This window comes from Campylobacter sp. (assembly GCF_052170435.1).
In the GTDB taxonomy this organism is placed as follows: domain Bacteria; phylum Campylobacterota; class Campylobacteria; order Campylobacterales; family Campylobacteraceae; genus Campylobacter_A.
This window is the reverse complement of record NZ_JBQNAN010000006.1, coordinates 1-55,787: the sequence shown is the minus strand read 5'-3', so window position 1 is coordinate 55,787 and position 55,787 is coordinate 1. Positions and strand designations below refer to the sequence as shown.

The window sequence follows — 55,787 nt, the reverse complement described above, 5'->3', positions numbered from 1 at the left end:
CATCAGCGATATGACCGAAGTGGGCTTTGAGTGGACTCCGACTCCGACCTCAAACGTCGCAGGCTACTATCTATACCGCTCAAATCCAAACGAAAATAACGGCAAAATGAAGGTCGTAGCCGACATAAAAGACCGCTTTGCCAGCCACTACGTGGACGCAAATTTAGCCCCAGAGACGACCTACTCTTATGAGATGAGAACGTATAACGAAAGCAAACAAATCTCGGGCCCGGGCATGATCGTTAGCACCACAACCAAGCCTCTTATGGACTCCGTACCTTTCGTTAGAGCGCTTACGAATTTACCTGAGCGCGTGAAGCTCATCTGGAGACCGCATCCGGACCTTCGCGTGGCATCTTACGTCGTCGAAAAGGCCGATATAAATAAAGAAAACTGGAGACAAATCGCCGAGGTAAAAGGCAGACTAAACGCCGAGTATATCGATGACGACGTGAAGTCGGGCAGAAGCTACAAGTATAGAGTTTTCGTAAAAACTACTAGCGGCACGATCTCAAAACCTAGCGAGATCGTGGACTCTACGACGAAGCAGCTACCAAGCGAGGTCGTAAATGCGCAGGCTACTCAAAACGTGCCTAAAAAGATTATTTTGACGTGGGATAGCGTGGCTAGCGACGATTTTGGCTACTATAAAATTTACAGCGCGTCAAGCAAATTTATGCCCTACACTTACCTCGTCAAAACTACGTCTAATAGCTACGAGGATCTCATAAACGAAAACGGTGCGACAAGATACTACAAAATCACCATCGTCGATAAAGACGGCCTAGAGTCTAAAAAACCTAGCGAGCCTATCATCGGTATGACGCTAGGAGCTATCGACGCGCCGGTCGTATCATCTATCGTGGCCGACAGCACGGCGGTTAAGCTCACGTGGAATGCCTCTGATAAGGCTAGAAGCTTTACCGTTATAAGAGACGGCGGAGGAAGCGAGCAGAAATTTACAAATATAAGCGGCAATGAATTTGTCGATAATAGCGTTGCTTACGGGCAAAAATATAGCTATAAAGTGATCGCCGTAGATGAATACGGCATAAGCTCCGACGCTTCTCAAAAAGCCGAGATAGCCGTCGAATAATGCCCAATTTTATAGCTAAAAACGTAAATTTTACTCCAAAAGATTGCGGCGAGATAAGCTTTTTGTGGGAGGCTCGCGGCAGGCAGGGCGTAAGCCTTATTTATACCAAAAGCTCTAGCGAGGAGTTTTTTATCACGCTAAAAAAGCGTGAAGGGGGCTGGGTCGTAAAGGGCGAAAAGCTAACGAAGCCTGCCAAAATAGGGCTTTTGCAAAATGCTTTGGTTAAATTTAAAGAGCTTTACTGCGATCAAATTTTAAGCGAAGCCATCGCGGTAAAAAATACGCGCCTCACGCAAAAAGACTCGGCGATATTTAGCGTGGGCGAGCTGCTTGAGAATTTAAATCAGAGCGAATTTGAGAGCAAATTTATCGAGATCGGATTTGGCTCGGGCAGGCACTTGCTATTTCAGGCGGAAAATAACCCAAATACGCTAGTCGTCGGTATCGAGGTCTATAAACCCTCGCTTGAGCAGGTCGCAAAGCTGGCTAAAGCTCGAAATCTAAACAACGTCATGCTCGTAAACTGCGACGCAAGGCTACTTTTATCGCTTGTGGAGTCAAATTTTATCGATAAAATTTTCTTGCATTTTCCCGTACCTTGGGATGACGCTCCTCATAGGCGCGTGGCGTCGGCTAAATTTGCCCTGGAGTGCGAGCGAACGCTAAAAGCTGGCGGCAAATTTGAGCTAAGAACCGATAGCCGCGAGTATGCGGACTTTACTTTGACTCAAATTTTAAATTTGAGCGACGCCGACGTGCAAATTTATAAAAACCGCGATCTAAAAATAAGCAGCAAATATGAAGACCGCTGGAAAAGGCACCAAAAAGATATTTACGACGTTATCTTTACCTGTGAAAAACAAAGCGAGCCTAGAGCCAGCCAGGGCGAGCTAAAATTTGAAAACGGCTACAACACGAGCAAGGTTGCGGCCAAATTTAGCAATCAAACGATAAAAGAGGACGATTTTTTCTTACATTTAGAGGAAAAATACGAAAAAGAGGGCGGCGAAATTTTAGTTCGCGCCGCGTTTGGCGCATTTAACGCGCCCGAGCACTGTTATGTTTTGCTCGGCGAAAAGGGTGCGGAATATTTTATAAAAAAGCCGCTCGTTACGGCTGAAAATTTAAAGGCGCATCTTGCGTTGAAGGAGTATTTGGCGGATGCAAAAAATAATTAGCGCAAGCGGGCTTTGCCTAGGATACGAGGGCTGCGAAAAGCTCATAACGGACGCGAAATTCGACATTTACGCTAATGATTTCGTTTTTATCACTGGGCAAAGCGGTAGCGGCAAATCGACGCTTTTAAAATCTTTTTACGGCGAGATAAAACCGAGTGCTGGCTCGCTAAACGTCTGCCTAACCGATATGATGAATCTTGGCGGGCAAAATCTAGACAAACTAAGACAGCGCATCGGCGTAGTTTTTCAAAACTACCGCTTGATAAGCGAGTGGAATATCGAAAAAAACGTGATGTTGCCGCTAATGATAAAAGGCCTTAGCGCTAATGTTTGTAAAAATCAAGCGACCAAGCTCCTAAAACACGTAAATTTACTCCACAGAGCGCACAAGTATCCAAATGAGCTTAGCGGCGGCGAACAGCAGCGAGCTGCGATGGCTAGAGCTCTGGCGCATAATCCAAATTTGCTGCTTTGCGACGAGCCTACGGGCAGCCTCGATGAATACTCAAGCGACGTCATTTGGGGGCTTTTGCGCTCGGCAAAAGAGTTTTTGGGTACTTGCATCGTGGTCGTCACCCACAAGGTACCAAGCTCGCTAAGGGTGCCTTATAGACATTTTGTTATAGAAGACGGACATGTACATGAAATCCTTTAAAACCCATCTAAGCGTGATAATCCCGCTAGTGGCGCTGCTTGTGGGCATTCAGTTTATATTGCTAGTCGGGCGAGTGGTGGACGAGTACGAGTCCGTGATGAACAAAGACTATAGCATCATCATCGTGAGCCAAAACGAGCTAAACGCTACCGATGTAAAGCCGCTAGTTTATACATTTGAATCTCTCGAGCCGCTTAGCTCAAAGCCCGTGCTAGAAAGGCTTGCTAAGGATATATCGTCTAAAAATATCGCCGTTTTGCAAAATGCGTTGCCTAAATTTTACTCGCTAAAGCTAAACGCCTTTCCAAGTACGCAATATATGCAAGAAATCAAGGACAAAATTTCAAAGATTAACGGCGTGAGCAGGGTTGAGACCTTTTCAAAAACGCACGATAAAATTTATAAAATCATGCAGCTGATTAAAAATATATCGGCGATATTTTCGGGATTAGTCGGGCTAATCGGGCTTATGCTCATCGCAAAGCAGATGCGAATTTGGCTCTATGAGCATAAGGAACGTATTGAGATAATGACGCTACTGGGCGCTCCGTTGTGGCTAAAATCGGGCGCGCTATATAAAACCGCGCTGTTTGATTCGTTTATAGCGACGGTTTTGGTGGCGGTTTTTTATATCATTTTGCCGGATTTGCAGCCCATTAAAGAAGTCGCTACCGACCTAAATATAAATTTGCCGGCGATTGATCTGTTTTATGAGGGCGGTGTACTGCTGGGCGTTTCGCTTGCGATTAGCTTTTTTGCCGTTTATCTCGTGATGAGAAAAGCAAGGACGATATGAGAAAAATTTGCGTTTTGCTGGCCGCCGCGCTTTGCTTAAATGCAAGTACGGGTGAAAAGATAAAAAATCAAACGACCTATCTCGAGTCCTCAAAAGAGCTTGAAAAGCAGCTAAATAAAAAGCTCGACGACCTAGCCGGCGACATACTCGGCGGCGAAAAAAGCGTCAAGCAAACCGACGATAAGATGAAAGAGCTCATCATGCAAATAGCGCAGCTAGAAAATAGTGCCAAAAGTGCTAGCGGCGAGCTTGACGAGCTGGTAAAGCAAAACAAAGACCTCACGCAAAGCCAAAAAGATATACAAAAAAGCATCGTGCGTATCATCTCGGACGAGTTTTCTTTCGACCTCATAATGCCAAAAGAGTACGAGGAGGGCGTGGATAGCATCATCGCGACCGAGATTTTAAGCAAGCTAAATTCGGTACTAAAAGATGATTTTAACGAGCTAGCTAAGCAGTACGAAAGTACGCAAAATTTGATAAAAACCCAAAACGACAAGATCGACGGGATAAAGTCAAATTTAAAAACCTTTAAATTTAAGCAAGCCGAGCTAGTTTCCCTGCAGGACAAGCAGATGAAAACGCTGGCAAATTTAAAGCGGGATAAGGAAATTTATCAAAAGCAACTCTCGCGCCTACAAGCCCAACAAGACGAGATCAGAAAGACGCTAGAAGAGCTAAAAATCGTCGCAAAAAGGGAGAGCGAGGAAGCCAAAAAAGCTCTAGCCGCACAAAAAGCGGCCGAAGCCAAAGCTCAAAAAAATAAGAAAGACAAAAAGGGAGAGGCCGCAGCAAGCGCGTCTGAAGGCGATGTAAAGCAGTTTGGCTCGAGCTATCAAACTAGCCTTGTTAAAAAATACAGCGGCGAAAAGACTATTGCGCCGCTTGACGGCTTTACGGTTAAGCAAAAATTCGGCAACTACGTAGACCCCATCTATAACATCAAAATTTTTAACGAATCGGTCGTGCTAAGCGCAAATTCAGCCGACGCAAAGGTAAAGAGCGTCTTTAACGGCAAAGTGGTCTTTGCCAAAGAAACTGCGATGCTAGATAAGGTCGTTATTATAGAAAATCCAAACGGCATCCATACGATCTACGCGCACCTTAGCCAGATCGCTCCTACCGTAAAAGTGGGCGCAAAAGTGCAAAAAGGCTACGTCATCGGACGCGTGCAGCGAGATCTAACTTTTGAAGTAACGCAAAAAAACTACCACATAGACCCCCTCGAGCTAATCAGCCTAAAATAGCACTCGCGTGCCGAGATTAGCAAAATTTAAAGCAAATTTAGCTAAAATCCGAAAATTTAAGGAGATGAAAAATGGAGCGAAAAAAGCGAATTTTAGTTAAATTTTCAGGTGAGGCGCTAGCCGGCGACAGCGGCTTTGGCATAGATAACGCGGTGCTTAAATTTATCGCAAAACAGATCAAAGAGCTAGTCGAAAACGGCATCCAAGTGGGTATCGTTATCGGCGGAGGCAACATCATACGCGGCGTTAGCGCGGCTAGAGACGGCATCATAAAGCGCACTAGCGGCGATCACATGGGTATGCTAGCCACCGTGATAAACTCTATCGCTATGAGAGAAGCGCTAGAGAGCGTAGGCCTAGACGTGCGTGTACAAAGCGCGATAAAGATGGAGGCTATCTGCGAGACTTTCATCGTCGGACGCGCAAACAGACACCTTGAAAAAGGCCGCGTCGTGATATTTGCCGCAGGTACGGGTAATCCATTTTTCACCACCGATACGGCGGCGACTTTGCGCGCTATCGAGATCGGCTCGGATATGATCATCAAGGCCACTAAAGTAGACGGCGTTTATGACAAAGACCCGCATAAATTTGAAAACGCAAAACTACTAAAAGAGCTAAACTACGAGCTTGCGATGAGCGATAGTATCAAAGTGATGGACGATACCGCTATCGCGCTAGCTAAAGATAATTCGCTACCGATTTTGGTGTGCAATATGTTTAAAGACGGAAATTTGCTCAAAATCATACAAGGCGACGAGAGCGCGTTTTGCTCTATCGTGAGAAATTAAATTTAAGGAGAATAAATGAGATCTGAAGAAGTAGCGGCAAAGGCTCTAAAACTAGTCGGAGATGATAGATATATGCTAGCTCTAGCGGTAGCCAAAAGAGCCGAGACGCTAGCAGGCGGAGCAAAAAGCCTGCTTGATATCGATGTCAGCAAGATGAAATTTGCCGATATCGCCCTACGCGAGATAGCCGAGGGCAAAATAGCTTTAGAGGGCATAGTTGAAGCAGCCAAATAGCGGTTTTTTACTAGAACAATTAATCGATGATATAACCGCTTGCAAGGACGTCGCGCAGGCGAGACAGCTACTTAGCGTACTCATAAATTTTACGCCAAATTTAGAGCGCGCGATCGAATGCTGCGTCATCTCACATGCTGGACAGTTTAGAAAAAGCGGCGAACCGTACGCGATACACCCTATCTTAGTGGCCTGCATCGTGGCGCATATGGGCGGGGACGAGGATATGATTATCGCCGCCTTGCTGCACGACGTGGTCGAGGATACGGATAGATCGATCGAGAGCGTGCGTGAGGACTTTGGCGAAGAGGTCGCAAAGCTGGTTGAGGGATTAACTAAAATCGTAGCCATCAGAGAGGATAAGCTCGCAAGCTCGGAGTCAAACGAGCGTTTGGCGGCGTCTGCGATGACCTTTCGCAAGATGCTGCTAATATCTATCGAGGACGTGAGAGTGCTCGTGGTAAAACTCTGCGATAGATTGCACAATATGCTTACGTTGCAAGCTTTGCGCCCCGAAAAGCAAAAGCGAATCGCCGAAGAGACGCTGATGGTTTATGCTCCGATCGCGCATAGACTGGGCATTTCGTCGATCAAAAACGTGCTTGAGGATCTTAGCTTTAAGTATGCTTTACCTGAAGAGTACAAAAAAATCGACGACTACTTAACCGAACACAAACAGCAGCTCGTACTAAAGCTAAACGCGTTTACCGATAAAATTTTTCAAATTTTACTCAAAAACGGCTTTAGCGAAAACGACTTTGAGATACAAAAGCGTATCAAACATCACTATTCGATCTATCTAAAAATGCAGCGAAAAGGCATCTCGATCGAGGAGGTGCTAGACTTGCTAGCCGCTCGCGTGCTGGTTAAAGAGCCGCAGGATTGCTATTTGGTACTTGGAAATTTACATATAAATTTTAATCCCTTAATCTCGCGCTTCAAAGACTACGTCGCGCTTCCGAAGCAAAACGGCTATCAGACGATACACACTACGATATTTGATAACAAAAGCATCTTTGAGGTTCAAATTCGCACCTTTGACATGCACAAGACTGCAGAATACGGCGTTGCAGCGCACTGGAAATACAAAACGGGCGGCTTTTTAAACCCAAAACTTGACTGGCTAAGCGACATCAGCGGTATAGAAAACGGTATGGAGGAAGCGAGCGAAAACCCGGAGGAACTCTACGAATACGCAAAAGACAGCCTTTACGTCGAAGACGTCGCGGTTTATTCGCCAAAGGGCGATATATTTACGCTTCCGCGCGGCGCTACGGCGCTTGATTACGCTTACGAGATACATACGCAAGTAGGCTTGCACGCCAAAGAAGCCTATGTAAACCGCGTGCGAGTACCGCTACTAACGGAGCTAAAAAACGGCGATATCGTGAGTATCGTAACCGGCGATGAGCCAAAATACCGCTGCTCGTGGCTAGGTAGCGTAAAAACCGGCAAGGCTAGAGCCACGATCCGATCGTACTGCAAGCAGAAGATAAGAGATATCAACAATATGGTCGCGATCGAAATTTTAAGCGGTATCTTTGCCGTGCCTTCTCAAACTATCGAGCAGTGGCTAGAGGCTGAAAATTTGACCAAGAAAATTTTTAGAGCCGCGTTTGACTCGGTGTATCTGCAAGACGTGGTAAACGCGCTAAAAAAATACGTAAAAAGAGACCGTCCGTTTGCTATCGCGATGACGGATAAATACAACGTCAAAAAGCAAAAATTTGAAAATATCGTGATCTACTCGAACCATAAAATAAACAGCATCGAGTTTGATTATTGCTGCAACCCAAAGCGCGGAGACGATATCGTGGGATTTAGAAACTATCACCACGTCACCGTGCACCACAAGCTTTGCGAGCGTTTTATGAAGCTAGCCGAAGAGAAAAACGAGATGATTTTCGTCAAATGGACGCGGGTCGCTCCGCATAGATTTAAGATCATCCTGAGCCTTGAAAACAGGCGCGGATCGCTAGCTGAGTTTTTGACGTATATGGCGAAAATGCAAGTCGATCTCGTAACTATCAGCCTTACCGAGACCAGGGAGGCGACGGCGGACTTTTTTGAGCTGACGATCGAGCTTGGAGAAAATTTGAACGTGAACGAGATAAAGGAGCGGCTAAGAGATCGCTACAAGATCATCGACTTCGTGTCGCTTGACGACGCATACGGACATTAATAAATTTAGGAGAAAAAATGGGCGAAAATTTGAGCAAAATAATGAGCGATATAAAAAAGGGCGTCGCCGAGATGATAGATGAGGAGCGCGTCGAAAATTTAGTAAAAAACTATTACGAAAAGGGCGAAAATTTCTACGTTAAGGCAGGCTTTGACCCGACGGCTCCGGATCTGCACCTAGGTCACACCGTCGTACTTCAAAAGATGGCTCTTTTGCAAAAGCACGGAGCGATAGTGCAGTTTTTGATAGGCGATTTCACGGGGCAGATCGGCGATCCGAGTGGCAAAAGCCAGACGCGTAAAAAACTAGACCGCGAGACCGTGGCGGCAAACGCCAAAACCTACGAGGAGCAAGTTTTTAAAATCTTAGACCCGCAAAAAACAAAGATAATGTTTAACTCCAAGTGGCTAAACGAGCTAGGAGCTGCGGGCATCGTGGAGCTAACCAGCACCTTTGCGGTGGCTAGGATGCTTGAGCGCGATGATTTTGAAAAAAGATACAAAAGCGGCGCCTCGATCTCGATTAGCGAATTTTTATATCCGCTGCTCCAGGGCTACGACAGCGTCGCGATGAAATGCGATATCGAGATGGGCGGCACGGATCAGAAATTTAACCTTCTGATGGGGCGAACTTTGCAGCGAGTTTACAACGTCGGCAAAGAACAAGCCGTCATAATGATGCCGCTTTTAGAGGGGCTTGACGGCGTAAATAAAATGAGCAAGAGTCTAGGAAACTATATCGGCGTGACCGATGAGCCAAACGATATGTTTGCTAAAATTTTAAGCGTGAGCGATGAGCTGATGTGGCGCTGGTACGAGCTTCTAAGCGACAAAAGCGCGGAAGAAATCGCAAATTTAAAAGCAGACGTAGCTAGCGGCAAGGCTCACCCAAAAGCCGTAAAAGAGGCTCTAGCGCTAGAAATCACGGCTAGATATAACGGCGAAGCGGCGGCAAAAGAGGCGAAGGCCGAATTTGACCGCGTACACTCGCAAAATTTGATCCCGACCGAGATGGACGAGTTTGAGCTCTCAGCTCCGGTTTGGATCGTGCAGGCGCTCACTCACTGCGGTCTATGCGCCAGCAGCTCCCAGGCGCGCCGAGATATCGCGGCAAACGCCGTGAGCCTAAATCAAGAAAAGATCGCCGACGAGCAGCTAAAGCTGGGTGCTGGCGAATACGTCTTGCAAGTTGGCAAGCGTAAATTTGCAAAACTAAAGGTAAGCTGATGCAACCCGTAAAAATCGGAAAATACGATATAAAATACCCGATAATCCAAGGCGGAATGGGGCTTGGTATCAGCTGGGACAAGCTCGCCGGAAACGTCAGCCTAGAAGGCGGACTGGGCGTCATAAGTTCTGTTGGGACGGGCTACTACGAAGGGCGAAAATATATCACCAAAGAGCTAAACGCTAAGCCATACGGTAGCGGAAATTTCTACTCGCGAGAGGGGCTAAAAGCCGTCATCGATAACGCGCGTAAAATTTGCGGCGACAGGCCTCTTGGGGTAAATATCCTATACGCAAGCAACGACTACGAACGCATCGTAAAAGATGCCTGCGACCACGGCATAAACGTGATCATCACGGGCGCGGGACTGCCTACGAATTTGCCTGAATTTACGGTAGACTACCCGGACGTGGCTTTGGTTCCTATCGTATCCTCGGCAAAGGCGCTAAAAATCATCTGCAAACGCTGGCAGGGACGCTACGGCAGGCTTCCGGACGCCGTGGTGCTTGAAGGACCTCTTAGCGGCGGGCATCAGGGCTTTACATACGAGCAGTGCATCGATCCTGCATACAGCCTGGAAAATTTGATAACGCCCGTTAGCGAAGAGATAAAGCAGTGGGGCGATTTTCCGTTATTTGCGGCGGGCGGTATCTGGGATAAAAACGACATCGATAGGGCTATTTCGCTTGGCGCAAACGGCGTGCAGATGGGCACTCGCTTTATCGGTACGCACGAGTGCGACGCTAGCGAAGAGTTTAAGCAGGTACTCCTTGCGGCTAAAAAAGAGGACATCGAGCTAATCAAAAGCCCCGTAGGCTACCCAGCGCGCGGCGTCAGGACAAATTTAATAAATCTAGTCGATAAACGCCAAGGGCCCAAAATCAGCTGCGTAAGCAACTGCGTAAGCCCGTGTCAGCGCGGCAAAGAGGCCAAAGAGGTAGGATACTGTATCGCGGATCGCCTCTACGACGCATTTGAGGGGCGCAAGGAGACAGGGTTATTTTTCACGGGCGCAAACGGCTACAGGCTAAACGAGATAATAAGCGTGAAAGAACTATTTGAAAAACTGGTAAATGGCGAAGATAATTAGAAAAATTTTTGTAATTTTATTTTTATTGGCGGCGGCGTTTGCGAACGACGGCTTTTTTGATAAATTTGACCGCGAATTTGACGGCGCAAGTAGCAAGAAAAAGACGGAATTTCATCAAGAACTGCGCGTACTGTACGTTAGATCCATCATGCATAACGACAAGGAGCTAACCGCAAAGTCGCTGCAGCGTCTGATAAAAAGCGCAAAAGCTCTGGGGCTGGATACGAAGTCGTACGAAAAAGAGCTAAAAGGCCTGCCGCAGCCAAAAGACGCGCCTGTGCCTAAAAAAGAAAAAGAGGCGCCAAAGCCTAAGCAGCTCGAAGCAAAAGATCAAAAAGAGGCCAAACAAAAACCCGCCGAGCTAAAGCAGCTCTCCGCACCCGTAAACAAGAAAAACCCGGCCGAACAGGACAAGCTTACGCTAGTTTCCGTGATCAGGGGTAGCGATAGCTTGGAGTTAAAATTTAACAGGCAGCTAAACGGCAACGATATAAACAAATTTACCCTAAATCAAAAAGGGTTATATAGAGATATATACCAGTTTAAGGGAATTTGGAGTGCCGGAACGGTAGAGAGTATAAAGGGATTTTTGGTCGATGAGGTTCGTATAAGTCAGTTTGACGCGAGCACCGTGAGGGTGGTTTTCGTAAACAAATTTGAGATAAATTTAAAGCTAAGAGCCGAAGATCGGTCGCTAGTTTTTAAAAAGGCCTATCCCACGCAAGAGCAAAAATCCGTAAAATATGAAAATTTAAATTCCAAACAAGCCGCCGCAAAAGATAATCATCAAAAGTCGCAAATCTCACAAAAACAAAACGTAGAAAAAACGATCGACCTGAAGCAGGCTCAGATACAAGCTAGGCAGATGGCCGAAAAGAAAAAGATCGAACAAGCTAAGCTAGAACAAAAGCAAGAAGCCCAAAAAAATGCAGCCAAGCCAAAGCCTGAAATAGCGCAAACGCCGCAACAGCAAAAAACCGCTCAATCGCAATCTCAAAATCAAAAGCTCGCTCAGCAAAAGCAAGAAAAAGTTGCCGCGCAGACCAAGACGGATGCGAAAAAAACTCAAAGCACCACCGAAAAGGATGAGCAAGAAATTGTGCTGGCGCCCGTAAAAACGACAAGCGCCAAAAAAATTACAAGCGCTAAAGGCAAAGTTATCGTCCTTGACGCAGGACACGGCGGCGATGATCCGGGCGCTATAAATGGCTCTCTAAAAGAAAAAAACGTCGTGCTAAGTATCGCCCAAAAGGCTGGCAAGGAGCTGCAAGGACGCGGTTACAAGGTTTATTACACGCGTAGCAAGGATAAATTTATCAACCTTCGCGACCGCACGAAATACGCCAACGACAAGGCCGCAGACCTCTTTATCTCCATCCACGCAAACGCCGCGCCAAACAAGTCTAAGGCGGCGACCATGCACGGCATAGAGACGTTTTTCCTCTCGCCGGCTCGTTCCGAGCGCAGCAAAAACGCCGCGGCGCTGGAAAACAAATCCGACATCGAGGAGATGAACTATTTTTCTAAGCAGACATTTTTAAATTTTCTTAACCGCGAGAAAATCATCGCCTCAAACAAGCTCGCCATCGACGTTCAGCGCGAAGTTTTAGCGCGAGCTAAGTCGGTAAGCTCAAAGGCATCCGACGGCGGCGTTCGCGAGGCACCTTTTTGGGTGCTAGTAGGCGCGCTGATGCCTGCGGTGCTGCTTGAGGTCGGCTACATCACTCACCCAGACGAAGGCGAGCTCATAAATAACTCAAAATACCAAGATGCCCTAGCCAAGGGGCTCGCGGACGGCATAGACGTCTACTTTTCAAACCAGCAATGAAAAGCGCGCGAGTCGTTTTTAAAGACGGCATCCCATTTAGTCCCGAATTTGACGATATTTACTTTAACGCAGATGGTCCCATAGGCCAGAGCGAGTACGTTTTTAACTCCATTTTTGATGAAATTTTGGAGAAAAAAAGCGAATTTAACGTGCTTGAGACGGGATTTGGCGCAGGGTTAAATTTCCTCTGCGCTTTTAAAAGATTTAAAAACTCGGATAAATTTTTAAATTTCGTCAGTATCGAAAAAACGCCGATCGATAGAGACGATCTAGCTAAAATTTATGCAAATTTTAGCGAGCTTGAGGATGTTTCTAACAAGCTTTTAGATGCCTATCCGCCGCTTATTCGCGGATTTCATAGGCTAAATTTGTCCCCAAACGTCACGCTTACATTGTGCTTTGGCGACGTGGACGAGGTTTTAGACGAGCTCAGCTTTATCGCGGACGCCGTTTTTATGGACGGTTTTGCTCCTTCTAAAAACGAAGCAATGTGGAGTGAGCGAGTTTGCGGTAAAATCGCAAATTTATGCGCTCCCGGCGCCGCTGTTTGCACGTATTCGGCCTCGGGCGCGCTAAAAAGAGCCTTGCAATATAGCGGTTTTGAGGTAAATTTGCTAAAAGGCTACGGCAAAAAGCGCGAGATGTTGCGCGCTAAATTTGTAGGCGAGCGGCAAGCTAGGAGCGAAATTTGGTTTAGCAGATTTGATCCCGCGAGCATGGCTACGCCAAAGAGTGCGCTAGTTATCGGCGGCGGCGTGGCTGGCTGCGTTTGCGCGTTTAAGTTGCGCGAGCAAGGTTTAAAGGTCACGATCGCCGAAAAGTGCGGCGACATCGCGCTAAACGGCTCTGGAAATCACTGCGGGATTTTGATGCCGCTTATCACGAAACCAACCGTAAATTTAGGCCGCATGCATATGAACGCGTTTTTGCAGGCGGCGCGCTTTTACGGCCAAAACCTCGGCGCCCAGGAGATAGAGTTTTGCGGCGCGACGGACTACGCGTATGAGCAAAAGACGCTAGAGCGCTTTTACGAGTGGCGCGAATTTGACGCGGATAACGGCGTTTTTGAGCTAAAATTTGATGACGAGCCTTACGCTAGCGCGTTTATTTTTAAGGGCGCAAAAGCTCGCCCCAGAAAGATGTGCAAGGCGGCAAGCGCGGGTATAAAAATGCTTTTAAACTGCGAATTTGCGGGCTTTGAGACGCTTGAGGGCGGCGCAGTTAGGGCGCACTTTAAGGATGGGCAAAGCATCGACGCCGACGTGCTCGTGCTTGCTATCGGCAGCGAGAGTATGGAGCTTTTTGCGGACTACGACATCAGGCTTAGCTCCGTGCGCGGTCAGGTCACGCATATCGAGCCAGCCGTTTGGACGCCTGCACCCTTTAGCGCCAAAGGCTACGTTTGCCCGCCTGCCCAAGGCGTGCAGGTGATCGGCGCGACTTATGATAGAAATCTTTTTTTAGACGAGTCGCGCTCTAGCGACGACGAGAAAAATTTAGCCGACGTCGCCGAGTTTTTGGATGGCAAATTTGCAAAAAACGAGCGGCTAAATTTAAGCGGCGCGCAGGATTTAAATTTGACTACCGACTCAGACGGCGCCGCTGAAAATTTAAATCGATTAGAAGCGAGTAGTAACGATATAAATTTGAGTAAAAATACGGATTTGCGCGCCAAAACAGCGGGCAATCCCACACAGGCGCAAGATGCAAATTTGACCTCGCCTGAAAACAGCTCAAGCATCGCGCCCAAAATACCGCAAAATATCCAAATAATCGGCTCAAAAGTCGGCTACCGCAGTTATAGCGGCGACCGCTTTCCGCTTATCGGGCGACTTTACGACGAGAATTTTTACAAAGACAGTTACAAATCGCTACTTTGGACGAAAGGCAAGTCCAATCCCCATCCAAAATACGTGCCAAACGTATACGTAAGCACCGCTCACGGCTCGCGCGGACTCTGTACGGCCGTGCTTGGCGCCGAGCTCATCTGCGATCTTATTTTTGACCGTCCGCTTTGCATCGAAAAATCGCTTTTTGACGAGCTGCATTTGGCGAGATTTCTCGTTAGGAAGCTTAAAAAAGGGCTGAAGTAAGCGTAATCTCAAATCTCTTAAAATTTTATTTGTGCGATGCCGCTTTATGTTCATAAACCAAATTTGTCAAATTTGGAATAATAGTACGATATTTGGTTTGATTGATTGCAGGTAAAAGTAATGCAAGATTTATCAAAAGCGGAAAATTTTGACGGGGCTGTTGCGCAAAAGCGACAACGCAAGAAAAGCGGTTTTTAGAGAGCTATAAAAAGCCGTAAATTTAGAAAAATATAAAAATTCCAAACGGCTAAAATAGGCGAAATTCGCCTATTTTTTACCGAAAAAGTTACCTGCGATCCTAAAAATATCGTCCACGATCGAGCCGTCTTTGTTCTGATCCAAAAACTGCGTGAGCATCGACATCATGGAGCCGCTGTCTGCAGAGCCTTGCAAATTTGAGGCTTTTAGCTGGTTGTTTAGCATGCCTGCGATCATCGGCGCGATCATCGGTAGCAAGGTTTTGATAGAGTCCGCGCTGATGCCCAGCTGCGATCCCACGTCGCTAGCTAGAGCCCTGCTGTTTTCTTTTGAGCCCGTTAGTACGCCAAGCAGCTCGTTGCCCTCGGCGACGCTGATGTTTTGCGGGGCGTCAGTCATCTCGTCAAGGTTTGAGCGGCGTATCATCTCTAGAAAATTTGACGAATCAGCGTCTGATTTAAAATTTTCGTTCGCTCTTTGCATGAAAATCGGCGCAATCTTAGAAATTACAGCCTCTACGTCGTTTGCCGCCAGTCCGCTTTTTTGCGACATCGCGTCTATCATACCGCTAGAGTTGCCCAAAAGTAACTTTAATATATCCATTTTTATCCTTTTGATTTTTTCGCGAGTTTAGATTCGGCCGCCGCTTGTTTGAGTTGAACAAAACGACGGTCAAGCAAGCCTAAGCGGCTTATTTGTAGTTTTTGATTGCCGCATCCAGGATCTCTTTCGCGGCGTCGGCGTCTTTAAATTCTTTAACCTTGACCCATTTGTTAGGCTCTAAAATTTTATAAGTTTCAAAGAAGTTTTTGATCTTATTTAGAGTGGCCTCAGGTAGGTCTTTGTAGCTCTTGAACCCGTCAAATCTCGGGTCGATCTTGGTGACTGGTACGGCTAGTAGCTTCTCGTCCATGCCTGCTTCGTCCTCCATCACGAGTACGCCGATTAGACGGCACGGGATCACGCTACCTGCTTGCAGCGGATATTCGTTTAGCACCAAGATATCAGCAGGATCGCCGTCTGCTGCGAGCGTGTTTGGTACGAAGCCGTAGTTTGCCGGGTAGAACATAGCCGAGTAGAGCACGCGATCGACTACGACCGCGCCGCTATCTTTATCGATTTCGTATTTGATGTTCGAGCCGTACGGGATCTCGATCACGGCGTTGATTTTGTCCGGGTTTGAGCCTGCTTTGATTTTTGAAACGTCCATTTTAATCCTTTGTAAAGCTCCTATCTCGCCAAAAGATTTTGAGATAATCGCCTTGAAATTTAAGTAAGCGATTATATAAAATCTCGGCTAAATTTGGAGTAAAACGAGAATTTTTGCGAGCTAAATTTTGACGAGTCTTACTACGGCAAATTTGAAGTTAGAACGCAAAATTCGCTTATCGGCAAGGTAGGTTGGAAAGCTTAAAATTAGAGGAAATTTAAGGCGGCGAACCGCCCTAAAATTATTTGATTATTTCGATAGTTTTTACGTCGATAGAGGTTTTCATAAAGTCCTTATCGACCTCGCCGTAGATGCGCACGGGCGTGTTTTCATCGACGGTTACGCCTCTCCAGTCTTTGTGATCGATCTCGACTTCGATCGCGTCGCCGTTTTTATCGACGAACTGATAATGCTCGGGGCGAAACTCGGAGACGATCTTGCCCTCAAGCACGACGCGAGCGTCATCCGGTAGCGCTAGGGCTTGTTTTACGGTGCTTGCGCTTAAGGCGCCTTTGCCGACGAAGCCGCCTTGATTTGTCGTGCCTTGCACATTTGAGCTAGCGCCCGTAAATCCACCCGCCGCAAACATAGCGCTTGCAAGAGCCGCTGATAAAACTATCTTTTTAAACATTACGCATCCTTTAAATTTGATGTGATTTTCGTGAAATGATAGAGCGGATTTTAATGATATTTCGTGAATTTTTTGTTAATTTGGATTTATGGAAAGCTTAAATTTAGAGCCTAGCTTGAGGCTCTAAAATAATGTTTATAGGCTATTTACGAGAGCTTTGACGTCGGCTACGATAGGCTCTATCGCGCGCTCGCCGTTTACGACGTGGAGTAGGCCTTTTTCTTTGTAAAATTTACGTATCGCCTCGATCGGCTCTAGATAAACCTTCATGCGGTTGTTGAAAACCTCGTTGTTGTCGTCGGCTCCGCGCGCTCGTCCGAGTACTCTCTCGCGTGCGACGGCTTCGCTAACGTCCACTTCGATCACGCCTTTTAACGCGATCTCGTTTTGCGCGGCTAGCACCTTGTCTAGCTCGGTCATCTGCTCGACGCTGCGCGGGTAGCCGTCGATGATGACGTTTGATTTGTCCGAGCTTTTGATCGCCGAGACGATCGCGTTTACGACGACGTCAAGCGGGACTAGGTTGCCCTTTGAGATAAATCCGTCGATTAGTTTGCCAAGCTCTGAGCCGCTAGCAACCTCTGCGCGAAGCAGATCGCCCGTTGAGAAGTGCGCAAATTTAGCATCTTCTTGTGCGATTAGCGATGCGTCGGTGGTTTTGCCGGAGCCTGGAGCGCCGATGATTAAAAATAGTTTTTTCATAAATTTTCCTTTTGTAGCCTTGTCTTTTGAGTGCTTTTTGCGGAGCTAGCAAAATTTTGGCTCGATGAACTATATGTTCTATCTACGCCAAAATTTTACGTCGCAACCCCAAAAATCATCTCAAAATACTTCGGCTTCTTTTTGTGTCAAATTTTAGCAATGCGTAAATCGAAGTATCGTGAGGCGTATTTAAATGTTGTGCGGAAAATTTTGGGCAAGGCTAGACAAGCAGTCTGCCGCTGCCTCAAAATTTTCAAACTCATTTAAAGACGCTCACGAGACGACGCTTTATAGTTTATTTTTCTTTTTCTCGCAGCCTTAGCCCTAATTCCCTCAACTGCTCGCCGCTAGCTTCGCTTGGCGCTTTCGTTAGCGGGCACTGAGCGCGCTGGGTTTTAGGGAAGGCGATAACGTCGCGGATCGAGCCGGTTTTATTTACTAGCATATTTAGCCTATCAAAGCCGATCGCGATACCGCCGTGCGGAGGCGCGCCGAAGCTTAATGCATCGAGCAAGAAGCCGAATTTCTCGCGTTGCTCGGCCTCGTCGATACCTAGCAACTTAAATACCTTTTGCTGAATATCGTTTTTGTGTATTCTCACGCTGCCGCCGCCAAGCTCATAGCCGTTAAGCACGACGTCGTGAGCGACCGAAAGGATGTCCTCGAGATCGGCCTCGTCGATGTTTTTAGGCATGGTAAACGGATGGTGCATAGCTGAGTAGCTGCCGTCGTCGTTTTGCTCGAACATCGGGAAGTCGAGCACCCATAAAAACTCCATTTTGTTTTGGTCGATGATACCCATTTGCTCGGCGAGGAAAATCCTAAATCGACCCATGTAGTCAAGTACGACTTTTTTCTTGCCGGCGCCGAAAAATACGACGTCGCCGACTTTTAGCTCGCAGCGCTCTACGATCTCGTCAAGATCGCTTTGCTCGAAAAATTTGCAAAGCGGTCCTTTTAGCCCGTCCTCTTTCATCTGGAAGTAGCCAAGGCCTTGAGCGCCGAATTTGCGGACGAATTCCTCAAAGCGGTTCATCTCGCGCTTACTAAAGATATTATCGCCGTTTGGCACTTTTAGCGCTTTGATGCGGTTTTTCTTAGGTTCGGTTGCGATTTTGCTAAAGATTTCATTGCTAGAGCGCGCGAAAATGTCGATAACGTCGATCATCTTTAGGTCGTAGCGTAGGTCCGGCTTGTCGCTGCCGTAGGTCTCGGTCGCCTCTTTGTAGCTCATGCGGCGGAAAGGGATTTGGATATCATATCCGCATGCGGCAAAGACGTCTTTTAGCATATTTTCGGCCATATTTAGGATATCTTCTTGCTCGATGAAGCTCATCTCGATATCTATCTGCGTAAATTCAGGCTGTCTATCGGCGCGTAAGTCCTCGTCGCGGAAGCATTTTGCGATCTGGAAATATTTATCAAAGCCGGAGCACATCAAAAGCTGTTTAAAAAGCTGCGGGCTTTGCGGCAGGGCGTAAAACTGGCCCGGATATACGCGGCTAGGCACTAGATAGTCTCTGGCGCCCTCCGGCGTCGCGCGCGTTAAAATCGGCGTTTCAAACTCGATAAAGCCCATTTTATCTAGGCTGTTTCTAGCTGCGATCGCTGCTTTTGAGCGCATTTTAAAGATATTTTGAAGTTTTTCGTTTCTAAGGTCCAAAAATCTGTATTTTAGTCTGATGTCCTCGTTTACGCTCTCGTCGCCGATGACGAAAGGTAGCGTCTCGCTCGGGTTTTCGACGATCACTTCGTTTGCGACTACTTCGATCTCGCCCGTTTTTAGGCGCGGATTTACTAGGCCTTCGCCGCGAGCGCGGACCTTGCCTTTTATCCTTAGAACGTACTCGTCGCGAACGTGCGATGCCGCCTCGTGAGAGCTCTTGCTATCTGCAGGGTCGCAGACGATCTGGATCAGCCCCGTGCGATCGCGCAGGTCTAAAAATATAACGCCGCCGTGGTCGCGGTAGGTATTTACCCAACCGCAAAGCGTAACTTCTTTGCCTATGTCGGCACTGCTTAAATCAGTGCAGTAATGGCTACGCATTTTCACTCCTTTTGCTGTTTTTAACGCGCCCATTATACTAGAAATTTGCTTTTTCCCAGCTTTTTTAAAACAAAATGTGATAAAATCCGCTCTATGAAAAAAGAGAATTTATTACTTCCGGCTAAGGTAAAAAAAGTCGGCCTAGTCGCAAAAATCAATGCAAATTTAGTTAAAAACGCGCGAATCTTGCGCGAGATTTTGGCTGGGTACGGCGTTCAAATTTTGTTTGAAAACGCGGTGGCTAAACATCTCAATTTAAAAGAGGGCTCAAATTTGCAAGGATTTGAGGTGCGTGAGCTGGCTACGGAGTGCGATTTTTTGATCTCGCTCGGAGGCGACGGCACGATCATCTCGCTTTGTAGAAACGCAGCCGAGATTTCGCCCTTCGTGCTAGGCATCCACGCGGGCAGGCTGGGGTTTTTAACCGATATCACGATGAATGAATGCGAGAAATTTTTCGCCGAGTTTTTCGAGGGAAAATTTGAAGTCGAGACCCCTTTTATGCTTGACGTTTTTTTGCACAAAAAAAGCAGGGAAATTTTACGCAAAATCGCATTTAACGACGCGGTAATCGTGGGAGAAAAAGTTGGCTCTATGACGCACGTGGAGGCTTTTTGGAACGAAAAATACTTTAACGCGTATTTTGGCGACGGCGTCATCGTCTCTACGCCCGTGGGCTCAACCGGATACAACATGAGCGCGGGCGGGGCGATAACCTATCCTTTAAGCGAGGTGTTTTTGGTTACGCCTGTTTGCTCGCACTCGCTCACGCAGCGCCCCGTCGTGCTTCCGCGCGGATTTGAGATCAAATTTAAAACCGCAAGCTCGGCGGTGCTGGTTATCGACGGGCAAGATAGGTATAAGATGAGTGAGTTTGAGAGCGTGAGCATGACGCTAAGCGCGAACACGGCGCGGCTAATCCGCCACGTCGGGAGAGATTATTTTCAAATTTTAAAAGAAAAGCTGCATTGGGGTTATAATGATTGAGCGGATTTTGATAAAGCAAAATTTGAGTTTTGAAAACGTCGAGTTAAATTTCGGGCGCGGACTTAGCGTATTTACGGGCGTGAGCGGCGCGGGCAAATCGGTCCTGATGGGCTCGATAATGGCGGTTTTGGGGCTAAAGGATAGCGAGGCAAAGCTCATCGAGGCCGACGTCTCGCATAAATTTAACCTTGAGGAATTCGGTCTTGAGAGCGAGGAGATAAATACCTTTAAGCTTTTTCGCGACAAAACGACGCGCTACTTTATAAACTCGCAAGCCGTTTCTAAAAAAAATCTCGCTAGCATCGCCAAAGAGCACGTCAAATACCTGTCCGCAAAGGAAATAAACGAATTTGAAAACGAGAGATTTTTAAATTTGCTAGATAGCTTGCAAGCGAAAAAAGACGCTAAATTTAACGAAATTTTGAGCGAATTTAGGCTCAAATTTGAGGAATTTAGCCAGATCTCGCGCGAGCTGAAAAAAATAATCGACGAAGAAAAAAGAGTGGAGGAGCTAAAGGAATTTGCCTCTTTTGAAATCAATAAAATAGAAAGCGTAAGTCCGAAGATCGGCGAATTTGACGAGCTAATGGAGCTAAAAAAGCGCCTGAGTAAAAAGGATAAAATTTTAGAAGCGTGGAATAGGGCGGAGCAAATTTTTAATTTCGAGCAGGCCGTGACGGACGCGCTAAACATCAGCGATATAGATAGTAGCTTTTTTGAGGAAGCGATGAACGAGTTGCGAGTGGCGCGCGAAAATCTAAACATGGACGAGCTAGAAGACGTGGATATCGAGGGCGTGCTAGATCGCATCGAGGCAATAAACTCGCTCGTGCGTCGTTACGGCGGCGAGGAGGAGGCTTTGCAGATGCTAAAAACGCGCAAAGCGGAGCTTGCAAGATACGAAAATATAAGCTTCGAAAAGAGCGAACTGGAGCGTAAATTTAAGCAAAATGAAGCCGCGGTAAACGCGCTAGCGGATAAAATCAGCCAGGCTCGCGCGGCAAATTTAAAGGAGCTTGAAGCGCTCATAAATTCGTTTCTAAAAGAGCTTTATATGAGCGAGATTTCATTAAAGATAAATAGCAAAACCCTAGACGCCGCCGGCAGGGACGAGGTAAATTTGAGCCTAAACGAGACGGCGCTAAAAAATCTAAGCTCGGGCGAGCTAAACCGCTTAAGGTTAGCTTTTATCGCGAGCGAAAGCAAGATCAGCGGAGGCGGCGAGGGCGTCATAATCCTAGATGAAATAGACGCGAATCTAAGCGGAAAAGAGGCGATGAGTATCGCAAACGTGCTGCTAAATTTGGCCAAATTTTATCAAATTTTTGCTATCTCGCATCAGCCGCAGCTAAGCTCCAAGGCCGATTCGCATTTTCTAGTCGAAAAGCGCGGCGAAACCTCGAACGTAAGGGAGCTAAAAAACGAGGAGCGCGTAAGCGAGCTGGCTCGTATGATAAGCGGCGAACGTATAACTGAGGAAGCGATAAATTTCGCCCGCCAGCTTTTGGTTGTTTAAGTTTGGCTTAAAATTTAGGTTGAAAAAAGAAAAGTAATGGTATATTTGAAAAAAATTTTTTAACGAGAATAGATGGAAAAAAATAAAATTTTAATCGTAGAAGATAATAAAGCGCTGGCTAGACTGATCGCCAAAAAGATGGAAGATAAGGTCGAGATGGAGATCGACGTAGCGTACACTATGGCTGAAGCGCAAGCTTTTTTAAGCGATCCGAAAGAGTATTTTATCGCGCTACTTGATCTAAATTTACCCGATGCTCCAAACGGCGAAATCGTGGACTACGTCATCTCAAAAGGACTGCCTAGTATCGTGCTAACGGGCAGCATGGATGATGCTACTAGAGAGAGCTTTATCCATAAAGACATCGTGGACTACGTCTATAAAGGCAATATGGACGATATAAATTATATATTTAAGATCATAAACCGCCTCAGTAAAAATAGGCAATATAAAGTTATGGTCGTCGAGGATTCGGCGCCTTTTAGAAATAATCTTAAAAAAATCCTAACTAGCCTTCAGTTTCAGATATTTACAGCCGCTCACGGCGAGGAGGCGATGAGTTATTTCGCCGATAACCCCGACATGAAGCTTGTCGTTTGCGACTATAGGATGCCCGTAAAAGACGGCCTTGAGGTGCTAAAAGAGATAAGAGCAGCGGGCGATAAAAATCAAATCGGCGTTTTAATGATGACGAGTCCGAGCGAAAACGTAAACGGCGCGATATTTTTGAAAAACGGAGCGAATGATTTTATAGCTAAACCTTTTGTAAAAGAGGAGCTTATTTGCAGGGTAAATAATCTAATCGAAGCGATGGAAAATATAAATCAAATCGCTGATTTTGCCAATAAAGACTTCCTGACGGGCGTTTATAATAGAAGGTATTTTTACGACGATATGAACGAGTACGTAGCCTACGCTGAGGAACACGCCGAGCCTTATGCGGTGGCGATGCTAGATATCGATCATTTTAAACATATAAACGATACTTACGGCCACGACGGCGGCGATAAGGCGTTAAAGACGCTAGCTAAAAAGCTTATCGACGAAACCAAAAAAGGCGATTTGGTAGCGAGATTCGGCGGGGAAGAATTTTGTATCGTACTAAAAAACGTCTCAAATGAAGAGGCGGTTAAATTTTTCGTAAATTTAAGGGCTAGCATCGCAAACTGCAAAGTGCGACTAAAAAAAGAGCAGATAAAATTTACCGTCTCTATCGGAGTGGCCTTTAGCAGGAGCGATTATAGGTTGGACGAGCTTTTGGAGCTTGCCGACGAGGCTCTTTATAGAGCAAAAGAAAACGGGCGAAATAGGGTAGAAATAGCCTGATGATAATAGACACTCACTGTCATTTGGACGATGAAAGCTTTGATAACGATCTCGCAAAAGTTATCGCGAATGCCCGAGAAAACGGTGTCGGCGGAGTGCTAATACCGGGTGCTGATATTAATGATTTACCAAAAGCGGCTAAAATAACCCGCGAATTTGAAAATGTATTTTTTGCTGTCGGAGTTCATCCATATGATAAGGATGGATTTGACAAGGGTGCGCTTTATAAATTTGCAAAAGACGAAAAGTGCGTTGCTGTGGGCGAGTGCGGGCTTGATTACTTCCGCTTGCCTAAGGACGAAAATGAAAAAGAGCTTGAAAAAGCGGAACAAAAGCGCGTGTTTAGAGCGCAGCTTGATATGGCGGTAGAGTTAAATTTGCCGGTCATTTTGCATATTAGAGATGCAAACGAAGATAGTTTTAATATCTTAAAAGAGTATGCAAGCAGGTTAGTCGGAGCGGTTTTGCACTGCTATAACGCCTCGCCTTTGCTTTTAGAGCTTGCAAAGATGGGCGAGTTTTACTTCGGTATCGGCGGAGTTTTAACCTTTAAAAACGCAAAAAATTTGGTTCAAATTTTGCCTCAAATTCCGCGAGATAGGTTGCTACTTGAAACCGATGCGCCGTATCTGACGCCCGAGCCCTTTAGGGGGCGTAGAAACGAGCCTGCCTTTACGCGCTTTGTCGCGACAAAGATGGCTGAGATTTTAAATTTAAAAGAAGAAGAGGTAATGGAAATAACAACGAAAAACGCGAAGAAAATCTTTATGAAATTTAACACGTAATCAAGGAGAAAAATGAAAATCTTTAGAGTAATAATGCTGTGTCTAGCATGTACGGGGTGGCTTTTTGCGACCGCGGCTAGCAACGACGCAGAGCAAACCCAAAAGATGATATTAAAAGAATTCGACATAGATGCTAAATTTTTACAAAGCTCTCACTACGCTTCTATAAAAAATTCCATCAAGGACGGTAAGAGAAAAGAGTTTACCGACACCGTCAAAAACGGCTACAAACACATCCCGATGCTTCAAAAGATCATAAAAGACTCAGGTATACCGGAGTCGTTTTTGTATCTTGCTATGACTGAGTCCGGGTTTTCAAACAACATAGTTTCCAGTAAAAAAGCCATTGGAATTTGGCAGTTTATGGAGTCTACGGCGAAGCTTTACGGCCTTAGAGTAGATAAGTATACCGACGAGCGAAAAGACCCGATGGCAGCTACCGCTGCGGCTACAAAATATCTACAAAGCCTAAAAAACGACTTTGGCAAGTGGTATCTTGCGATGATGGCCTATAACTGCGGCGAAGCAAGGCTAAGAGAGGGCATCAGAAAGGCCGGAACTACCGATCTAGCAACGCTACTAGACGATAAAAAAAGCTACATCCCAAAAGAGACGAAAAGATTCGTAAAGAAAATTTTAACTATAGCACACATAGCTAAAGAGCAGGAAAATTTGCTGGCTAAAACGCAGGCCTTAAGTGGAACGAAAGGCATAGAACTATCAAAGATAGACGTCCCGGGCGGGACAACGCTGATGGAGGTAGGAGACAGCATAGGTCTTAGTCTAAAAAAGATGAAAGAATACAATATGCACCTAAAATTCGTCTATACTCCGCCTACGGAAAAACCTTATTATCTTTATATTCCATTAAACAAAAAGAAAATGTTTAGCGATAATTTCGAAGTAGCGCAAAATAGAAAATTTGAAATTTACACCGCTAAAGAGAATGATACTCTACTAACTATAGCGCAAAAAACAGGCGTAAATCATAAAATCATAAAAGAGTACAACGACCTTGCCTCAAACGAGATCAAGCCTAACCAAAAGCTAGTCATACCAAGCGAGCAAAACGTCAACTATCTAGCTGAGTATATGGTAAAAAGCGGCGATACGCTCGGAGAAGTTTCGCAGAAATTTGACGTAGCGCTTGAGGATCTAAAAGAAGCCAATACGCTTATGAGCTCAAACAGCTCGATCGGAGCCAAACTTGCCGCAACCGAGTAGGGCTAAATTTATATTTTTTAGTCTATTTTTTGTATTTTTTATGAGCGGTTGCTCGTTTTTGACCTCGCCTTCCGGTGGGATTACCGGTAGTGGTGGCACGAAAAAGAGCGGTAAGATAAACAGTTCAAAGGGCATGCATGAAGCAACTATGCGCCCTTACACCATAAACGGAAAAACATACTATCCGACGGTCGTAAAGGTCGGCGATAGGGCTAGCGGTATAGCTAGCTGGTACGGTCCTGATTTTCACGGCAAAAAGACGTCAAACGGCGAGACTTACGATATGCATGCTATGACGGCGGCGCATAAGACTCTGCCGATGAATACGATGGTGCGCGTGACAAATATAAAAAACGGCAAAAATATCATCGTGCGCATTAATGATCGAGGTCCTTTTGTGGCTGGGCGCGTGATAGATTTGTCAAAAACAGGAGCGGTAAAGCTTGACATATTTAACGCCGGTACGGCACCCGTTTTGCTAGAGGTTGTCGGCTTTAACGGCAACGTAGGTAGCGCGGCCGTAGCATCCTCGCAGCCTAGCTCAAAACAATCTAGCTCGCAAAAACCGAGCGCTCAGACCAAAACGCAGCCGCAACAACAGCAGCAACAAACTTTTGTTGGCGGTATTTTCATGGTGCAAATCGGCGCATTTAAAAATTTAAGCGGCGCAAATGCCTTTAAGCAGCAGCATGCGGGACAATACGGCAACGGCGCTTATGATACCGTTATAAAGTCCTATGAGCTTGACGGCGGTAAAATTTACAGAGTATTTATAAGCGGCTTTAGGAGCGAAGAGGAAGCAAAAGACTTCATAAGCGCAGGGCACATCTCTGGCGCATTTTTCGTGAGGGAATAAAATGCAAAGAAAGACAAAAGAGACGGATATTAGCCTAGAGCTTGAAATTTACGGTAGCGGTAAAGCCGAGATAAACACGGGGATAGGATTTTTCGATCATATGCTCGAGGCCTTTTGTAAGCACGCGCTTTTTGATATGAAGCTTGTTTGTAAGGGCGATTTGCACGTGGATTTTCATCATAGCGTAGAGGACGTGGGTATCGTTATCGGGCAGGCTTTGCGCGAGAAAATTTATCCGATTAGCGGAGTCGAGAGATTTGGCGAAGCAACGGTGGTTATGGATGAGGCAGCGGTAAACTGTGCCCTTGACCTCTCAAATCGCCCGTTTTTGGTATATGAAAGTATAAGCGAGGGTAAAGTTGGCGAATTTGATATAGAGCTAGCGAATGAGTTTTTCCAGGCTCTAGCATTTAATGCCGCAATCACGCTACATATCGCTAAAATCCGCGGACGAAACTCCCATCATATTTTGGAGGCTAGCTTTAAAGCCTGTGCCGTCGCGCTAAGAAGAGCTCTAGCTAAAAATGCTAGAGTCGGCGTACCTAGCACGAAAGGCGTGATATGATAGAGATTATATTTTTAGACGTCGACGGATGCCTAACCGACGGCAAGATCGTCTATAGCCCAAACGGCGACGAGCTTAAATTTTTTGACGTCAAGGACGGATACGCTATCGAGAGCTGGCTAAAGCTCGGGAAAAAAGTCGCGATCATCACGGGCAGAAGCTCGCCTATCGTCGAAAAAAGGGCGCAGGATCTAAAGATAACGCACGTCTATCAAGGCGTTAGCGATAAGCTTGAAGTCGCAAAAAAGATACTAGAATTTGAAGGGTTGGGCTTTGAAAACGCTGCAGCTATAGGCGATGATTATAACGACTACAAGCTGCTAAAAAGCGTCGGATGGAGCTTTAAGCCCAAAAACGCGATCAAAGAGCTTGAAGTAAGAACGAAGCTTAACTACAAAGGCGGCAACAGCGCGGTGCGCGAGATGATAGAGATACTTATCCGCAGCGAGGGCCTAATGCAAGAGTGGGCTAAACGTTGGTTATAAGGATTTTTTACCTAGTCGTCAGCATTTTTAGCGTGGCGATGGTTTATTTGGCGATTGAGGAGCCTTATTATAGCGATCTTTTAAGCGGCGGCGAGGTGAGCGCAAGTATGCAGATGAACACAGTCACAGACTACGAGATCAACGCCACTGCAGTAAACGCCAGGTATGAAGCCGATACGTGCAATAGATATAAAGATAGAGATGAGTGTTTAAAATTTAAAGGCGTGGCGATAAGGGGCGACAAGGAGCACAATATCAGTTCAGATGAGGCGATTTATCAAGAAGATTTATTAAAATTTAAAAATAATGTTAGATATATAAACAACGAAAATCTTAAATTTATGTCTAATGAAGCCACTTATGATATAAAGAAAAAAATAGCCATCAGTAACACCCCGTTCGTTATGACTCAAAATGGGGATAAAATTACCGGTAATAGTTTAATTTATGATTTAAATTTAAAAACAACTAAAATAAAAGGATTTCAAGGATGGATAGAGCAAGAAAGGCGATAGGAACTCTGCTGGTATTTTGCTTTTTGTCGCTGTTTGCTGAGCAAGTAGAGGTTAACGCCGATAATTTTTTTGCCGACGAGAGTAAATTTATAGGCGAATTTAGCGGCAAAGTAAAAATAACCAAAGGTAAAGATGTACTAACGGCGGACAAGGTTATTATTTATTTTGATTCCAAGAAAAATCCAACCAAATACGTAGCCTCAGGCAACGCCAAATTTAGAGTATTTATCAAAAATAAAACATACGACGGTAGCGGCAGTGAGCTTATTTACGAGCCTGCGCCGAATTTATATACGATAAACGGCAACGGATTTTTACACGAGATAGAAACCGATAAAAAAGTCTACGGCGAAAAGATCACCGTCAATCAAAATAGCGGAACGTATAACGTAAACAGCGGCAAAAAAGAGCCGGTTAAATTTATATTCCAGGTCGAGGACAAAAAGTGATCCGCGTTTTAAACGCAAAATTTCTCGTTTCGGCGCCCGACATCTCGCTGGCTCCGCCTGCGAATTCGAGCGAAGTGGCGTTTTTGGGGCGCTCAAACGTCGGTAAAAGTAGCCTCATAAACGCCCTGGTTAATCAAAAAGGACTAGCCAAAAGCAGCTCGACGCCGGGCAAAACGCGCCTCATAAATTTTTTTGAGGTCGAGTATGCACGCGGTATTAAAAACGAGCAAGGCGAACCAAGCGAGGAGAGGGCAAATTTGACCTTCGTCGATCTGCCGGGCTTTGGATACGCCAAAGTTGCCAAAAGTATGCACGCGCAGTGGAGAAAAAACCTCGACGAATATCTAAAATTTAGAGCCAACATCAAGCTTTTCGTGCATCTCATTGACTCGCGCCAATTTGATATGCAAATAGATGGAGACGTAAACGACTATTTGCAAAGCTTCCTGCGCCCCGATCAAAAGATTTTAAATTTCCTCACAAAATCAGACAAGCTAAATCAAAGCCAAAAAAGCGCAGTTTTAAAGGTCTATCCGGGCGCGCATTTTGTCTCAGCGCTTAAAAAAACGGGCGTAGAAAAGGCAAACGAGCTTATATATCTAAACGCGCTGGGGCTGTAATGAAATCAAAAAGCCGCAGGCAAATTTTGGCATTTTTACCATCAAATTTTCTAGCCAAATTTACAAATTTAAGCGACTCCAAGGCTAAATTTGTAAATTTAGCTAAAAACCTATAACGATGCGAACGAGTGCGGCGATGCGAAGACTTGGCGCGGAGAAGCGATTTTTAAAGCAGCTTGCTTGGGTTGTTTTTCTTGTTTTTTATCAGAGCATAACGACCGTATTTACGTATCTGCCGCCTCTTATCGGGATATTTTTTACTTATATGATCACGCTAATCTTGCAAAAACAAAAGACGCTTAAGGAGTTTGGCAAGGAGTGGTATTTTTGTCTATTTTACCTTACTTTTGCCGAGCAGGCGCACGGGTTTGCGCTGTTTTCGGCAGTGATCGCGTTTATGCTTTTTTATCATTTTATGTCCGACTGGCTCATCGTTACGCTAAAATCAAGAGAGCTTTTGGCGGTCGGATTCGTCGCTAGCGGTTATGTTTGGACTTGTGCTACTAGCTCTTTTATCTCTTACGCGGCAAATTTGCCGATGCTAAAATTTGACTACGAATACCTGATCTACGTCGGCGTGGAGTCCGTTTTAGCGGTAGTTTTGTTTAGGGGGCGCTTATGAGGATGCGTATAGTGTTTGGCATCATATTTAGCGTCTGGGTGCTTTTGCTAGTGCGCGTTTATTATCTCAGCGTCAAATCAAACGACTTTTACGAGGAGATTGCCGAGCAAAATGCTGTAAAAACACAGTATCTAGCTCCCGTGCGTGGACTTATTTTAGACGCTAAAGGTCGTCCGATGGCGGTAAATCGCCTCGGCTTTTCCGTCGCGCTAAAGCCGCATCTAAGCGGCAAGAGAGCGGAAATTTTAGACGCCGAGCTTGTAAATTTGCAAAATTTATTCGAGGACTTAAACGTCACGAAACTAAAGCGAGAATACGTCAAAGCCGACTCCCCTTATAACCAAGATTTTATTCAGATTATCGATTTTATGGATTATGACAAGATGATACCGCGTATAGCCGAGCTCTCGCTGCGAGAAAATTTAGAGGTCAAACCGGCCTCCAAGCGCCACTATCCCTACAATAACCTAGCCTCTCACATCATCGGCTACGTCGGCCGTGCAAACCAGCAAGACGTCGAGTCCGATCCCGTCGCAAAGCTAACCAATCACACGGGCAGAAGCGGCACGGAGCGCTTTTATAACTCCGTCTTGCAGGGGCAAGAGGGCGTGCGAAAGGTAAAAGTAAATGCGCTAAATCAGGAGGTCGAGGAGATCTCGGTGAGCTATCCGCAAAGTTCTGACATCTCGCTCACGATCGACCTTGAAATGCAAAAATACATCGAGGAAATTTTCGGCGATAACGCGGGCGTTATCATCGTGATGGACGTGAGAGACGGCTCGATACTGGCTGCGGGCAGCTTCCCCGAGTATGATCTAAACCCCTTTGTTACGGGGTTATCGCAGGCTAAGTGGGACGAGCTCGTTAAAAGTATCGATCATCCCTTTACAAATAAACTCGTAAACGGCCTTTATCCGCCGGGCTCGGTTATAAAAATGGGCGTGGCGATGGCGTTTTTAGACACCGGTAAGATGAACCGCTCCGATGGGTATTTTTGCTCGGGTTCGTTTGAGCTCGGAGGGCGAAATTTTCGTTGCTGGAACGTCTACGGACACGGTTTTATGGATATGAACTCGGCCATCCGAGAGAGCTGCGACGATTATTTTTATAAAGGCAGTTTAAAAGTCGGTATAGACGCCGTTTCGCCGGTTTTAGAGCGGCTGGGTTTCGGGCAGAAAAGCGGAGTGGATCTGCCTAACGAATTTGTCGGTATCGTGCCCGGACGCGAGTGGAAGATGCAAAAATACGCTCAGCCGTGGTATCAGGGCGAGACGCTGATCACCTCGATCGGGCAGGGCAACTTCCTCGTGACGCCGATGCAGGTGGTGCGCTATACGGGCATCCTAGCGACGGGGAAAAATATCGTCCCGCATTTTTTACGCAGCGTAAACGGCGAGGAGGTTAAATTTGAGCCAACCGACGATATCCTCACGCCGTTTGAGAAAAAGCAGCTGCCGTACATCCAAAAGGCGATGTATGAGGTCGTAAATCATAAAAAAGGCACCGCGCATAAATATTTTAAAGAGGCAAAACTCACGCTAGCGGCAAAAACTGGTACCGCGCAGGTCGTGGGCATCTCGCAGGCCGAAAAAAAGCGTATGAAAGAAGAGGATATGGAGTATCTGCGCCGCTCGCACGCATGGGTCACGACCTATGGACCTTACGAGGAGCCTAGATATGCCGTTACCGTTATCATAGAGCACGGCGGACACGGCGGTCTAGCTGCCGGGCCTCTAACGGCTAAAATCTTTAATAAGCTACTAGAAATGGGCTACATCGATCAAAAATACGAAATCACTTCGCTAGCAGATACCGAGGCTGCGCAAAAGAAGAAAAATTAAAATTCCGCGTTTAAATTCGGGGTTAAATGCCGTCAAATTTGATCAAATTTCTAAAATTCTAGCGGATTAGTCGCGAAGTAAAATTTGAGTTAAATTTATGAAATCGGCAAGCCGAGTTTATCCCTCAAACATCTCCGAAAGTTCGCTTGTAGCGATATTTACGATTTTATTATTTGCGTCTAGTTCGATCAAATTTTGGGTTTTAAATTTCGCTAAAATCCTTGAAAACGTCTCTGGAGTGATGTTTAGGATGGAGGCTATTTTGATGTGTTTTAGCTCGTTAAAAAGGTCGGCGTGGTTAACGAGAAATCTCGCGACCTTGGCCTCGGAGTTTAGCACGAGTTCTTGGTGTATCAGCTCGCTTGCGATTTTTAGCTTTTGCGAGAGCGATTTTATGATTTGCAGCGAGACACGCGGGTTTGATAAAAACTCGGCGTAAAATTTATCGTAGTCGATTTTTAGCACCTCGCCGCCGGTTAAAAATATCGCCGTCGCCGGAAATTTGATATTTTCAAAGTTGGCAAGCTCGGCTACGAAGCTAATCCCGTTAAATTGATGCATAAAAATCTCTTTGCCTTTAGGGCCGATTTTATAGAGCTTGAGAGAGCCTTTTATGAGGAGGTGGAGCCACTTTGACTCCTCGCCCTCCATAAATAAAAACTCGCCCTTTTTATACTTTTTTAGGATGCTGATATCTTCTAGCCTTTTTAACTCGGCCTCGTTTAGCCCCTGAAAAAACGGGATTTGCTCTAGCATTTGCCGTTCTTATTTATTTTTTAAAAGATCTCTGATCTCGGTTAGAAGCGCGACGTCCTCAGGTACCGGCGCAGGCTCCTGGGCTTTTGGTTCCTCGACTTTTGGTTTTTTGAGCGAATTTATAGCCTTAACGACGCAGAAAATACAAAACGCGATAATCGTAAAATCGACCATCGTTTGTATAAACGAGCCGTAGTTTACGGTTACGGCAGCCGTATCGCCGACCGCGTCTTTTAGCGTAAATTTTAAATCCGTAAAATTTACGCCGCCGGTTAGTACGCCCACGATAGGCATGATCACGTCGCCGACCAGCGAGCTAACGATCTTGCCGAAAGCCCCTCCGATCACGACGCCCACGGCCATGTCGATGACGTTGCCGCGCATTGCAAATTCTTTAAATTCCTTAACGAAACTCATGTTTTTCCTTTGCATTTTAAAATTAGGTATCAATTATATTTATTTTAGCTTCACAAAAGATAAAAAAGCCAAGTTAAATGCTTAAAATGCTATAATCGCCCCTAAAAATCAATAAGGAAACAAAAATGTATCGTTTTGCGCCGTCGCCGACAGGCGATATGCATCTGGGAAATTTAAGGGTTGCGATCCTAAACTACGTCTGTTCGCTCCAGGATAAAAGCGGCTTTATCATCCGTATCGAGGATACCGACAAGGAGCGCAATATCCCCGGAAAAGACAAGGAAATTTTAGAAATTTTAGAGCTTTTCGGTATAAAATGGGACACGCTTTATTATCAAAGTAAAAATTTGAAATTTCACCGCGAATTTGCGGCAAAGCTTTTGATAGATAAAAAGGCGTTTTCGTGCTTTTGCACCGAAAGCGAGCTGGAGGCTAAAAAAGAAGCCGCCAAGGCTAGAGGCGAAGCCTACCGCTACGACGGGACGTGCGAGCATCTAAGCGACAATGAAGTGCTAAATAACCAAAAACCTTTCGTCGTGCGCATGAAAAAGCCGTTAGACACGATGAAATTTAAAGACGCTATAAAGGGCGAGATAAGCTTTGAGCCTGAAAACGTCGATAGCTTTGTGATTATGCGGGCTGATTTTACGCCGACTTATAACTTCGCCTGCGCGGTCGATGATATGCTAGAGGGCGTCACCTTCGTCATCCGCGGAGAGGATCACGTCAGTAACACGCCAAAACAAGACCTCATCCGCGAAGGCCTAGGCTATACGCAAAAGATAAACTACGCCCACCTGCCTATCATCCTAAACGTCGAGGGCAAAAAAATGAGCAAACGCGAGAACGAAAGTAGCGTAAAATGGCTGCTCTCGCAAGGCTTTATGCCCGAAGCCATCGCAAACTACATCGTCTCGCTAGGCTACAAGGCGCCGGTTGAAATCTTTACGATAGAAGAAGCCGCGCAGTGGTTTGATATCTCGAAGGTTTCGGCGTCTCCGGCTAAATTTGACGTCAAGCAGCTAGAATACATCAACCGCGAACACATCAAAAGAGCAAGCGATGCAAGACTAGCCGCGCTAATGGGCATAAAGCCCGAATTTGCCCCGCTTGCTAGATTTTACACGCAAGAAAGCAGCCTGCTAACCGAGATAAAAGCCAAGGTCGATGCGATTTTTGCGACCAAATTTATCCCGGATGAGTTTAAGGCGGGTTGCGAGGCTATAAAAGCCGCCGCAACTTCGTTAAATTTGAGCGAATTTGGCGAATTTAACGAGCTAAAAAAGGCTCTCATGGATGCCACGGGACTAAAGGGCAAAGGCTTTTTTATGCCGCTTAGGATTTTGCTAACGGGCGCCGAGCACGGCCCTGAGCTTAGCGAGCTATATCCGCTCATCAAACCGTATCTAAAGGAAATTTTACGATGATATTTTCGGTATTTTTAGAAGCAGTCGGCAGTATCCTGCATATCGTTATCAGCGCCTACACGTGGATCATCATAGGCGCGGCGATCATAAGCTGGGTGCGCCCCGATCTCTATAATCCTATCGTGCAGCTACTCTACCGCCTCACCGAGCCCGTTTACGGCGCTATCCGCCGCGTGATACCGACGGTTTTTGGCGGTATAGATATAGCGCCTATTATCGTGCTTTTGTCGCTTCAGTTTATAGATAGATTTTTCGTAAGGCTCATGTTTGCGTACGCTGCTTAAATTTATCCTGCCCGCGATTTTTGCGGCGGCGGCGTTTGGCGGAGTTAAGAGTTTTGAGGAGATAAAAGACGAGCCTAAGGGGCTTGCTAAGGATTACTACTTTTACCGCCTTTTAACCGAAGGCGACTACACTAAGGAGCAGGCGCAAATTTTAAACAAAGACGTCTTTCGCCGAGCTGGCGTGCTAGCAAAGAAACTGGTTGAGATTTTGCCGCCAAAAAGAGTCAAAGGAAACTGCGACGGCGTAAGCGCGAAAAATATCCTGGACGCAAACGTAACCTGTCAAAAACAGCGCCTTAGAGTGCCTTTTATGATGAAGCTAAAGAAGGAGACGAGACAAAAGCTGGCGGATAAATTTAAAGACTCCGATCCGCTTCTTTACCGCCGCTTGAGCTCGCTAAACGAGAAGCATCCAGAGGATGAATTTGCCAAATTTAACGACACCGACGCATTTTTGGTTTATTTTAACCAGTCCTCACATAAGGACAAATTTGACAAGGCATTTGACGCAAATTTTATAAATTTGCTCGCGACGAAAAAGGAGTTTCATGCTCTAGCAAACGATTTGATAATCGATAAGAAATTAGCCAAATTTAGGCAAAATTTTCTCGCGATAAAAGAAACCGAGCTTGCCGGCAAGGATGCCTTTATGCTCGGCATTAATGCGGTTTTGTTAAATTCTCCAAAAGACGCGGCTAGGTTTTTTACTAGAGCCGAGGCGGCCTTTGAGAGGCAAGATCGTAAGGACAATGCCGTATTTTGGCTATATCTGCTAAGTCGTGACAGAAGCTATCTTGAGAAGCTAAATCAAAGCCGCGACGTAAATATCTACACTCTCTACGCAAACGAGCTAACCGGCACAAGTCCGGCCGTAAACATCGTCTCGCCGACGCCTACGAAAGAAAAGGTAGCCGATTATGACATAAAAGACCCGTTTTTGTGGCAAAAAACCTTTAAAATGATAAAAGAGATGAGCGCGCAGGATGCCGCAAAGCACTCCGAAACTTTTAACACCAAGGAGACGCTTGGGCACTATGCCTACCTAATGGAAAAAGCAAGCGGCTACAAGGATAGTTACTTCGTCATGCCGTTTGTAGATGAGCTAGAGGACGTAAATGCGACTAGAAAAGCTCTTCTTTACGCGATCGGCAGACAAGAGAGCCGCTTTATCCCGGCCGTCATCTCGACTTCTTATGCGCTTGGTATGATGCAATTTATGCCGTTTTTGGCTAACCATATCGGCAAAAAAGAGCTGCAAATCCCGAATTTCGATCAGGACGATATGTTTGACCCGCGTCTTGCGTTAAAATTTGCGGATCATCATCTAAATTATTTGGAGAAATACCTCTACCACCCGCTTTTCGTCGCTTACGCGTATAACGGCGGTATCGGCTTTACTAAGAAAATGCTTCAGCGAGGCGACCTTTTTAACGAAGGCGAGTATGAGCCGTTTTTATCTATGGAGCTCGTACCCTTTGCCGAGAGTCGCGACTACGGCAAAAAGGTGCTCGCAAACTATGTTATTTACCTAGGGATTGTCCGTTCCAGTACATCGATTTCGACACTTTTTGAAAGCTTAAAGACGCCTTCTTTGACGGATAAATTTCGAAATCAAGATTGATTTTGTCGTTTGAGATTTCCGGGGTGCTAACCTCAAAGTACTGCGCCCACGGAACCTCAAAGCTAACTTTTTCTAAAAGCGGATCGTCTGCGGCTAGGCGTCTAACCATGATGCCTCGCTGCGAGCCGTTTGCCGTGAAGCTCTCGTCTAAAATTTTAGCTTCTTTGGGGTGCACGGCTACGACGATTTTCTCTCTTTTTTGCTCATCGATTAGCTCGCTATAGATCGGGTTTAGATAGGTCGCGACGATTAGGATATTCGTATCGGCATCTATGATCTCAGACTTGCTCGTGTAGGCTAAAAGCTCGTTTTTTAGCGGTTCGTGGATATATTTTTTATCCGCGCATCCGGCTAGCGCCAAAATAAAACTTAAAAAAAATACGCTCTTTTTCATTTTAAAAACCTCGCTAAATTTGGCCTTATTTTAGATAAATTTTGCTTTTAAAAAGCCTAAATTTGCTATAATCCGCGTAAATTTCAAAAATTCGGAGAAAAATGAAGAAAGCGGCGATGGCGTTTTCAGGGCCTTCAAATAGCGGCAAAACCACGCTTATTTTAAAGGTTGCTAAAAAATTTATCGATGACGGCTTAAAAGTCGTGATCATCAAGCACGACCCGGGCGACAAGGCGAGATTTGACGTCGAGGGCAAGGATAGCTATAAATTTAGCCAAATAGGCGCCGAGGTAGCGGTCATGAGCCCGACGCGCACGACTTTTTTCTCGCAAGAGAGCAAGAGCGTGGACGACGTCGTGGCGATGGCGGGCGAGTTTGATTTGCTATTAGTTGAGGGATTAAAAACCCTGCCGCTGCCGCGCATTAGCGTATTTAAGGATGAGATAAACGAGGATTATCTTAGCTTTTCAAACGCGATCGCAAGCTATAAAAAAGACTACGAGATCGATAAGCCAAACTTCGATCTAGACGATACGCAGGCTATCTGCGAGTGGATACTAAAAAATGCAAAGGTTTTAAAATGAACGAAATTTTCGAAACGATTAAAAAGATAGCCGTAAAAATCGGCGAGGAGATAAAGTACGCTGACTTAGGCTACACCGATCACGCCAACGCCACGGGCGACACGCAGCTAAAACTAGACGTGAGAAGCGACGAGATCATCACGGCCGAGTTTGCAAATTTAGCCTGCGTAAAAGCGCTCGTTAGCGAAGAAAAAGAGGATATGCTGGCGCTAAACGAGAATGCAAAATTTATCGTCGCCTACGATCCGCTAGACGGCTCTAGCCTAGTGGACGTAAATTTTTCCATCGGCTCGATTTTCGGCATTTACGAAAACGAGCTGACTCCGCAAAATCTAAAAGCCGCTGCCTACGTCGTTTACGGCCCGCGCCTCGAGCTCGTGCTTTGCGAGGGCGAGACGGCTCCCGCGCTTTACCGCCTGGGCAGGGACGGCGAGTTTAAATTTATCAAAAATCTAGCGCTCGCGCAAAAAGGCAAGCTAAACGCCACCGGCGCTACGCAAAAAGGCTGGAGCGAAACTCACGCTAAATTTATCCGCGAGCTGTTTTTGCAGGAATATCGCCTCAGATACTCGGGCGCCATGGTGAGCGACCTGCATCAAATTTTACTAAAAGGCGGCGGACTTTTTAGCTATCCTGCCACGACCGACGCGCCAAATGGCAAGCTAAGAGCGCTATTTGAGGTGCTGCCGTTTGCCTTCATCTACGAGCGCGCAGGCGGCGCTACTAGCGACGGATACTCGGCAACGCTTTTTGATATGAAAGTGGAAAAAATCCATCAAACCACGCCTTGCTTTTTTGGCTCCAAAGACGAGATAAATTTACTGCATAAATTTTACGGAAGCGCGAAATGAGCGAGCATGTCGTGGAGCATGACGTAGCTCAAAAGGACGAATTTGAGCTAGAGCTTGATCGCCAAAGAGAAATTTTACAAGCTTGCCAGCGCGAAAAAGGTCTAAACTCGTGCTTTGCCTGCGAGGCGATGTTTGAGTGCAAAACCCGCAAAAACTACGTAGACGCCGTATATAGCTCGATGTCTAAAGGCGACGGCGGCGGATTTGATTTTTAAATTTAAAAAGGAAAGATTATGAACACGACTTATATTACGACTCCGATTTATTACGTAAACGACGTGCCGCACATCGGACACGCATACACGACCGTGATCGCCGATACGGTAGCGAGATTTGCGAGGCTAAAGGGCGATGATACGTACTTTATGACCGGTACCGACGAGCACGGGCAAAAGATCGAACAAGCCGCCGCAAAAAAGGGCTACACGCCGCAAGCCTACGCCGATGAGATAAGCGCGAAATTTAGGGAGTTGTGGGATAAATTTGAGATCAGCTACGATCATTTTATCCGCACGACCGACGACTATCACAAGCTCACGGCGCAAAACGCATTTCTGAAAATGTATCAAAAAGGCGACATATATAAGGGCGAATACGAGGGGTACTACTGCGTTAGCTGCGAGAGCTTTTTTACGCAGACGCAGCTTTTGGAGGACGAGAGGTGTCCTGACTGCGGCAGACCGACGAATTTGGTGAAAGAGGAGAGCTATTTTTTCAAACTTTCAAAATACCAAGACGCGCTGCTAAAATGGTATGAGGAGAACGAGGACTGCATCGTGCCGCGCGGCAAGAAAAACGAGGTCGTTAGTTTCGTAAAAGGCGGCCTGCGCGACCTATCGATAACGCGCACGAGCTTTGAGTGGGGTATCAAACTGCCTGCGAGTCTAAACGAGCCAAGACACGTGATGTACGTCTGGTTGGATGCGCTCATAAACTATCTTAGCACGCTTGGTTACACGCGCGGCGATGACAAGATGAACTACTGGAAAGGCGCGACGCATATCGTAGGTAAGGATATTTTGCGCTTTCATGCGGTGTACTGGCCGGCGTTTTTGATGAGTCTTGATCTGCCGCTGCCTCGCTGCGTCGCAGCTCACGGCTGGTGGACGAGAGACGGCGAAAAGATGAGCAAAAGCAAGGGCAACGTCATCAACCCAAGCGAGGTCGCAGACGCGTACGGGCTAGAAAATTTCCGCTACTTTATGCTGCGCGAAGTGCCGTTTGGACAGGACGGAGACTTCTCGCAAAAAGCTATGATCGAGCGCATAAACTCCGAGCTTAGCAACGATCTGGGCAATCTTTTAAGCCGTATAGTCGGCATGAGCGAAAAATACTCGGACTTTGAGATAAAGGGCGAAAATTTACGCAAATTTTACGGCGAGGTTTTAGATAGCGGCAACGAATACCTGCAAAACGCTATCAAAAATTTAGAGAGTTTCGCCACGAACCGCTACCTCGAGGAGCTCTTTAAGGCGCTAACGCTCGCAAACGCGAGCATAGCTAAATTTGAACCGTGGAATCTAATGAAAAACGGCAAAAAAGACGAAGCAAATGCGCTCGTGTCGCTATGTGCGAACCTGCTAGCTCGCGTGGCCGTCCTGCTAAGCCCCGCGATGCCAAGAACCTGCGAAAAGATCGCGCAGACGCTAGGTTTTGAGATCTCGACGGCGACTTACGAAAAAATCATCCTAAACAATGAAATTTTGGACTTTAAAGCGCAAAAAACGCAGCCGCTTTTCCCGAAAATAGAAAAAGAGCTGATGGCGACCGCGGTGCCGAGCGTGAGCGAACCAGCTAAAACCGCCGCCGCGCCGCAAGAAAAATCGGACGCGAAAATAAAAATCGACGACTTTAAAAAATGCGTCATAAAAGTAGGCACCGTGCTTGAGTGCTCAAATATCGAAGGCAGCGAGAAGTTGCTTAAATTTAAGATCGATCTGGGCGAAGAGCAGCCGCGTCAAATTTTATCTGGTATTGCCAAATTTTACGCTCCTGAGGGTCTCGTCGGCAAGCAAGTCTGCGTGCTGGCAAACCTAAAGCCGGCTAAAATTTTCGGCCACATATCAGAGGGCATGATCCTTAGCGCCGAGGACGGATCGCTGTGCCTCATCGCGCCGATGGCTGCGGTCAAAAACGGATCAGAAATAGGCTAAAACGGCGTGAATATCGAAAACCTAAGGCGCCTCATCAACGGCGAAGCGCTAAATAAACCGAGCGTCAGCGCCGTAGAGGGCTTTGCGTTTGAGAGTAAAAACGTGCGCCAAGGCTACGCCTACATCGGGCTTGGCGCAGGCGCGGACGAGATAGCCGCAGCCGTCGCAAACGGCGCCTATGCCGTGCTCGTCGAGCAAAGATGCGAGGTTATCGACCCTGAAGTCGCTTTTATCAAGGTCGATAGCCTGAGCGCCGCGCTTATGCGGCTGATGCGCTTTGAGGCTAGCTACAAAAATCTCAAATTTTGCTCCGTTAATCCCGTGCAAAAGGCCCTGCTCGCGCGTATGAGCCTAGGCAAAAACGCTGACGGCAACGCAGCTAGCTTGCTGCCTGAGGATGCGACGCGACTTTTTATAAAAATAATGAAAGCGGGCGCGGGGGATCTGTTTTTCACAGACGATCTTAAAATTTTATCCAAGATCGCGCCGCTTTACGACACCGTCTTTAGCGACGTGGACGCGGTTTGCGCGCAGGGCGGCTCGCTGTTTGCCTCTAGCGTCGTTTGCGAGGGCGTTTACTATCCAAACTTAAATTTCCCTAAAGTTTTCACGCACTATCTTTGCGGACTTTTGAGGTATCTGATCCGTGCGGGCTTTTCTTTTAAGCTCGGCGACACGCGAAATTTGGGGCACTTTGAGCCTATTTTTATAAATAAAAATTTTCGCGTCGTGCCTTTTGGCGCGAGCTCTCAGGCTTTTATCGCCGAGTGCAACGACGAGCTTTTTGATATGGAGGCGGCGTTTTTGGGGCGAAATTTTAGCGGCGGCATCGAGATATGCGTGCCGGAGGATTTTGCGGGAAGCGCGGTTGCCACGATGAGATTTAAGGATCTTGCGGAGTTAAAAAATCTTTCAAATTTTCACTACGCGCTCGTTAAATGCCAAAAAGAGGATCTTGAAGCGATGTTAAATTTAGCCGCGCCCGAGCCTGATTTGTTCGGTGAAATTTTGTAATAATCTCAAATTTAGCGTGTATTTTTGCTTTCATCTGCTACAAATTTGATCTAATCTTTAAAAACCATTTGCTTTCTAGCCGCAAATTTGCCGATAAATTTAAAGGAAAAATGCGTAAATCAGTAGAGCTTGCCTTGCGAGTTTTTAAGTAAAGCGTCCAAATAGTGCTTCCCTACGAGACGTGCCGCGGTCGCTTTGCTTAGGCGGTTGGCGTAGCGGTGCAGATGCGAGAGAATTTAAAGTAGGCGTTTTGTTTTCCGTCCTTAAAGCGGATATTGCCAAAAACACCTTACGTCTAAAATCCGTAAAAATAGTAGCCGCGATCAAATTTGCAAAGAAAAACGGCGGTAGAGCGTTCGTAGCATTTTGGCAGATAAATTTTATTTTGCGCTAAATTTGTGGACGGGCTCACGCCGATTTTTAGAAATTTTACTTCAAATTTACGTATTTTATCCTATCTTTTTCGCCCGCAAGCTCAAATCCTCGCAGTCTTAGGCGGCAGCTGTCGCATTCGCCGCAGGCCTCGTCCTCGCGCTCGTAGCAGCTCCAGGTTAGCTCCAGCGGCGAGCCCGCTTCAATCGACTTTTGCACGATGTCAGCTTTGCTTAAATTTACTAGCGGAGTGACAATTCGCAGGCTAAAGTCCTTTGAAGTGCCGGCATTTACGGCACTTTCTATCTTGGCGATAAAATCCGCCGTGCAGTCGGGGTAGCCCGAGCCGTCCTCCTCAACGATGCCGATATATAGCGCCTGCGCGCCTTCTTTTTCGGCTAGCGCGGCGGCAATAGAGATAAAGATGCCGTTACGAAACGGCACGTAGGTGCTAGGAGTGTCGGGCTTGGCGCCGTCTTTACGGATGGCTAGGCTCTCGTCCGTTAGCGCGTTGCCGCCGATGCTTGCTATGAAACTAGCGTCTAAATTTACCTTTTTTAGCGCGCTGATGCGCTCACAGATCTGCTCAAACGCCAGCTTTTCGCGCTTCATCGTGCGCTGTCCGTAGTCAAAATGCAGCGCAATAATCTCGTAGCCTGCGCGTTTAGCTAGGACGGCGCACAGGGTGCTGTCCATGCCGCCGCTCATTATGCAAACCGCTTTTTTCACTTTTTCTCCTTTTTATAGTGCGTCGTCTTGCTTTGCTATGCTTTGTTGATTTTTAAATTTACTCAGTCACGCACAACGCGTGCGCTCCGTTCGTAAATTTCAAAATCGCCGCGCCTAGCTTTGCAATACTTCCGCTATTACTTTAAATTTATTAAAACGCTTCGGGTTTTACATTAAAATTTAGTATTCGTTATTGCTTTTAATTTTTTAAAAAACACTGGTCGCATAAATTTATCTGCGAAAGCATTGCCGCCGAAAATTGCTTTGAGCGAAGCGAAAAGAATAATTTTCGTGCTACATGTTCGGCACTCTGCTTGAGCGGATAAAATCATGCGACCAAACCGCTCATATCAGCAAATTTAACCCGAATTTTCGCTAAAATCATACTCAAATTTTACTAAAGGAAAGCCAAAAATGATACTTTGCGAGGACGATTATCCGAGGATTTTGGATCAAATTTGCGACTATTTGACCGCGGGCGAGGTGGAGCTTAGCTTCGTGGACGCCGAGGAGATGAAGGAGATAAACGTCCGTCAGCGCGGCATTTATGAGACTACGGACGTGCTGAGTTTCCCGCTTGAGATGCAGCTGCATGCGCCGCTTGGCTGTATCGTGATAAACACCGAGCTAGTCGCCGCCAAAGCTGCCGAGCTAGGGCACAGCGAGGATGACGAGACGGCGCTGCTTTTCACGCACGGGCTGCTTCACGTGCTAGGCTACGATCACGAAAATGACGCGGGCGAGATGAGGGCCAAAGAGTGCGAGGTGATCGAGAAATTTAACCTGCCAAAGAGCCTCATCGTCCGAACCGAGGATGCGAGCGAAGAATAGGCAAAATCTCGGTAGCTTCGTAAAGGCGCGGGTTATGTCGAGCGTAAAAATAAGCGCGGCGATAAAATTTGGATTATTTCATGCCTGCTAAAATGCGTTTTAAGCAGCCCGTAAAATCAAATTTGCATTTCGGCGTCGTAAATCAACGCGGCGTTAAGCGCTAAATTTGTTCAAACAAGCCATCAAATTTACCCTCCGTCCGCGCAGGCACTGTCGCACAAAAAGACGTTTCTCGCATACGCTTTGCCGCCGCATTTAAATTTCCTCAAATTTGCCGCGCGCAGTGGTTAGATATTTAATAATTTTGGCTAAATTTACGAAATGTTTTATGTTCTATCGCCTTTAATCATTATTTTTATGAATTACGTTTCTTACCGCGGGCTTTTTGCCGATGCCGCGCTCAGGCCGCTTGCCGCGCATAAAAGGGCGCTTGGGCTGTTTTTCCTGACGCTTGCCGTGGGCGGCGTTGCGCTTGCTTTTTCGCTGCGGTTTAACTTTTTGGGCCCTAGCCTTCGCATCGCCTGTTCGCTGATGCTGGCGCTGACGTTTATTATCTTTTCGTTCGTGCTTTTTACGAACATCCTCGCGCTCGCGGTTCGCCCCGTAACCAAGCGCGCGTTTAGCGAGAGTAGGCGTAAATTTTTGCGCCTTTACCTTGACGTCACGATACTTATTTTGGCGTTTAGCTACTTTTTTAGAGGCATCTTTAACGCCGTAAAATTACCCGAAGTAAAATCCCAAGATATCGAGCTAAAGGGGCTAAAGGGCGAGCTAAAAGTCGCGGTTTTAACGGATATCCATCTAGGCGATTTTTTAGGAGCGAACTTTGCGCGGGCGGTGACTAGACGCGTAAACGAGCTGGACGCCGACGCGGTCGCGATCGTGGGCGATATCGCAGACGTGAAGCCGCACCGTTTGGCCGAGTTTATCGCGCCATTTAACGAGCTAAAGAGCAAATACGGCACCTTTTACGTGCCCGGCAACCACGAGTACTATAGCGGCATCGACGGCACGTTAAAAGTTATCCGCGAGACGACGAATTTTAAAATTTTAGGCAACGAAAACGCGCGAGTGGGCGGGGTAAATTTAGCCGGCGTTTATGATATCATCGGTTTAAGATTTAAAGCATACGAGCCAGATTTAGTCGCGGCCCTGGACGGTCGCGACGTAAATTTGCCCACCGTTTTGCTAGCTCATCAGCCTAAATTTTTAAAATACATGGACGAAAGCGCGCCCGTGGATCTAGTGGTGAGCGGACACACGCACGGCGGACAGATTTTTCCGTTTTCGCTACTAGTAAGGCTTGATCAAAAATACGTCGCCGGGCTATACCGTGCGAATGAAAATACGCAAATTTACGTTAGCCGCGGCACCGGGTTTTGGGGGCCGCCGGTGCGCGTGATGGCGCCTAGCGAGATTTCGTTATTAAGACTAAAAGGAGTTGTATGAGGGGACTTATCTCTAGGATATTCGGGTTTGTTGCGGCGGTTAAATTTCCGAGATTTTTGCAAACATTTATCAATGAAAAATACGTAAGCGGCTTTAAAATCGACATGAGCGAGTTTAAAGAGTCAAAGGAGTACGAGAGCCTCACGGCGCTTTTTACCCGCGAGCTACAGCGTCCGCGAAATTTCGACGTTTCGCCGCAGGCTTTCATCAGTCCTAGCGACGGCACGTGCCTAGAGTGCGGAGTTAGCAAGGAGCTAAAGGCGATTAGCGTCAAGGGCCACGAGTACGGTATAGCAGAGCTTCTGGGCGATAGTATGGATCGCAGCGAGCGAGACGCTGAGCTAGAGTACGTAAACATCTACCTGAGCCCGCGCGACTATCACCGCTACCACGCGCCTTGCGATATGAGGATATTATCTGCGCTATACGTGCCGGGCGAGCTATACAGCGTGGCCGTTAGCGCGCTGCTAAAGGTACCAAATCTTTACGCCAAAAATGAGCGCGTGGTGCTAAAATGCGAGCTTGCAAGCGGCAAAAAGATGTGGCTGGTCTTCGTCGGCGCGCTAAATGTGGGCAAGATGAAGTTTGGCTTTGACGCGCGCATACAGACAAACGCCTGCGCCGGTAACGTCGCGCTCTACGAATACGAAAATTTAAGCGCGAAAAAGGGCGAGCAGCTGGGGATGTTTGAGCTGGGTTCGACGATCCTCATACTTAGCGAGCAGGGTGCGGTCAAATTTGATCTAGTAGCCGAGCAAAAGCTAAAATACGGCGACAAAATAGGAACTATCAACTAAGGAGGCGCAATGGGAACGCAGCTAGTCGAACAAAACGAACTAAAAGAGACGCTAGAGCTAAAAGAGCGCATCGAAAACGACACGGTGGTCGAGCTCTGGGAAAACAGCGAGGACTACGAGCGCCTAGCCAACGCGACGCGAAAGACCATGCGCTACATCAACGACGAGCAGATAAAGAGCTTTGCCGATGCGCTAAATCAAACGAACGAAAAGATCTTAAATTTGACATTCGAGGGCGTAAAAAAGCATCACGAAAAGAAGTTTGAGCAGATCAGAAAAAAGCAAAAACTCTACGTCGCTTCGGCCTTTGTGGGCGGCGTTTTGGTCGGCACTCTTTGCGTCTGGGCGGCGTTTAGGATCTTTGCGGGGTAGATTTTTTACTTGGCCGCTTGGTGCGCCTGCGCCGAGAGTTTTATTTTGCGCGGTTTTTTGGCAAATTTGACTTTTAAACCGTGCGACTGCTTGCGACTTGGGCGTGAGGGTTTAAATTTGACGCTTTGATTTTTGGATTTGCTTGGGTGTTTGGTTTTAAATTTGAGCATGTAGGCTTTTAAAATTTGCGTGTAGTTGCGGGTTTGGAGTTAAATTTGATTTCGAGCTGCGGTTGTAAATTTGATCTTATATTTTGGCGCACCGACCATTAAACTTGCATCTACTTTTCACGTATCGTCTGTCGAGCGCGTTTGATTCTTGAATTTTATAAAAACTTAAAGCTCAAATTTAACCGCCCGCTAGCTTGCGTATCTGCGCCAAGACTAAATTTTTATCTTTCTCGTCGCATGACGGATGATTTGCTGCGTGTTTTTGTTTTGCGAGCTTTGCCAGCGCACGAGCAGCTCCTTTGCGGCGGCGAAATTTACCTTTAGATAGTCGGCGACGTTGTTTGCGACCGAGCGCTGCACGAAGCGCACCTCGTCCTCTTTAAGGATCTCTAGCACCGCAAAAACCGGGTGCGGATCGTTGATAAAAAGCTCTAGTTTGCTAGCCCACGGCAGCTTTGGTCGCAGGCCCTCGGATGCTAGCCTACGCAGGTGGAAATTTGACGAGCGCGCCCACTGCGTCATGGTTTTTAGCGAGTCTTGCGGATATTTTTTGATAAAGGCGCGCACCGCGTACTCGCCAGTGCCGCGCTTTGTGATTTCCTGGAGCGCGCCCATTGAGGTTTCAAAGTCGTCTAGGCCGTAAATTTCGATGTATTTTGCCAGCGGCAAAGTCCAGTAAAAGTGCTTAAACATGCCCGTTTCGTTCGGATTTTCCTCGCCCAAAATAGCAACCAAAATCTCCGCCGCGCGCTTAAAATCCGGCGGCAAAAGTTCATTTAGAGCGTTTGCGTGCGCCAAAATCCTTTGCGAATAACCGAGATTGGGCGTACTCTCCGCGATTTGCCCGCAGTAGCTCTGCGCGTCAAATTTAGGATAAACCGCCTTTATCTTTTGCGATAAAATTTGCGCTAAATTTTCTCCGAAATACACAGCCAGTCCGCCGTTTTCCATATTTTTCCTTTGGGTGGTTTTGCCTAGCGTTTAAGTAGGCGCGAAGCGTAAATTTGCCGCCTAAAACCAAACGGCGTTAAATTTGAAGCCGTTACGCTCTTCAAATTTGGCCGCCCGCGCAAGCAAAGCGTCAAATTTGGCACGATTTTTTGGGTCAAATTTGAAGCCCGCAAAGAGGGCGCTAAATTTAGCGGCGGCTAAAATAACGCCCGAAAGTAAATTTATTTACACTCGACCTGCGGCATCTGCGCTAAAAATATCGGCATTTTTTGCTTGATTAGCGTGTGAAATTTGCTTCTATCCGCGATATTTAGAAACTTTAGCGCGTAGTGCGTGACTCTAAGCCCGCAGTTAAGGCTCTTGACGTGGATTAGATTTATCTCGTAGTTGTCAAAATCGGGGTTGCCCGCGATCGGATAGTAGATCGTGTAAGCTTGATACTCTTTATCGTTTATAGACTTGAAATCATACTCCGCTTTGCCGAACTGTCCGCTTTTTAGCGCGGTCATAAAGGTCCTTTGGTACTCGTTGATATCGGCGTTTTCATCGACGGTGACGCTCACTAGCTTGCTCCATTTAAAGCCGACTTTTTCATTGGGTAGATAAAATTCTGCCGTTCTTGCGTTTTTTTGCTTTAAGACGAATTTTTCGCCGTCTATGGCTACCTCGTTTGGTAGATTTACGCTATCTAGCGCGCTTTTTGGCAGCTCTATTTGCGTGGTTCTAGGCTGGGTGCAGCCGCCTAAAAATAAACAAACGGCCGCAACGGCGGCAAGCGAAACTTTTTTAAAACTCATGTTTTTCTCCTTTATTAGTTGATTTTTTAAACTCCATGCACTTTTTGCTTAGCCCCGCCTCGCACTCTTTTTCGTGCAGCTTGTGCGCCTTTTGGCGTAGCGCGGCAGCTTGCTTTTTATCACTGCTCTCAAGACGGCGCGCTAGATTTAGACACCCGCGGGCGTCGCCGGCTTCGCAAGCCTCGCGAAAAAGGCTATCAGTCTCGTTTTCGTCCGCTTTTATCGCTTCGCCTACGCCTCTTTCGTAGATCGCGCCCAGGTTTGTGCAGGCCGGTTTTAGCCCGTTGTAGCAGGCGATCCCGTAAAAGTTAAAGGCTTTTGCTATATCTTGCGGCGCGTCCGCACCCTCAAAATACGCGTCCGCTAGGCTCTCGCAAGCATCCAGCCGCCAAAGCAGGCAGGCCTTTTCAAAAAGCTCCAGCGCGCGCGGAACGTCCTTTTTTACGCCGCGTCCCCGAGATAGCATCTCGCCAAGCTCGGCGCAAGAAGCTCCAAATCCGCCTTCGCAGGCTTTCTCGTGAAATTTGACCGCCTGCTTGCTATCTTGCCGCGCGCTCCGCCGAGCCCCTTTGCGTAGAGCTCTTCTAGCGCCGCGCAGCCGTTTGCTACGCCCCTGTCGCACGACTCTTTGCCTAGTTTGTAGGCCGCCTCAAACTGCCCGCTTTGATACTGCGCCCAGCCGCCCTGTAGCTCGTCCAGACGCTGGCTACCCTCGCATTTATAGGCATTTGCGGCGCAGGCCTTGTCGTAGTAGGATCTAGCGGCCTTGATATCCTGCGCAAAACCCGCCTCGCCGTCTTCGTAAAGCCTGCCCAAAGCCTCGCATGCTTCGTAAATTTTGCCATCGCACGCAAGCGAGTAAAATTTGAGCGCGTTTTTCGAGTTTTTCGCGGCTTCGTCGTTTGCGCCCGTCCAGCCGTCCGCGTACATGCCGCCTAGATAGTAGCAAACCGCGACGTATCCACGCTCGCAGGCTTTTACATAGAGGTCTAGCGCTTTGCTTTCATCCGGTGCGACGCCGCTGCCCGCTTCGTAAATTTGAGCTAGATTATAGCAGCTTAAACCAAATCCTTTTTCGCAGGCTTGCTCAAAAATCCCGGCGGCTTTGGCTTGTTCGCCGCTATTTTGGTGTAGCGAGGCTAGGCTGTCGCAGCCTCTTAGCTCGCCCGCGTCGCAAGCTTTTTGGTAAAATTTGCTAGCCTTTGCGTCATCTTGTTCTACGCCTTTGCCGCTTTGGTATAAAAACCCAAGCCTTACGCAGCCGCGTGCCTCGCCCGTTTCGCACGCTTTTTGCCAAAATTTTGCCGCCGTTTGTTCATCGCCCGTGTCGTAGGCGGTTTGAGCTTCGTCCGTCAAATTTGCGATAGCGAAATTTAGAGCAACAAGTATTAGTAAGAGCTGTTTTATCATCGCGCTCCTTTGTTAAATTTTACTAACTTTATTTTTCTCAAATTTAACCTATTTTGCTTCTTTGTAGAGTTTGCATACTGCTGTCGATAGGTCGTAACATCTGGACGCACTGCCTAAATAGTGCGACGATGCGCTAAAACTACGCAATCCTGGTGTCCTTGAATATTATTTGTGTATGGGGAAAAATTGATATAGTTACGCAAACGGCTATGATCTTTTTCAAATTTTTCCTTAAATTTAGCGCGAGTCAAATTTGAGCTAGAAAGCCCGCGCCGAGCTAAATTTAACCGCATCTTTAAAGACTAAAATTTTATGGCGCGGTTACTAGAGTAGCCAAAACGCCGACGCAAAAATTTATCTTGCCCGCGCTTAGACTCGTAAGCCGCGCGTCAATAAAGAAAAGGCGGTCAAATTTAGCCAAGAACCGCTCGGCTAGCAAAGCCAAATTTGACCGATTTGCGCTTAAACGTTAAATCTAAAATGCATCACGTCGCCGTCTTGAACGACGTAGTCCTTGCCCTCTAGGCGCATTTTCCCCGCCTCTTTGGCCGGGTTTTCGCCGCCGCACGCGATGTAGTCCTCGTAGCCGATGACTTCGGCTCTGATGAAGCCTCTCTCGAAGTCGTTGTGGATGACGCTGGCGGCTTTTGGCGCTTTCCAGCCTTTTACGATCGTCCATGCGCGCACCTCGACGACGCCAGCGGTAAAATAGCTGATCAAATTTAGCTTCGCAAACGCTGTTTTGATGATCTTTTCCAGGCCGCTTTCGTTCGTGCCTAGCGAGCTTAAAAACTCGTGAGCCTCTTCGTCGCTAAGGCCTACTAGCTCCTCTTCGATCTTAGCGCAGAGCTTGATAACCTCGTGTCCCGAGCGTGCGGCAAATTCGCGAAGCGCCTGCACGTATTTGTTATCCTCCGAGATACCGTCCTCGCCCACATTTGCGCCGTAGACGACCTCTTTTGCGCTGAGTAGCCTTAGCTCTTTGTTTAAATTTATAAATGCGTCGTCGTCCTTGCCGCCGAAGCTGCTCGCGCTTTTGCCGTCGTTTAGGTGAGCTAGCAGCGCGTTTGCCGTCTCTAGCGCCTCTTTCGCGCCTTTTGCGTTCGCTTTGGCTTCGCGGGTTAGGCGCTCGATTTTTTTATTTAGCTGCTCGATGTCGGCCAGGATGAGCTCGGTCTCGATGATCTCGACGTCCCTGACGGGATCGACGCCGCCCTCTACGTGCGTGATGTTTTCGTCCTCAAAGCAGCGCACGATGTGCAGTATCACCTCGGTTTCGCGGATGTTTGAGAGAAATTTATTTCCCAGACCCTCGCCAGCGCTTGCGCCCTTTACTAGTCCTGCGATATCGACAAATTCGATCGTGGAGTATTGGATTTTGTTTGGATTTACGATTTTGGCTAGCTCGCCTAGGCGCTTGTCGGGCACCGGCACGACGGCTTTATTGGGCTCGATCGTGCAGAACGGATAGTTCGCGCTTTCGGCGTTTTGCGCTTTGGTTAGCGCGTTAAATGTGGTTGATTTGCCGACGTTTGGCAAACCTACGATACCTACTGCTAGTCCCATTACAGCTCCTTTGCCATAGCGCGTAGATAATAAAGATTCATTCGCACGCCCGCTCCCGTCGCGCCCGCCTGGTTATATCCCCAAGCTTTTTCGGTGTATGCGGGGCCTGCGATATCTTGGTGTATCCACTTGTCTTTAAATTCGTCTTTTATAAATTTATCTAGGAAAATGCCCGCCGTGATCGCGCCGCCGTAGCGACTAGACGCCGTGTTGCTGACGTCTGCGATCTGGCTTTTTATTAGCTCGCGTAGGTGCGGGTTAAACTCTAAAATCGTATTTAGCTCGCCGCTTTTTGCCGCTTTTGCTTTAAATTCCGCTTTTAGCTCCTCGTTGTTGCCCATTATACCGCTCGTGTATTCGCCAAGTCCGACCACGCAAGCGCCCGTTAGCGTCGCCATGTCGATGAGGATATCGGGCTTAAAATCCTGCGCGTAGCTAAGGCAGTCTGCGAGTACCAAACGGCCCTCTGCGTCGGTATTTCGCACCTCGATACTAACGCCGCTGCGAGAGATCAGCACGTCGTCGGGTTTATAGGCGTTGCCGCCGATCATATTTTCGGTCGCGCCTAAAATAGCGTGAATTTCAAACGGCAAATTTAGCTCCGCCGCACCTTTAATTATACCCATCGCCGCAGCTGCGCCGCTTTTGTCGGCTTTCATAGTTAGCATATAATCAGCCGGCTTTAAGCTAAGTCCGCCGCTATCGTAGGTTAGCCCCTTGCCGACGAAGATTATACGCCTTTTTGCGCCTTTTGGCTTATAGATAAGATGGATGAGGCGAGGCGGATGGACGCTGGCTTTGTTTACGGCTAAAAACGCGTTCATCTTTTCTTTTTCGAGGAATTTTTCATCGTAAATTTTGCAGCTTAAATTTAGATAGTTTTTAGCTAGATTTTGAGCCTCTTCCGCCATTTTTTGCGGGGTGTAAATTTCAGGTATCTCGTTTACGATATCTTTGGTGAAATTTGTCGCAGAGGCGATTATCTCGCCGTGGGCAAAGCCGTCTTGCGCGTCGTTTTCGCGGACGATCTCGCCGCTAAATTCCTCGCTGCTAAAAATAATATCTTTTAGCGCGTATTTTTCTTTTTTTTCTTTGTATTTGTTAAATTCATATGCGCCTAGCAAAAAGCCCTCGGTTAGAGCCTGAAAGCTCATTTTTTGGCAGCCTGCGACGTATGAGGCTAGTTTTAGGCTTTTGACGTTTAGCGATTTTACGGCGTTATAGGCTTTTGCCGCAGCTATGCGAAGCTCGTCGTAGCCAAGCTTATTTAGCGGGACGTAAACCCTGCCGCTTTCTAGCAAAAGCAAGATACTCTCACCCTTGTAATTGGCGAATTTAAACGCCTTTTCGTCTTTTATAAATTTATGTTTTAGGTTTTTATCTACGACGAAAATCAGCTCCAAATCGGCCTTGATTTCGTTTAGTTTTTTATTAGTGAGTTGAAACCGCACTTCTGTGTCTCCTATCGTTTAAAATTTTATTTTCTATGCGCCTAAAGCCGTAGAGCAATATGCCTAAAAATAGCGCCACTACCGGCACGGCGACGTACCAGTGCTCTTTTGCTTTGTGCAGGATATCAAGTATGTGCTCGCCTAAAATCCACGCAGGAATTACCGTGATCGCAGCCCAGCACCACGCGCTTATGAGGTTTATGAAGGCGTATTTTTTTGCGCTATAGCCCGTTAGACCGATACACATCGGGATGATGACGCGAAAGCCGTACATATAGCGCTGGATAAAGATGATCGGCCAGCCGTATTTTTTCAGCATTATGTGCGCGATGGCGAATTTACGGCGCTGCGTGTGAAGTTTTTTAGCGATATATTTTTTGTTATAGCGGCCTAGATAAAAGTAAATTTGATCACCGACGAAGCCGCCAAGACCCGCGATAAAGATGGCCGGCACGATATGCATGTGCGTCGTGTGAGCGAGGATGCCTGCCATTATGAGCGCCATTTCGCCTTCCATTATGCACCATAAAAAAAGTATTATGTAGCCGTATTCGGTGAGTAGTTTTATGAAAAATTCTTCCATCTCAGATCTCTAACATGCTGTAAATTTTAGTTAGCGGGCGTAAATTTGCGCTACCGCCGAGCTCCTTTAAGTCGATCAAAAAGCAGGCCTCTACGCAAACGGCGTTGGTTTGATTGATTAGCTCTACGCTTGCTTTTGCGGTTCCGCCCGTAGCGATTAGATCATCGATCAAAAGCACTTTTGCACCCGCTTTTTCACCGAATGCATCGACGTGAATTTGCACTTCGTCCACGCCGTATTCTAGGCTGTATTTTTGCGAGATCGTGATGTAGGGCAGTTTTTTTGGCTTTCTAATCGGTACGAAAGGCAGCCTCAGTCTAGCCGCCAAAGCCGCTGCGAATATAAATCCGCGCGACTCGATGCCTGCGATGAAATCGATATCGGCACCCTCGTATCTGGCAACTAGATGATCCATTAAAAAATTAAACGCCTCTTTGTTGTTTAGCAGCGTCGTGATGTCGCGAAATACTATGCCCGGTTTTGGAAAATCGTTTATGCAGCGGATGGAATTTAATAAAAATTCTTTCCCCGCTTTGTCTAGTTCTTTCATTTTTTGCCTTTAAATTTGATTTATAGTAGCGCTTCGATTTTGCCCTCTAGCTCGCGGATGCGCTGGCGGAGTTTGTCGTTTTCCAGGCGGTACTGCGAGTTTCTGGTGCGAAGGGCGTTGGCGTCGTTTTTTACCTTGTTTAGTTCGTCGGTGAGTATGTCGATGTTGCCAAGGCCGCGCTGGAGCTGGATTTGTAACTTGCGAATTACGACTTCGGTATCTTGGAGATTATTTTTCATAAAATCGCGCGTCGTACGCTCTTTTTTAAGCAAGGTCTTAAAGTAAAACACCATAACGGTGAGATAGATACAAATGCATATCAAAACAGTAAGTACGAGCCAATCGGTCATTTCTCGCCTCCTAGCTTTTTCACGCGCCTTTCGTGTCTACCGCCGGCAAATTCGGTAGCGAAAAAGGCTTTTATCATATCTGCCGCGACCGCGTCGCCGATCGTTCTAGCGCCCATGGCTAGCACGTTTGCGTCGTTATGCTCGCGCGCTAGTTTTGCCGTGGTGACGTCGTGACAAAGCGCGCATCGAACGTGCGCATGGCGGTTGGCCGCGATACTGATGCCGATACCCGTGCCGCAGATTAGCACGCCGTATTCGTTTTCGTGCTGCAAATTTTGCGCTAGAAGTTCGGCAAAATCGGGATAATCTACGCTATCTTTGCTATGCGTTCCAAGGTCGCATACGCTAAAACCTTCGCTTTTTAAAAGCTCGCAAATTTGCGCCTTAAAATCAAAGCCCGCGTGGTCGCTCGCGATAAAAATTTTGTCTATTTTCATGAAATTTCCATAAGCTAAAAAATACTTAATTATAGCAAAAAAGCATTAAAGTAAAATTTCGCCGCGAGCCTTTAGGAGCGAAATTTAGGCTAAATTTTAAAATTTGCCGTTTATAAAAACATCCTCATGATCGTGGCGGCATATCGTATCGGCTCGAAAAAATAATCTTTTAGCGGCGAGATCACGATGATAACTAGCGCGATAAAGCCGTATCTCTGCATGCTGTTTAGCCAGTTTGCAGCGCCGTGAAGCCCGAAAATGCGTAAAAGATACTCAAGCGCTTTCGAGCCGTCAAGAGGCGGGATAGGGTAGAGGTTAAAGAGGGCTAGGACTAAATTTACGGCTGCGAGCATGAAAACAAACTCCGCTACCGAGCTATCAAAAAGCCCAAAACCGATCAATTTAAATGCGCAAAACGCTAGCGCAAAAAGAGCTAGGTTGTATGCGATGCCAGCAAGCGCGACGACTATAGCTGCCTTGTAGCCGCCGTTATAGAGCACGGTGCGTAAATTTATAGGTACGGGTTTAGCCCAGCCAAACGTCACTCCGGTGCTAAGATACATGAGTGCGGGTACGACGATAGTGCCTAGCGGATCGACGTGTTTTATGGGATTTATGCTGAGCCGCCCCAAATTTTTGGCGGTCAAGTCGCCGTATCTGTATGCCGCATATCCGTGTGCGATCTCGTGCCCGACGACGGAGACAACGAGCACTGCGACTAGGATCGCTACCTGAGCGAAGTCGATACTGTCAAGGTTCATTCGATCTTGTTTCCGTCGTTTTTAGCTTCTGCTCTGGCGGCGTCTAGTAGCTCGGGCGAGTTTTGTATAAAGTCCACGCTCTTGCCGACTCTGTTCCATCTGATTTTGTATTCGTCATCCCAGCTAAAATATACAAACCAAGGCTTGCCGACGATATTTTTGTATGCCACGGGGCCCCAAAATCGGCTGTCGTTTGAGTGGTCGCGGTTGTCGCCGATCATGAAAAACTCGCCTTCGGGAACCTGAAAATAAAATGCGTTAAACGGATAGTTGCCTACGCTGGGTAGCTCGTTTACGATAACCGGTTGCATGGCAAATTTGCTCGAGTTTAGGTAGTTTACGGCTAGTTCAAATAAATTTACCTTCTCGTCGTAGTGGATGCCGCCGAATTTATATGGCTCGCGTACGAAAAGCTTACCGCCGAATTTTACTATATCTTTTTCGTCGAAATTTGCCTTTATAAACTCCTCGCCCTCGTGCGGGTGCAAAAATAGCGCTTTTTCCGTAAATATCACTTCATCGCTACCGACTGCGAAATTTCGCTTGACGTAGTGGATCTTTTCATCGTGCGGATAGCGAAAAACCACGATATCGCCACGCTCGGGCTTTGCTCCCTCGATGAGATGACCGTTACCGTTAAAATCGGGCAAAATCTTGACCTCGATCCACGGAATGCGCGGGGTTGAGATACCGTAGCTAAATTTTTTAACAAAAAGATGATCGCCGACTAAAAGCGTGTCCTTCATCGAACCAGACGGTATCACGAAGGCCTGCGCGACAAAGAAAATCACGAGCAGGACGATGACGACCGTGCCCGTCCAGCTGTTTGAAAAATCTAAAAATTTATTAAACGCTTTTTTCAAAATTTATGCCTTTTTCGCGCGGTTTTTGGCTGATTTTATGGTGTTTGACAGTAGCATCGCGATAGTCATCGGACCTACGCCACCCGGAACCGGAGTTATAAACGAGCATTTTGGAGCTACTTCGTCAAATTTGACGTCGCCCTTTAGCTTGCCGTCGTCCATACGGTTTATGCCTACGTCGATTACTACCGCACCCTCTTTTACCATATCGGCCGTCACGAAATCGGCTCTACCGATAGCGGCTACTAGGATGTCGGCCTCCGCGCAAATTTCTTTTAAATTTCGCGTTTTGCTATGCGTCACGGTTACGGTCGCGTTGGCGTTTAGCAGTAGATTTGCCATCGGTTTGCCCACGATGTTGCTGCGTCCGATCACGACGGCGTTTTTGCCCTCTAAATTTATATCGTATGCTTTAAAAATTTCCATTATGCCTAGCGGCGTGCACGGTACAAATCCGTCAAGTCCACTAGTTAGCTTGCCGACGTTTATCGCGGCAAAGCCGTCCACGTCTTTTGCGGGGTTAATGGTTTCTAAAATTTTATTCGTATCTATATGCTTTGGTAGCGGTAGCTGAACCAGGATGCCGTCGATACCGTCGTCTAAATTTAACACGTCTATTAGCGCGATTAGTTCGCTTTGCGTTGTGGATTCGCTCAGGCGGTGCATAACGCTTTTTATCTCACATGCTATGCAGGCTTTTTCTTTTGCCGCGACGTAGGTTTGGCTGGCTTTATCCTCGCCGACCAGTATCACGGCAAGCGCCGGCTCTATGCCTTGATTTTTCAAATTTAGCGCCTCGTTTTTTACTCTTTCTTTCACCTGTGCGCTTACGTTTTTGCCGTCTAATATCG

Annotated in this window: 59 protein-coding genes (1 of these 59 running past the window's edge); 37 read left to right on the top strand and 22 right to left on the bottom strand. The window is 46.8% G+C overall.

Annotation, left to right across the window (positions count from 1 at the left end; translation table 11 throughout):
• The 12 genes from ACTTJF_RS03940 to mnmC all read left to right on the top strand — a co-directional run.
• Window positions 1-1,096: the 3' portion of a fibronectin type III domain-containing protein gene (locus ACTTJF_RS03940; RefSeq protein ID WP_442550859.1), read on the top strand. Its footprint begins 122 nt before the window's first position; only the last 1,096 of its 1,218 coding nucleotides appear in the window; its start codon lies beyond the left edge, outside the window; the stop codon is at window positions 1,094-1,096.
• Window positions 1,096-2,274: a tRNA (guanosine(46)-N7)-methyltransferase TrmB gene (gene trmB, locus ACTTJF_RS03935; RefSeq protein ID WP_442550858.1), complete on the top strand. Its 1,179-nt coding sequence runs from the start codon at window positions 1,096-1,098 to the stop codon at window positions 2,272-2,274. The genes ACTTJF_RS03940 and trmB overlap by 1 nt, the downstream gene beginning before the upstream one ends.
• Complete coding sequence (locus tag ACTTJF_RS03930; RefSeq protein WP_122862063.1) at window positions 2,258-2,929, top strand: cell division ATP-binding protein FtsE; 672 nt, start codon at window positions 2,258-2,260, stop codon at window positions 2,927-2,929. Before trmB ends, ACTTJF_RS03930 begins: the two co-directional genes overlap by 17 nt.
• Complete coding sequence (locus tag ACTTJF_RS03925; protein ID WP_442550857.1) at window positions 2,916-3,725, top strand: cell division protein FtsX; 810 nt, start codon at window positions 2,916-2,918, stop codon at window positions 3,723-3,725. Before ACTTJF_RS03930 ends, ACTTJF_RS03925 begins: the two co-directional genes overlap by 14 nt.
• The gene (locus tag ACTTJF_RS03920) at window positions 3,722-4,972 is read left to right on the top strand and encodes a murein hydrolase activator EnvC family protein (RefSeq protein WP_442550856.1); all 1,251 of its coding nucleotides are present in this window, start codon (window positions 3,722-3,724) and stop codon (window positions 4,970-4,972) included. Before ACTTJF_RS03925 ends, ACTTJF_RS03920 begins: the two co-directional genes overlap by 4 nt.
• Window positions 4,973-5,043: 71 nt before the next feature.
• Window positions 5,044-5,763 (top strand): UMP kinase, encoded by a 720-nt coding sequence (gene pyrH, locus ACTTJF_RS03915; RefSeq protein ID WP_442550855.1) that lies wholly within the window; start codon window positions 5,044-5,046, stop codon window positions 5,761-5,763.
• A gap of 15 nt (window positions 5,764-5,778) precedes the next feature.
• On the top strand, window positions 5,779-5,997 hold the full coding sequence (locus ACTTJF_RS03910) for a DNA-directed RNA polymerase subunit omega (RefSeq protein ID WP_442550854.1): 219 nt from the start codon (window positions 5,779-5,781) through the stop codon (window positions 5,995-5,997).
• Window positions 5,981-8,179: a RelA/SpoT family protein gene (locus tag ACTTJF_RS03905; RefSeq protein WP_442550853.1), complete on the top strand. Its 2,199-nt coding sequence runs from the start codon at window positions 5,981-5,983 to the stop codon at window positions 8,177-8,179. The genes ACTTJF_RS03910 and ACTTJF_RS03905 overlap by 17 nt, the downstream gene beginning before the upstream one ends.
• A gap of 17 nt (window positions 8,180-8,196) precedes the next feature.
• Complete coding sequence (gene tyrS / locus ACTTJF_RS03900; protein WP_442550852.1) at window positions 8,197-9,405, top strand: tyrosine--tRNA ligase; 1,209 nt, start codon at window positions 8,197-8,199, stop codon at window positions 9,403-9,405.
• The gene (locus tag ACTTJF_RS03895; protein ID WP_442550851.1) at window positions 9,405-10,496 is read left to right on the top strand and encodes a nitronate monooxygenase; all 1,092 of its coding nucleotides are present in this window, start codon (window positions 9,405-9,407) and stop codon (window positions 10,494-10,496) included. Before tyrS ends, ACTTJF_RS03895 begins: the two co-directional genes overlap by 1 nt.
• Window positions 10,480-12,324, top strand: coding sequence for an N-acetylmuramoyl-L-alanine amidase (locus ACTTJF_RS03890; protein ID WP_442550850.1), 1,845 nt, complete (start codon window positions 10,480-10,482; stop codon window positions 12,322-12,324). The genes ACTTJF_RS03895 and ACTTJF_RS03890 overlap by 17 nt, the downstream gene beginning before the upstream one ends.
• Window positions 12,321-14,417: a bifunctional tRNA (5-methylaminomethyl-2-thiouridine)(34)-methyltransferase MnmD/FAD-dependent 5-carboxymethylaminomethyl-2-thiouridine(34) oxidoreductase MnmC gene (gene mnmC / locus ACTTJF_RS03885; RefSeq protein WP_442550849.1), complete on the top strand. Its 2,097-nt coding sequence runs from the start codon at window positions 12,321-12,323 to the stop codon at window positions 14,415-14,417. Before ACTTJF_RS03890 ends, mnmC begins: the two co-directional genes overlap by 4 nt.
• A 267-nt stretch (window positions 14,418-14,684) precedes the next feature.
• Here the strand turns inward: mnmC and ACTTJF_RS03880 are convergent, their stop codons facing one another.
• The 5 genes from ACTTJF_RS03880 to aspS form a co-directional block, all read right to left on the bottom strand.
• Window positions 14,685-15,218, bottom strand: coding sequence for a DUF937 domain-containing protein (locus tag ACTTJF_RS03880; RefSeq protein ID WP_442550848.1), 534 nt, complete (start codon window positions 15,216-15,218; stop codon window positions 14,685-14,687).
• A gap of 88 nt (window positions 15,219-15,306) precedes the next feature.
• A complete protein-coding gene (ppa, locus tag ACTTJF_RS03875; protein WP_442550847.1) occupies window positions 15,307-15,825 on the bottom strand; it encodes an inorganic diphosphatase in 519 nt (172 codons plus the stop codon).
• Window positions 15,826-16,066: 241 nt separating this feature from the next.
• Window positions 16,067-16,456, bottom strand: a complete 390-nt coding sequence (locus tag ACTTJF_RS03870; protein WP_442550846.1) for a YgiW/YdeI family stress tolerance OB fold protein — start codon at window positions 16,454-16,456, stop codon at window positions 16,067-16,069.
• A gap of 135 nt (window positions 16,457-16,591) precedes the next feature.
• Window positions 16,592-17,158, bottom strand: coding sequence for an adenylate kinase (locus ACTTJF_RS03865; protein ID WP_298058635.1), 567 nt, complete (start codon window positions 17,156-17,158; stop codon window positions 16,592-16,594).
• Between the two features lie 295 nt (window positions 17,159-17,453).
• A complete protein-coding gene (gene aspS / locus ACTTJF_RS03860; protein WP_442550845.1) occupies window positions 17,454-19,205 on the bottom strand; it encodes an aspartate--tRNA ligase in 1,752 nt (583 codons plus the stop codon).
• Between the two features lie 93 nt (window positions 19,206-19,298).
• On the opposite strand from aspS, the gene ACTTJF_RS03855 reads away from it, so the two are divergent.
• The 13 genes from ACTTJF_RS03855 to mrdA all read left to right on the top strand — a co-directional run bounded on the left by ACTTJF_RS03855 (window position 19,299) and on the right by mrdA (window position 30,996).
• Entirely contained in the window at window positions 19,299-20,192 is an 894-nt protein-coding gene (locus tag ACTTJF_RS03855; RefSeq protein ID WP_442550844.1) for an NAD(+) kinase, read from the top strand.
• Window positions 20,185-21,708 (top strand): AAA family ATPase, encoded by a 1,524-nt coding sequence (locus ACTTJF_RS03850; protein WP_442550843.1) that lies wholly within the window; start codon window positions 20,185-20,187, stop codon window positions 21,706-21,708. The genes ACTTJF_RS03855 and ACTTJF_RS03850 overlap by 8 nt, the downstream gene beginning before the upstream one ends.
• A 72-nt stretch (window positions 21,709-21,780) precedes the next feature.
• Window positions 21,781-23,034 (top strand): GGDEF domain-containing response regulator, encoded by a 1,254-nt coding sequence (locus ACTTJF_RS03845; RefSeq protein WP_442550842.1) that lies wholly within the window; start codon window positions 21,781-21,783, stop codon window positions 23,032-23,034.
• Complete coding sequence (locus ACTTJF_RS03840) at window positions 23,034-23,819, top strand: TatD family hydrolase (RefSeq protein WP_442550841.1); 786 nt, start codon at window positions 23,034-23,036, stop codon at window positions 23,817-23,819. Before ACTTJF_RS03845 ends, ACTTJF_RS03840 begins: the two co-directional genes overlap by 1 nt.
• Before the next feature lie 12 nt (window positions 23,820-23,831).
• The gene (locus tag ACTTJF_RS03835) at window positions 23,832-25,043 is read left to right on the top strand and encodes a transglycosylase SLT domain-containing protein (RefSeq protein WP_442550840.1); all 1,212 of its coding nucleotides are present in this window, start codon (window positions 23,832-23,834) and stop codon (window positions 25,041-25,043) included.
• Between the two features lie 40 nt (window positions 25,044-25,083).
• Complete coding sequence (locus ACTTJF_RS03830; protein WP_442550839.1) at window positions 25,084-25,899, top strand: septal ring lytic transglycosylase RlpA family protein; 816 nt, start codon at window positions 25,084-25,086, stop codon at window positions 25,897-25,899.
• Window position 25,900: 1 nt separating this feature from the next.
• Window positions 25,901-26,464, top strand: a complete 564-nt coding sequence (gene hisB, locus ACTTJF_RS03825) for an imidazoleglycerol-phosphate dehydratase HisB (protein WP_442550838.1) — start codon at window positions 25,901-25,903, stop codon at window positions 26,462-26,464.
• Window positions 26,461-26,949, top strand: a complete 489-nt coding sequence (locus ACTTJF_RS03820; protein ID WP_442550837.1) for a KdsC family phosphatase — start codon at window positions 26,461-26,463, stop codon at window positions 26,947-26,949. Before hisB ends, ACTTJF_RS03820 begins: the two co-directional genes overlap by 4 nt.
• Window positions 26,940-27,464 carry an LPS export ABC transporter periplasmic protein LptC gene (gene lptC, locus ACTTJF_RS03815; protein WP_442550836.1) on the top strand — a complete coding sequence of 175 codons (525 nt, stop codon included), beginning with the start codon at window positions 26,940-26,942 and terminating at the stop codon, window positions 27,462-27,464. Before ACTTJF_RS03820 ends, lptC begins: the two co-directional genes overlap by 10 nt.
• Complete coding sequence (lptA, locus tag ACTTJF_RS03810; protein WP_442550835.1) at window positions 27,440-27,913, top strand: lipopolysaccharide transport periplasmic protein LptA; 474 nt, start codon at window positions 27,440-27,442, stop codon at window positions 27,911-27,913. The genes lptC and lptA overlap by 25 nt, the downstream gene beginning before the upstream one ends.
• Window positions 27,910-28,533 (top strand): ribosome biogenesis GTP-binding protein YihA/YsxC, encoded by a 624-nt coding sequence (gene yihA, locus ACTTJF_RS03805; protein ID WP_442550834.1) that lies wholly within the window; start codon window positions 27,910-27,912, stop codon window positions 28,531-28,533. The genes lptA and yihA overlap by 4 nt, the downstream gene beginning before the upstream one ends.
• A 136-nt stretch (window positions 28,534-28,669) precedes the next feature.
• On the top strand, window positions 28,670-29,155 hold the full coding sequence (locus ACTTJF_RS03800) for a hypothetical protein (protein WP_442550833.1): 486 nt from the start codon (window positions 28,670-28,672) through the stop codon (window positions 29,153-29,155).
• Window positions 29,152-30,996: a penicillin-binding protein 2 gene (gene mrdA / locus ACTTJF_RS03795; RefSeq protein WP_442550832.1), complete on the top strand. Its 1,845-nt coding sequence runs from the start codon at window positions 29,152-29,154 to the stop codon at window positions 30,994-30,996. Before ACTTJF_RS03800 ends, mrdA begins: the two co-directional genes overlap by 4 nt.
• A gap of 117 nt (window positions 30,997-31,113) precedes the next feature.
• On the opposite strand, the gene ACTTJF_RS03790 is transcribed toward mrdA, so the two are convergent.
• Window positions 31,114-31,752: a Crp/Fnr family transcriptional regulator gene (locus tag ACTTJF_RS03790; protein WP_304345661.1), complete on the bottom strand. Its 639-nt coding sequence runs from the start codon at window positions 31,750-31,752 to the stop codon at window positions 31,114-31,116.
• 9 nt (window positions 31,753-31,761) lie between these two features.
• Window positions 31,762-32,169, bottom strand: coding sequence for a large-conductance mechanosensitive channel protein MscL (mscL, locus tag ACTTJF_RS03785; RefSeq protein ID WP_442550831.1), 408 nt, complete (start codon window positions 32,167-32,169; stop codon window positions 31,762-31,764).
• Between the two features lie 125 nt (window positions 32,170-32,294).
• Here mscL and gltX point away from each other — a divergent pair, with 125 nt between their 5' ends.
• The 3 genes from gltX to ACTTJF_RS03770 are packed head-to-tail and all read left to right on the top strand — an operon-like array spanning window position 32,295 to window position 35,501.
• Window positions 32,295-33,596 (top strand): glutamate--tRNA ligase, encoded by a 1,302-nt coding sequence (gene gltX / locus ACTTJF_RS03780; RefSeq protein WP_442550830.1) that lies wholly within the window; start codon window positions 32,295-32,297, stop codon window positions 33,594-33,596.
• Entirely contained in the window at window positions 33,593-33,880 is a 288-nt protein-coding gene (locus tag ACTTJF_RS03775; protein ID WP_442550829.1) for a YggT family protein, read from the top strand. Before gltX ends, ACTTJF_RS03775 begins: the two co-directional genes overlap by 4 nt.
• Window positions 33,864-35,501, top strand: coding sequence for a lytic transglycosylase domain-containing protein (locus ACTTJF_RS03770; protein WP_442550828.1), 1,638 nt, complete (start codon window positions 33,864-33,866; stop codon window positions 35,499-35,501). The genes ACTTJF_RS03775 and ACTTJF_RS03770 overlap by 17 nt, the downstream gene beginning before the upstream one ends.
• Here the strand turns inward: ACTTJF_RS03770 and ACTTJF_RS03765 are convergent.
• On the bottom strand, window positions 35,401-35,895 hold the full coding sequence (locus ACTTJF_RS03765; protein WP_442550827.1) for a membrane lipoprotein lipid attachment site-containing protein: 495 nt from the start codon (window positions 35,893-35,895) through the stop codon (window positions 35,401-35,403). The genes ACTTJF_RS03770 and ACTTJF_RS03765 overlap by 101 nt on opposite strands.
• A gap of 101 nt (window positions 35,896-35,996) precedes the next feature.
• On the opposite strand from ACTTJF_RS03765, the gene mobB reads away from it, so the two are divergent.
• The 5 genes from mobB to ACTTJF_RS03740 are packed head-to-tail and all read left to right on the top strand — an operon-like array spanning window position 35,997 to window position 40,497.
• Complete coding sequence (mobB, locus tag ACTTJF_RS03760; protein WP_298085573.1) at window positions 35,997-36,479, top strand: molybdopterin-guanine dinucleotide biosynthesis protein B; 483 nt, start codon at window positions 35,997-35,999, stop codon at window positions 36,477-36,479.
• Window positions 36,476-37,330, top strand: a complete 855-nt coding sequence (locus ACTTJF_RS03755) for a class 1 fructose-bisphosphatase (RefSeq protein ID WP_442550826.1) — start codon at window positions 36,476-36,478, stop codon at window positions 37,328-37,330. Before mobB ends, ACTTJF_RS03755 begins: the two co-directional genes overlap by 4 nt.
• Window positions 37,327-37,545 carry a hypothetical protein gene (locus ACTTJF_RS03750; protein WP_297967569.1) on the top strand — a complete coding sequence of 73 codons (219 nt, stop codon included), beginning with the start codon at window positions 37,327-37,329 and terminating at the stop codon, window positions 37,543-37,545. Before ACTTJF_RS03755 ends, ACTTJF_RS03750 begins: the two co-directional genes overlap by 4 nt.
• 18 nt (window positions 37,546-37,563) lie before the next feature.
• Window positions 37,564-39,483: a methionine--tRNA ligase gene (gene metG / locus ACTTJF_RS03745; protein ID WP_442550825.1), complete on the top strand. Its 1,920-nt coding sequence runs from the start codon at window positions 37,564-37,566 to the stop codon at window positions 39,481-39,483.
• A 6-nt stretch (window positions 39,484-39,489) separates the two neighbouring features.
• A complete protein-coding gene (locus ACTTJF_RS03740; protein WP_442550824.1) occupies window positions 39,490-40,497 on the top strand; it encodes a ferrochelatase in 1,008 nt (335 codons plus the stop codon).
• Window positions 40,498-40,926: 429 nt separating this feature from the next.
• Here ACTTJF_RS03740 and queC read toward each other — a convergent pair whose 3' ends face one another.
• Window positions 40,927-41,598, bottom strand: coding sequence for a 7-cyano-7-deazaguanine synthase QueC (gene queC, locus ACTTJF_RS03735; RefSeq protein ID WP_442550823.1), 672 nt, complete (start codon window positions 41,596-41,598; stop codon window positions 40,927-40,929).
• 414 nt (window positions 41,599-42,012) lie between these two features.
• Between queC and ybeY the strand changes: the two genes are divergently transcribed.
• The 4 genes from ybeY (at window position 42,013) to ACTTJF_RS03715 (ending at window position 45,047) form a co-directional block, all read left to right on the top strand.
• Window positions 42,013-42,429, top strand: coding sequence for an rRNA maturation RNase YbeY (gene ybeY / locus ACTTJF_RS03730; RefSeq protein ID WP_442550822.1), 417 nt, complete (start codon window positions 42,013-42,015; stop codon window positions 42,427-42,429).
• 357 nt (window positions 42,430-42,786) lie between these two features.
• Window positions 42,787-43,878, top strand: coding sequence for a metallophosphoesterase (locus tag ACTTJF_RS03725; protein WP_442550821.1), 1,092 nt, complete (start codon window positions 42,787-42,789; stop codon window positions 43,876-43,878).
• The gene (locus ACTTJF_RS03720; RefSeq protein WP_442550820.1) at window positions 43,875-44,675 is read left to right on the top strand and encodes a phosphatidylserine decarboxylase; all 801 of its coding nucleotides are present in this window, start codon (window positions 43,875-43,877) and stop codon (window positions 44,673-44,675) included. The genes ACTTJF_RS03725 and ACTTJF_RS03720 overlap by 4 nt, the downstream gene beginning before the upstream one ends.
• Before the next feature lie 9 nt (window positions 44,676-44,684).
• A complete protein-coding gene (locus ACTTJF_RS03715) occupies window positions 44,685-45,047 on the top strand; it encodes a hypothetical protein (RefSeq protein ID WP_442550819.1) in 363 nt (120 codons plus the stop codon).
• Between the two features lie 383 nt (window positions 45,048-45,430).
• Here ACTTJF_RS03715 and ACTTJF_RS03710 read toward each other — a convergent pair whose 3' ends face one another.
• From ACTTJF_RS03710 to folD, 13 genes are all read right to left on the bottom strand, one after another.
• Entirely contained in the window at window positions 45,431-46,168 is a 738-nt protein-coding gene (locus ACTTJF_RS03710) for a DNA alkylation repair protein (RefSeq protein ID WP_442550818.1), read from the bottom strand.
• Between the two features lie 221 nt (window positions 46,169-46,389).
• A complete protein-coding gene (locus ACTTJF_RS03705; RefSeq protein WP_442550817.1) occupies window positions 46,390-46,965 on the bottom strand; it encodes a hypothetical protein in 576 nt (191 codons plus the stop codon).
• On the bottom strand, window positions 46,955-47,431 hold the full coding sequence (locus tag ACTTJF_RS03700; protein ID WP_442550816.1) for a tetratricopeptide repeat protein: 477 nt from the start codon (window positions 47,429-47,431) through the stop codon (window positions 46,955-46,957). Before ACTTJF_RS03700 ends, ACTTJF_RS03705 begins: the two co-directional genes overlap by 11 nt.
• On the bottom strand, window positions 47,407-48,375 hold the full coding sequence (locus ACTTJF_RS03695) for a tetratricopeptide repeat protein (RefSeq protein WP_442550815.1): 969 nt from the start codon (window positions 48,373-48,375) through the stop codon (window positions 47,407-47,409). Before ACTTJF_RS03695 ends, ACTTJF_RS03700 begins: the two co-directional genes overlap by 25 nt.
• 462 nt (window positions 48,376-48,837) lie before the next feature.
• Window positions 48,838-49,941 (bottom strand): redox-regulated ATPase YchF, encoded by a 1,104-nt coding sequence (gene ychF / locus ACTTJF_RS03690; protein ID WP_295140733.1) that lies wholly within the window; start codon window positions 49,939-49,941, stop codon window positions 48,838-48,840.
• Entirely contained in the window at window positions 49,941-51,392 is a 1,452-nt protein-coding gene (locus tag ACTTJF_RS03685; protein WP_442550814.1) for a leucyl aminopeptidase, read from the bottom strand. The genes ychF and ACTTJF_RS03685 overlap by 1 nt, the downstream gene beginning before the upstream one ends.
• Window positions 51,373-51,975: a DedA family protein gene (locus ACTTJF_RS03680; RefSeq protein ID WP_314068155.1), complete on the bottom strand. Its 603-nt coding sequence runs from the start codon at window positions 51,973-51,975 to the stop codon at window positions 51,373-51,375. The genes ACTTJF_RS03685 and ACTTJF_RS03680 overlap by 20 nt, the downstream gene beginning before the upstream one ends.
• Before the next feature lies 1 nt (window position 51,976).
• The gene (gene apt, locus ACTTJF_RS03675) at window positions 51,977-52,525 is read right to left on the bottom strand and encodes an adenine phosphoribosyltransferase (protein WP_442550813.1); all 549 of its coding nucleotides are present in this window, start codon (window positions 52,523-52,525) and stop codon (window positions 51,977-51,979) included.
• Window positions 52,526-52,545: 20 nt separating this feature from the next.
• Window positions 52,546-52,875, bottom strand: coding sequence for a hypothetical protein (locus ACTTJF_RS03670; RefSeq protein WP_297968927.1), 330 nt, complete (start codon window positions 52,873-52,875; stop codon window positions 52,546-52,548).
• Window positions 52,872-53,312 (bottom strand): ribose 5-phosphate isomerase B, encoded by a 441-nt coding sequence (rpiB, locus tag ACTTJF_RS03665; RefSeq protein ID WP_185898558.1) that lies wholly within the window; start codon window positions 53,310-53,312, stop codon window positions 52,872-52,874. The genes ACTTJF_RS03670 and rpiB overlap by 4 nt, the downstream gene beginning before the upstream one ends.
• A gap of 110 nt (window positions 53,313-53,422) precedes the next feature.
• Window positions 53,423-54,073: a site-2 protease family protein gene (locus ACTTJF_RS03660; RefSeq protein ID WP_442550812.1), complete on the bottom strand. Its 651-nt coding sequence runs from the start codon at window positions 54,071-54,073 to the stop codon at window positions 53,423-53,425.
• Window positions 54,070-54,936, bottom strand: a complete 867-nt coding sequence (gene lepB / locus ACTTJF_RS03655; RefSeq protein WP_442550811.1) for a signal peptidase I — start codon at window positions 54,934-54,936, stop codon at window positions 54,070-54,072. The genes ACTTJF_RS03660 and lepB overlap by 4 nt, the downstream gene beginning before the upstream one ends.
• 3 nt (window positions 54,937-54,939) lie before the next feature.
• The gene (folD, locus tag ACTTJF_RS03650) at window positions 54,940-55,785 is read right to left on the bottom strand and encodes a bifunctional methylenetetrahydrofolate dehydrogenase/methenyltetrahydrofolate cyclohydrolase FolD (protein WP_442550810.1); all 846 of its coding nucleotides are present in this window, start codon (window positions 55,783-55,785) and stop codon (window positions 54,940-54,942) included.
• Between the last annotated feature and the right edge of the window lie 2 nt (window positions 55,786-55,787).

Bases quoted from the DNA above. Each gene is read 5' to 3' on its own strand.
- trmB (WP_442550858.1), top strand. From the start codon at position 1,096: ATGCCCAATTTTATAGCTAAAAACGTAAATTTTACTCCAAAAGATTGC.
- ACTTJF_RS03930 (WP_122862063.1), top strand. From the start codon at position 2,258: ATGCAAAAAATAATTAGCGCAAGCGGGCTTTGCCTAGGATACGAGGGC.
- ACTTJF_RS03925 (WP_442550857.1), top strand. From the start codon at position 2,916: ATGAAATCCTTTAAAACCCATCTAAGCGTGATAATCCCGCTAGTGGCG.
- ACTTJF_RS03920 (WP_442550856.1), top strand. From the start codon at position 3,722: ATGAGAAAAATTTGCGTTTTGCTGGCCGCCGCGCTTTGCTTAAATGCA.
- pyrH (WP_442550855.1), top strand. From the start codon at position 5,044: ATGGAGCGAAAAAAGCGAATTTTAGTTAAATTTTCAGGTGAGGCGCTA.
- ACTTJF_RS03910 (WP_442550854.1), top strand. From the start codon at position 5,779: ATGAGATCTGAAGAAGTAGCGGCAAAGGCTCTAAAACTAGTCGGAGAT.
- tyrS (WP_442550852.1), top strand. From the start codon at position 8,197: ATGGGCGAAAATTTGAGCAAAATAATGAGCGATATAAAAAAGGGCGTC.
- ACTTJF_RS03895 (WP_442550851.1), top strand. From the start codon at position 9,405: ATGCAACCCGTAAAAATCGGAAAATACGATATAAAATACCCGATAATC.
- ACTTJF_RS03890 (WP_442550850.1), top strand. From the start codon at position 10,480: ATGGCGAAGATAATTAGAAAAATTTTTGTAATTTTATTTTTATTGGCG.
- mnmC (WP_442550849.1), top strand. From the start codon at position 12,321: ATGAAAAGCGCGCGAGTCGTTTTTAAAGACGGCATCCCATTTAGTCCC.
- ACTTJF_RS03880 (WP_442550848.1), bottom strand. From the start codon at position 15,218: ATGGATATATTAAAGTTACTTTTGGGCAACTCTAGCGGTATGATAGAC.
- ppa (WP_442550847.1), bottom strand. From the start codon at position 15,825: ATGGACGTTTCAAAAATCAAAGCAGGCTCAAACCCGGACAAAATCAAC.
- ACTTJF_RS03870 (WP_442550846.1), bottom strand. From the start codon at position 16,456: ATGTTTAAAAAGATAGTTTTATCAGCGGCTCTTGCAAGCGCTATGTTT.
- ACTTJF_RS03865 (WP_298058635.1), bottom strand. From the start codon at position 17,158: ATGAAAAAACTATTTTTAATCATCGGCGCTCCAGGCTCCGGCAAAACC.
- aspS (WP_442550845.1), bottom strand. From the start codon at position 19,205: ATGCGTAGCCATTACTGCACTGATTTAAGCAGTGCCGACATAGGCAAA.
- ACTTJF_RS03855 (WP_442550844.1), top strand. From the start codon at position 19,299: ATGAAAAAAGAGAATTTATTACTTCCGGCTAAGGTAAAAAAAGTCGGC.
- ACTTJF_RS03850 (WP_442550843.1), top strand. From the start codon at position 20,185: ATGATTGAGCGGATTTTGATAAAGCAAAATTTGAGTTTTGAAAACGTC.
- ACTTJF_RS03845 (WP_442550842.1), top strand. From the start codon at position 21,781: ATGGAAAAAAATAAAATTTTAATCGTAGAAGATAATAAAGCGCTGGCT.
- ACTTJF_RS03840 (WP_442550841.1), top strand. From the start codon at position 23,034: ATGATAATAGACACTCACTGTCATTTGGACGATGAAAGCTTTGATAAC.
- ACTTJF_RS03835 (WP_442550840.1), top strand. From the start codon at position 23,832: ATGAAAATCTTTAGAGTAATAATGCTGTGTCTAGCATGTACGGGGTGG.
- ACTTJF_RS03830 (WP_442550839.1), top strand. From the start codon at position 25,084: ATGAGCGGTTGCTCGTTTTTGACCTCGCCTTCCGGTGGGATTACCGGT.
- hisB (WP_442550838.1), top strand. From the start codon at position 25,901: ATGCAAAGAAAGACAAAAGAGACGGATATTAGCCTAGAGCTTGAAATT.
- ACTTJF_RS03820 (WP_442550837.1), top strand. From the start codon at position 26,461: ATGATAGAGATTATATTTTTAGACGTCGACGGATGCCTAACCGACGGC.
- lptA (WP_442550835.1), top strand. From the start codon at position 27,440: ATGGATAGAGCAAGAAAGGCGATAGGAACTCTGCTGGTATTTTGCTTT.
- ACTTJF_RS03800 (WP_442550833.1), top strand. From the start codon at position 28,670: ATGCGAAGACTTGGCGCGGAGAAGCGATTTTTAAAGCAGCTTGCTTGG.
- mrdA (WP_442550832.1), top strand. From the start codon at position 29,152: ATGAGGATGCGTATAGTGTTTGGCATCATATTTAGCGTCTGGGTGCTT.
- ACTTJF_RS03790 (WP_304345661.1), bottom strand. From the start codon at position 31,752: ATGCTAGAGCAAATCCCGTTTTTTCAGGGGCTAAACGAGGCCGAGTTA.
- mscL (WP_442550831.1), bottom strand. From the start codon at position 32,169: ATGAGTTTCGTTAAGGAATTTAAAGAATTTGCAATGCGCGGCAACGTC.
- gltX (WP_442550830.1), top strand. From the start codon at position 32,295: ATGTATCGTTTTGCGCCGTCGCCGACAGGCGATATGCATCTGGGAAAT.
- ACTTJF_RS03775 (WP_442550829.1), top strand. From the start codon at position 33,593: ATGATATTTTCGGTATTTTTAGAAGCAGTCGGCAGTATCCTGCATATC.
- ACTTJF_RS03765 (WP_442550827.1), bottom strand. From the start codon at position 35,895: ATGAAAAAGAGCGTATTTTTTTTAAGTTTTATTTTGGCGCTAGCCGGA.
- mobB (WP_298085573.1), top strand. From the start codon at position 35,997: ATGAAGAAAGCGGCGATGGCGTTTTCAGGGCCTTCAAATAGCGGCAAA.
- ACTTJF_RS03755 (WP_442550826.1), top strand. From the start codon at position 36,476: ATGAACGAAATTTTCGAAACGATTAAAAAGATAGCCGTAAAAATCGGC.
- ACTTJF_RS03750 (WP_297967569.1), top strand. From the start codon at position 37,327: ATGAGCGAGCATGTCGTGGAGCATGACGTAGCTCAAAAGGACGAATTT.
- metG (WP_442550825.1), top strand. From the start codon at position 37,564: ATGAACACGACTTATATTACGACTCCGATTTATTACGTAAACGACGTG.
- ybeY (WP_442550822.1), top strand. From the start codon at position 42,013: ATGATACTTTGCGAGGACGATTATCCGAGGATTTTGGATCAAATTTGC.
- ACTTJF_RS03725 (WP_442550821.1), top strand. From the start codon at position 42,787: ATGAATTACGTTTCTTACCGCGGGCTTTTTGCCGATGCCGCGCTCAGG.
- ACTTJF_RS03720 (WP_442550820.1), top strand. From the start codon at position 43,875: ATGAGGGGACTTATCTCTAGGATATTCGGGTTTGTTGCGGCGGTTAAA.
- ACTTJF_RS03715 (WP_442550819.1), top strand. From the start codon at position 44,685: ATGGGAACGCAGCTAGTCGAACAAAACGAACTAAAAGAGACGCTAGAG.
- ACTTJF_RS03710 (WP_442550818.1), bottom strand. From the start codon at position 46,168: ATGGAAAACGGCGGACTGGCTGTGTATTTCGGAGAAAATTTAGCGCAA.
- ACTTJF_RS03705 (WP_442550817.1), bottom strand. From the start codon at position 46,965: ATGAGTTTTAAAAAAGTTTCGCTTGCCGCCGTTGCGGCCGTTTGTTTA.
- ACTTJF_RS03700 (WP_442550816.1), bottom strand. From the start codon at position 47,431: ATGCTATCTCGGGGACGCGGCGTAAAAAAGGACGTTCCGCGCGCGCTG.
- ACTTJF_RS03695 (WP_442550815.1), bottom strand. From the start codon at position 48,375: ATGATAAAACAGCTCTTACTAATACTTGTTGCTCTAAATTTCGCTATC.
- ychF (WP_295140733.1), bottom strand. From the start codon at position 49,941: ATGGGACTAGCAGTAGGTATCGTAGGTTTGCCAAACGTCGGCAAATCA.
- ACTTJF_RS03680 (WP_314068155.1), bottom strand. From the start codon at position 51,975: ATGGAAGAATTTTTCATAAAACTACTCACCGAATACGGCTACATAATA.
- apt (WP_442550813.1), bottom strand. From the start codon at position 52,525: ATGAAAGAACTAGACAAAGCGGGGAAAGAATTTTTATTAAATTCCATC.
- ACTTJF_RS03670 (WP_297968927.1), bottom strand. From the start codon at position 52,875: ATGACCGATTGGCTCGTACTTACTGTTTTGATATGCATTTGTATCTAT.
- rpiB (WP_185898558.1), bottom strand. From the start codon at position 53,312: ATGAAAATAGACAAAATTTTTATCGCGAGCGACCACGCGGGCTTTGAT.
- ACTTJF_RS03660 (WP_442550812.1), bottom strand. From the start codon at position 54,073: ATGAACCTTGACAGTATCGACTTCGCTCAGGTAGCGATCCTAGTCGCA.